Genomic DNA, 50,830 nt, shown 5'->3' with positions numbered 1-50,830 from the left:
GCTAATTACGCACTCCAGATCCGGATGAGCCCCTTTGAAGTCCTTTACGACCGTTTTACGCCCGGGCCGACCCCTTTTCCGACGAAACCCGGTTTTATCGTGGCGCCGCCGTGACTGCGAGCTCATTGGAGACCTCGGTATTCTTCGCTCGTTGGCGGATTCAAGCGGTCGATGCAACACCGATGATCTCGTCGAGTTTCGCAGCCGGCGTCATCAAGTTCAAGGTTTCCCGCGGACGGGTATTGAGCAGCATTGCGACCTCTGCGATCCGCTCATCGGTGACGTCGCGGAAATCGGTGCCCTTGGGGAAGAACCGGCGGATCAATCCGTTGGTCGACTCATTGGTCCCACGCTGCCACGGCGAATGCGGGTCACAGAAGAACACCTCGCAGCCGGTGGCGACGGTGAAGGTGGCGTGCTGGGCCATTTCCGCTCCCTGATCCCATGTCAGTGACGCCCGCAGGTGCTCGGGCATGGATCCGATCATCTCGCTGATCGCCTCCACGACGGTGCCGGAGGTGTGATCATCGGCGAGCCTGCGCATCATCACAAAACGCGATGTCCGCTCCACCAGGGTGATCACCGCCGATTGCTGGCCGGAACCGATGATCAGGTCGCCTTCCCAGTGGCCGGGCACCGCACGATCCTCGGCGGCCGCCGGGCGCTGGCTGATGTGGGCACCGTCAACCCAGGACTTGGCGCCGCGCCGCGAGGGCAACAGCGACCGGGGCCCGCGTGCGGCGCGACCAGAGTGCAGCGATTTTTCGATCTTGAGTTCCTGACGCAACGCGCCTTTGCCCTGGACGTAGAGGTACTGGTAAATCGTCTCGCCGGAGATGGTCATCGTCCCATCGTCGCCGAAGCACTCACGCAGATCCAGCGCGATTAACCTGGGCGACCAACCCATGTTGAGCCGGTCGATGACCTCGGCGCGAAGCCGCAGGTTGGCGTCGAGTTTGCGTAACCGTGGCCGCCGAAATGCCGTGGTGGCCCGCTCCTGGGCAAAGGAGGCGACATACGTGTGGCCCGCCCCGGCGCCGCGCCGAAGTTCGCGGCTGACCGCCGATACCGAGGTGCGTGCCAATTCGGCGATGGCTTGTTGCGTGTGGCCTGCCATATCGGCCAAGGCGATGATCTGGCGTTGGGCGTACAGTAGCCGCGCGCCCCGTCCGACCGTCGCCCGATCGGTGTCGGTGTCGATGTCGTGCTGCAATGCGCGGATCGTTTCGTCGAACCTGGCCTGGGCATCGCGGGTTGGCAGCTGACGATGAGGCATCTGCCCATCCTTGCACCACCGCCGGATGGTGTTGTAGGAAAAGCCCATTTGGCGGGCTATTTCCCTGCGGGTCATCCCCGAGGCGAGCATCTCGCCTGCGCGACGTTGGCATTCATCGCGTCTGGTGGCCGATCCACCGCGGCTGCCGCGCGCCAGTTCGATGCCGGCCGCCCGCAACCATCGCTTCGCGGTGAGGTGGTCAACTCCGGCTGCTGCTGCGGCGTCTGCGGCCGACAGTCCTGTGTCGGCGACCACGGTGATGACATGTTGGCGGGTTTCGAGCGGGTACATGAAACCGTGTCCTTTCCTGGCGGAAAGGTGTTTCATTCACGATCTGAACCCGAGGTTTTGTAAAGATCGAAGCCTGGAGTGCAACCGATCAAGCGCCCCGGAATTGTCTTATCGGCCTGAGCAGTGTGGGTAGGGGGCTCAAAAACACGCGGCGATTACGTTAGCTGACCACTACCATGAGCTTCTCGTGATTAAGGTTCTTGTCGGGTAGGGAGAGTCAGTCGCGGCCGCGGAGCTTGTCGATCTGACGGCGCTCGCGCTTCGTCGGCCTGCCGGCGCCACGGTCGCGCACGGGCAGCGCGGCGAACATTTCGCGCGGCGGCGGGGCGGGGGTCTTGTCCACGTAGCAGGTGCGGGCCACCGGCGCGCCGACGCGCTTGGCGATGGTGCGGGTGACCTCGACGATCGTCTCGCGGTGGTGGGCCCACACGCGGATCTCGTCGCCGGGCACGACCTGCTGGGCGGGTTTGACCGCGGTGCCGTTGATTTTCACGTGTCCGCCGCGGCAGGCGTCGGCGGCCTGCGAACGGGTCTTGAGCAGTCGCACGGCCCACAGCCACGCGTCGACGCGCACGGGCGCGGAGTCGTCGGTGTGGTTCATGTTCCGATCCTGGGGTGGGGTGCGGGGTGCCCTCGCCCTACTGGGCGTCGCGGTAGTTGACGATCTTCTGGACCTTCTGCCAGTTGATGAAACCGCCGACGACGCCGATGACCGTCAGCATGACGAACAAGGACCACGACGACGCCAGCAGGCCGAACGCGACGCCGGCGGCGACGCCGCCACCGGTCCACACCAGGGCATTGCGGCTGTACCGGCGCACCGCGTCCTTGCGCTGCTGGATCGGGTTCTGCTGATACGGCTGAAGGCTGCTCATGACGTCATTCTAAGCCGAGCCGCGGATGGTCTCGTCATCCCCTGGTCGTACCCGTCGACGTCAGCGGCGGGATCACTCCCCGGTGTAGGTGCCGGGGCGCTTTTCCATGAACGCGTCGAGGGCCTCCCGGTGATCGCGGGAATGGTGCGCCAGCGCCTGCATGGCCGACGACAGCTCCAACACGCCGGCCAACGACTGGTGCTGGGATTCGCGCAGGAGTTTCTTGGCCATGCGCACGGCGTTCGGCGGATTCTTGGCCACCCGGCCGGCCAGGGCCCGGGCGGCGTCGAGAAGCTCATCCTGCTCGACGACTTCGTTGACCATGCCCCACTCCAGGGCCTTTTCGGCGGTCACGCGGTCGCCGGTCAGGGCCATTTCGGCGGCGCGGGCGGGCCCGAGGGTCTTGGTCAGCAGCCAGGCGCCGCCGTCGCCGGGGATGATGCCGAGGCCGACGAAGCTTTCGGAAAACCACGCCTTCGTCGAGGCCACGCGCATGTCGCACATCAGGGTGACGTCACAGCCGGCGCCGACCGCCGGGCCGTTGACGGCGGCGATGACGGGGACTTCGCAGTTGTACAGCGACAGGGGGATGCGTTGGATGCCGGAGCGGTAGGACTGGCGGATCTGGTGCGGGGCGCCGCCGAACATCCCGGCGCGGTCGACCATGTCCTTGACGTTGCCGCCGGCGGAAAACGCGGGCCCGGCGCCGGTGAGGATCACCGCGCGGACGGCGAGATCGGCGTTGACGCGGTCGACGTTGGCGACGATCGCGTCGATGACGTCGGGCGAGGAGATCGGGTTGCGGATCTCCGGCAGGTTGATGGTCCACGTCTCCACGTGCCCGTCGCGGTCGACGAGCAGCACGTCCTGGGTCATTGTTCCTCCACGTTGCATGTTGGTCCGGCCCTGTGGCCCGGTGGCCCGGCAACCGAGGCCCGGCGCCTCCGATTCGTGACCCAGGTTACAGACGATTCACGCGCGGACCGGCTCTTCCGTCCACGTCTCCCCCGCTTCGCCGGACGTCAGCGCACCGTGCGTGATGGCCTGCAGCACCCCGTCGAGGCGGTCGGCGTGCCCGGGTTCGATTTCCACGAGATGCTTTGCGACGGTTCCCCATTCGGTGTCGGAGATGACGAAACCGCGGGCGCGAAGTTCGGATTCGACCCGGCCGGCGTCGGCGGCGTCGACGGCGACGGACCTGATCTCGCGGCGCACCCGCCGGGCGCGCGGCACGTCGGCGAGGCATTCGGACACTGCGTCGGAGTACGCCCGCACCAGCCCGCCGGTGCCGAGCTTGACGCCGCCGAAGTAGCGGATGACCACGGCGACCACGTCGGTGAGGCCGGAGCCGACGAGGACGTCGAGCATCGGGCGGCCGGCCGTGCCGGAGGGCTCGCCGTCGTCGGAGGACCGCTCGACGCGGTTGGCCCCGGGCACCTCGTGGATGTAGGCCGAGCAGTGGTGGCGGGCATCGGGGTACTCCGCCCTGGCCAGTGCGATGAGGTCGCGGGCTTCGTCGCCGTCGTCGGCACGCCCGATCCACGTGATGAAGCGCGAACGCTTGATCTCCAGCTCCGCGGTGGTCAGGGAACCCCGGGCCGGCACGATGAGGGGGGACATGGCGCCATTGTCGCACCCGTCGGTCGCCGGGCCGCGCGTCCCCTCTCCCGTCGCCTGCCGTGAACGCGGCAAACCCCTACGATCGATGGCATGAGCAACTACCGCGTCTGGGCCCCGTACGCCGCCGAAGTGGAGCTGTTGACGGGTGATCCCGCCTCCCCCGAGCACAGCGCCATGACCGCCGTCGAGGGCGGCTGGTTCGAAGCCGACAGGAAGATGACCGTCGGCGAGCGCTACGCCTTCCGGATGCGGGCCACCGCCGGGCACGGCGCACCCCAGCAGGATGACGCCGACGGCTCCGACGGGTCCGGCACTACCACCGCGGCCGACCCCGTCGGAGACTGGACGATCCCCCTGCCCGACCCCCGTTCGCGCCGCCAGCCCGACGGCCCCCACGGTTTTTCCGAGGTCGTCGACCTGGACGCCCACGATTGGCGGTCGGCGGACTGGACGGGCCGCATTCTCCCCGGCGGCCTGATCTACGAGCTGCACGTGGGCACGTACGCCGATTCGGGTGATTTCGCCGGCGTCGTAAAGCGACTCGATCACCTGGTGGACCTGGGCGTGACCCATGTCGAGCTGATGCCGGTGCAGCCCTTCGGCGGCGATCGCAACTGGGGCTACGACGGCGTCAGCTGGCATGCCGTCCACGAAGGCTACGGCGGTCCGGCGGGGCTGCAGAAGCTCGTCGACGCCTGCCACGAGCGCGGTCTGGCCGTCATCCTCGACGTGGTGTTCAACCACTTCGGCCCCGACGGCAACTACGTCGGTTTCTTCGGCCCGTACACCTCCGGCGGCGAAACGGGCTGGGGCGAGGTGGTCAACCTCACGGGCCCGGATTCCGACGAAGTCCGCGCGTACATCCTCGACGCCGTGCGCATGTGGCTCGTCGACTACCGCATCGACGGCCTGCGCCTCGACGCCGTCCATGCCCTGCACGATGAAGGCGCGTTCCACATCCTCGAGCAGATGCAGGTCGTCGCCGACACCGTCGCAGCCCAGACCGGAGTGCCGCGCAGCCTCATCGCCGAGTCCGACCAGAACGACCCGAAGCTGGTCCGGCCGCGCGCCGCCGGCGGGTACGGCCTCGCCGCCCAGTGGGACGACGACGTCCACCACGCCCTGCACACCGTCGTGTCCGGCGAGGACCACGCGTACTACTCGGACTTCGGCACCGTGGAGACCCTGGCGCAGACGCTGCGCGAGGCGTTCCACCACGCGGGCACCATGTCGACGTTCCGGGGCCGCGTCCACGGCCGGCCGCTGGATTTGTCGGTGCAGCCGCTGAGCGCCTTCGTCACCTACACCACCACCCACGACCAGACGGGCAACCGGGCCGCCGGCGACCGGCCGTCGATGAACCTCACGCCCGCCAAACAGGCGCTGAAGGCGGCGGTCATCGCCTGCTCGCCGTTTACTCCGATGCTGTTCCAGGGCGAGGAGTGGGGCGCGTCGACGCCGTTCGCGTTCTTCTGCTCCCACGAGTCGGACCTGCTGCTGCGCCTGACCCGCGAGGGCCGCATCCGCGAGTTCTCCCGCGCAGGGTGGAATCCCGAGGACATCGCCGACCCGGCGGATCCGCAGACCTTCGAGATGTCGAAGCTGAAGTGGGACGAGCTCGCCGACGCACCCCACACGGGGCTTCTCGACGCCTACCGCACCCTGTTCGGCCTGCGCCGCACCCGCCCCGCCCTGGGGTCGCCGTGGGCGGATTCGGTGGCGACGAAGGTCGAGGGGCGGACGTTGCTGCTCACCCGCAGCGCCGACGGCGACGTCGTGCACCTGGCGGCGAACTTCTCCGACGAACCCGCCGAAGTCAGCGTCGACGCCGGGTACGACGAGCTGCTCCACACCCATCCCGACGCGCCCGCGGCCCTCGGCGACGGCGTGGTCACCCTCCCGGCCTGGGGCTACGCGGTGCTGGGATAGACGCGGGTCGTCCGCGGGCGGCGGCGCAACGGCCGACTGAGCGCCGACCGTCCGTCGGTCGTACCCCGGCCGAGCGCGTCAGGCCTGGCCCGATGACGTGACCTCGTCGGCAGCCTGCCCGCCGACGATCGCGCCGTAGGCCACCAGCACGAAGGTGATGCCGGTGGCGACCATCACCACGACCATCATCTGGTTCAGCCCCATCGGCAGCAGCGTCGCGACGCCGCCGAGGAGGGATGCGACGCCGGCGAGGAGCGTGGGAGTCTTGGCGCGCACGTGGGCCGCCAGCCACGCTTCCTCGCTGGCCATGGTCTTGCGCGTGCGGATGCCTGCGACGGCGTTGCGCTTGATCTTGCCCGACGCCGTGGCTCGCGCCACCCAGATCAGCAACAGCCCGGCGCCCGCCATGACGGCGAACATCACCAGACCCAGGATGTCGATTTCGTTCAACGCGTTTCTCCTCGTTCGTGTCGTCGGCCCGCCGGCACCGCTACTCGGAAATGAGATCCGGCAGATCGTCGTCGCCGATGATGTCGTCGGCGGCTGCGACGGCGGCCTCGTTGGACTTCGCGTCGGCGGCGGCCTGGTCGACCGGCTCCGCCTCATGCCCGGCGCCGCCCTCGGTCTCGACCGGCTCCGGCTCCTTCGGGTCCGTCAGGTCGCCGTGGAGCGCATGGGTGACCAGGGCGTCGGCGATGAGCAGGTCGCCCATCACCAGCGTCGGCACCATGTCGGCCAGCTGCGCCCACAGCGGGATGAGGCTGCGCACGACGGAGTCGTCGACGTCGGGGTTGGCTGCCTTCTGGCGGGCCAGGGCGCGGGCGGCCACCGCGATGAGCAGCGACGTGCCCGGCACCAGCGTCCAGTGCAGCGACGGGTCGTCGGCGTCGATGCCGTCGAGCTTGTGGAACCGCACGTTGACGGCCTTGCGCAGCTTCGGCGATGTCCGCGACACCGCCTGGAACAGCGCCCGCGACGCCGCCGCCAGGCCCGGCATGATGCCGGCCTCGACGATGTCGGCGCGGTTGGACACGACTTCGTGGATGGCGGTGAAACGCGCGTCGTCGTCGGTCAGCGGCCCGGGCACCATGCGGTGGCCGTCGAAGACCTGCGCCAGAATCGCGGCGGCCTGCGGCTCCGGCAGCGCGGTGATCTGCACCGACGTCTGGTCGATGCACGCCGACTCCAGCGTCGTGTCCTGGCCCGTGGCCAGGGCGCGGATCAGCGCTTCGCCGCCGGCGCGGCGCAGGTGATCGATCTGGTCCTTCTGTTTCGCCACGCTTGACGACGGATCGGCCAGATCGGCCATCGCCGCCAGGGCCCCGAGCCACGGCACGCGGCGACGACCCGGAGTCGGCGTCGTTTCGGTGAAGTCGCCGAGCACCAGACCGGAGGCGACGAACATTCCCGGCTGGTCGCCCAGGCGAATCGTCGACCCGTTGAGCGCGGCCAGGCCCGTGCGCGGGTCGGCGGTGAGCAGGCGGCGGAGGTTGTCCGGGGTCAGCGACTCGGAGACCTGCGGCATGATCGTGGCGCGACCGGCGCGCAGGGTCTCGAACAGCGACCACACGCCCGTCAGTTCGCGCACGCCCGGGGTGTCCGGCATCTCCTCGTCGGCACCGGCGTTCTCCGCCGCCGGCGCCTCGTCCACCACCACGGCGGCATCCGGCGCCGGCCACAGGGGGTGTCGATCGGACTCGCGGCCGACGACGACCTGCGCGACCAAGGTGTCCATCTCGGCGGCGTCGTCGGCAAGCGTGCACCGTCCGTCGACGACGGGCAGCGCCATCGGCGAACGCCACGGACGCGTCGGGCACCACACCCACGCGGTCATCGGCAAATCGGCGACGGTCGGATCGACGTCGACGACGAGCTCCGAGCCCTCGCGGACCACCGACCGCACGGGATCGGCGGCGGGGGCGGCGACCAGCGGCACGGACAGTCGACGGCGGCCGGTGACGCGGGTCCAGTCGAGGCTGATGGTGAGGTCGTCGAGCATGGCCACGCGGTCGGCGTAGGAGCCCAAATCGGCGAAGGCGTCGTCGCCGCGGCGGGTCAGCGGCACACGGCAGATGTCGCGCTCCCCCGACTTCACCGCCAGGTGCGCATGCCGCAGCTCGCCGGGCGCGGAGACGCGGAACACCCCGTGGGCGTCGACGTGGCCCGGGCGGGTGCGCAGGGTGCGGGTGCCGCGCACGGGGCTTTCGTCGCACAGCGGGATCTCGAACCGCAGACGGCCCGGCTTGACCCGAATCTCCATGTGGGCGCCCTCGTCGGTGGACAGGTCGACCACGCCGGACGATTCCGCCGCCCCCAGCCGCAGCACGGCGGGCTCGACCTCCAGGGGTTTGTCGCCCGAGGTCACGCGCACTTCGGCGGGGCTCAGGCCCGATTCCTCCGGGATGCGGAAACCGTCGCCGCCGCCGCGGTAGGAGACGTCCAGGTCCGTCTGCTCCGCCACCGCGAAGTGCGACTGGAAGCTGCGGCCCCGCGGGTTGGTCAGGCGGACGACGAACTCGCCCAGCCACGGGTAGTCGTCGTCGGTGAGCACGTCGACCGCGCCACCGGCGGCGGGCACCTCGAGGTCGTAGACCATGATCATGTCCTCGGCGAAGGTGCCGTAGCCGGGGAAATCGGCGACCTGCACGCGCCACGACTCATCGCGTCCGGACAGCGTCGGCGGGAACTCCGCGACGGGCCCGCCGGCGTGGACCGGGGTGCCGTGGCCCGTCGACGCACCGTCGAGGCGGGCATGCGGGATGCTCAGCTTCGGGCGGCGCATCGGCGACGCGGAGCGAACTTCGCCGACGACGCCGGGGCGCACCACCTGCAGCGCATGGACGTCGCGCAAATCTGCCTGCGCCACCTGCCACAGCTCCCACTCGGCGGGGGCCGGCTCGGACAGCAACGGCACGTCGTCACCGGTGACGGGGTCGACCAGGCGGGCGTCGTTCGGGTAGACCACGTGCACCGACGTCGAGTGCAGCGACACCTTGTCGGTGACGGACTGGCCGTCGTCGCCGAAGATGAGCACGGGGTCCGCGGTGTCGATGGCGGGCACCCGCCAGCTCGGCCCGTCGCCGAGTTCGACGAGGACTTCGCGCACGGGTTCGGTGATGGGCACGACCGGTCGCGGCGCGTCGTCGTTCAGGGCGACTGCCGGTTCGGCGACGATGGTGCCGCCGTAGGTGACCAGCCACGACCGTCCGGCCGGCGCCGACGGGGTGGGCAGCTGCACGCAGACGCGGTGCTCCTGGTCATCGAAGAACAGCTGCGGGCGGCCGGTGGTGGCCACGACGCCGACGGCGGTGCGCCGCGCCGGGGTGCCGGCGGGCCGGGCGCGCAATTCCTCGCGGGCGGCGTCGAGCAGGATCGGCGGCAGGCCGACCTCCTCGGGCCCGAGGTCCTCGCGGGATTCCCAGTTGGCGGGGTCGGCGGCGGTGGCCATGAGGTAGCCGAGGGTCGCCGCCACCAGGGTGCGGGCGCGCTTGGCCGCGGATTGCGACAACACGCGCAGGGCGCGCGGCACGTCGGCGTCGGCGTCGGCGGCGAAGCCGGACACCATGGCATCGATGCGTTCGCGGACGGGCTGCAGCTTCTGCACCAGATCGCTTGACGACGCCCCGCCGCCACCTGCCCCGCCCTGGCCCCCGATTCCGGCGGCGTCCTCGATTTTCTCGATGACCAGCGGAATCACCGACTGCTGGACGCCGGCGTGGAGCATCATCAGGCGGGCGGAGTCCTCGCGGGTGCCGGGTTCGGCGGGGGCGCCGTCGAGAAGCGCGACATCGGGCAGCCCCAGCTCGGCGAGGATCTCCGGCACCCGCTCGACGACGTACTCGACGAACGCGTCGACGTCCGCCGACTCCGGGTCCAGCTGCAGGCCGGCGGTCCAGTCCGTCCACAGATCCGACGTCGACGCCACGCGGGCGGCGCGACCGACCAGGGACGCCAGCAACACGGCGGGAAAGGAATCGGCGACGCCGCGCGCACCGTCGACGTCGACCGTCTTGAGCAGCGGGCCGAGGAACCCGTCGATGCGCTCCACCTCATCCATCCGGATGCCGCACCAGGCCACCAGGGCCTCTGCGCCGCCATCCGAATCGGCGTCGGCGGCCAGGGCGGTCAAACGCCCCCGAAGATCAAGGTCCGCGGCGGCGAGCCAGGCGCGAAGGGGATTCGGATCATGCGGCGCATCGGCCATGATTGGGTTCACACTCTCCTCTTTTGGGGTCCCGTGGAGCGGGCCCGTCCGAAAGCCCGCGATCGGGCTTCATTCTAACGACGATCGCCCGGGGGCGACCTCATGGGCCGCGTCTCCGCCGGCGCGCACGTCCGGCAGCAGGGCGCGCACGGCCACCGCCGTCGCGACGCAGCACAACACCGCCGTCGCCGCAGCCCAGCCCATGCCCGCGGTGAACGCCGCATCCGCGACATCGATGACCGTCGCCGCGAGATCCGCCGGCAACGACTCCGCCAACCCGTGGGCGGAGTTGACGTTGTCGGACAACTCCGCGGTCTGGGCCGAATCCAGCGGAAGGTCGACCGTCGACAGCTGGCGCGAATACGCGCTCACCAGCACCGACCCCAGGATCGCGGCACCGAAGGCCCCGCCGAGCTCGTAGCCGGTCTCCGACAGCGCCGACGCCGCACCGGACTGTTCCGGCGGGGCCGAGCCCAGGATGATCGTGTTGGTCACCGGGTCGATCATGCCGGTGCCCACGCCCAACATGACGAACGAGATGCCGAACCAGATCTGGGCGCCCGCGCCCGACGACACCGCCGGCCACGCGCCGGAGGCCTCCACGACGTGCATGGCCAGGCCTGCGGTGGCCAACGTGATGGCGGTGAGCAGCAACGGCCGTGCCGAGAACTTCCCCACCAACTCGCCGGTGACCACCGTGGCCGCCATCGAGGAAATCATCCCCGGCATGAGCAGCAGACCGGCGTGGACCGGGCTGATGCCGAGGACAACCTGCAGGTACTGCGTCAGGTAGAACATCGCGCCGACGAGCAGGAACGACGACATCGCGTTGACCATCACGGCCATCGCGTACGCGCGGTCCCGCAGCAGCCGAACGTCGACGAGCGGGTGCGGCGCGTTGTTCAGGTGCGCCACCAGGGCACCGGCGGCCAGCAGCGCCGCGGTGGCCAGCAGGGCCGGAATCCACCAGGACAGCCCCGCCGTCGCGGCCTTCAGCGCGCCGACGACGCCGAACAGCGCCACCATCGACAACACCGCGCCGACGATGTCGAACCGGCCCGGGGCCTGTGCCTTCGACTCCGGCAGCACCAGCAACCCGCCGACGACCACGGCGACGGCGACGGGCACGTTGATGATGAACACCGAACCCCAGTGGAAGTGCTCCAGCAGCCAACCGCCGAGCACCGGCCCGATGATCGCGCCGAGCGAGTAGCACGAAATCCACACCGCAATCGCCCGCGGCAACTCGTTCTTGTCGGGGAACATCGCCTTGATCAGCGACAACGTCGACGGCATCAGCGTCGCGCCCGCCACGCCCTGCAGCGCGCGGGCGATGATGAGCACCGTCGGGTTCATCGCGTAGGCGGCCATCAACGATGCCGCGCCGAAACCCGTGATGCCCCACAACAACAACTTGCGACGGCCGATGCGGTCCCCCAGCGTGCCCATGGTGATCAGCAGCGTCGCGATGACGAACGCGTAAATGTCGACGATCCACAGCAACTGAGTGCCCGACGGATCGAGATCGCGCGAAATCGCCGGCAACGCGAAGTTCAGCACCGTCATGTCGACCGCGAGAATGATCACGGCCAACGCCAGCACCGCCACACCCCACCAACGCAGCGGATACGAGGTCACGTCGGCGTCGTCAAGCTTGTTTTCGATGGTTTCATCGCGCACGAAAGACCCCTTTCTCTCCATGGCGCTGGCGGACCATCACCTGCCGGGGGTACGGCAGCCGGGGTCCTCCCCGGCATTCACCCGCGCATGCGGGGCCACCGTCCTCCCGCCTGGAAAGCAGGGGTCTTCGTCAGGCCGACCCCGCGGCGTGGTCACCGCGGGGCCAGTCGTCTCAAGTGCACTGCACAGCGTAACAGCGGTTTACACGCCCCCACCAACCGAAAAACGCCCGCGTGACGAGGATTACGTCAAAAAGTCGTACTCCGGGGTGCCCGGCAGCAACCGGCGGCACTCCAACGGCGACGCGTCCATCCTGTCCATCAACGCATCGAGATCCGACGCATTGCGCAACTCGATGCCCACCAGGGCCGCACCCGTCTCGCGGTTGTTGCGCTTCAGGTACTCGAACAACGCGATGTCATCGTCCGGGCCGAGGATCTCGTTGAGGAACATGCGCAACTGGCCCGGCTTCTGCGGGAAGTTCACCAGGAAGTAGTGCTTCAGGCCGCGGTAGACCAGGGAGCGCTCCATGATCTCCGCATACCGCAGCACATCGTTGTTGCCGCCGGAGATGATGCACACGACGACCTCGCCGGGACGGGCGTTGATCTGGTCGAGCGCGGCGACCGACAGCGCACCGGCGGGCTCGGCGATGATGCCCTCGTTCTGGTACAGGTCCAGCTGCGCCACGCACACCGCGCCCTCGGGGGCGATGATCGTGTGAATGCGCGAACGATTGCGGTCGACGATCTGGTACGGCAGCTCGCCGAGCTTCTTCACCGCCGCGCCGTCGACGAAGGGATCGATGGACGGCAGCTCGACCGGCTCGTCGGCGGCCATCGCGGCGGTGAGGCACGCAGCCCCCGCCGGCTCGACCGCGACGATGGCGGTGCGCGGCGACATGTCCGCGAAGTAGCTGGTCACCCCCGCGAGCAGGCCGCCGCCGCCGACCGGCACGCACACGGTGTCGGGGGTCAGCCCCTGGCCGGACAGCTGCGCCACGATCTCCGCGGCGACCGTGCCCTGGCCGACGACGGTGTTGAAGGAATCGAACGGCTCGATGACCGTCGCCCCCGACTCCTGCGCGTCGGCGCGGGCGGCCGACGACGCCTCGTCGAAGCTGTCGCCGGTGACGATGATCTCCACCGCGTCGCGGCCGTGGTACGCGATGCGGTCGCGCTTCTGCTTCGGCGTCTGATTGGGCACGAAAATGCGGCCCTTCACCCCCAGGGTGCGGCACGCGTAGGCGACGCCCTGGGCGTGGTTGCCGGCCGATGCGGCGACCACGCCGGCGGCGCGCTCCTCATCGGTGAGCTGCACCATCGCGTTGTAGGCCCCGCGGATCTTGTACGACCGCACGTCCTGCAGGTCCTCGCGCTTGAGGAAGACCTTCGCCCCCGTTTCCTCGCTCAGCCGCGGGCAGAACTGCAGCGGCGTCGGGGCGATGACCGACGAAATCCTGGCCTGCGCTTCCTGGATGTCCGCCGCGTGGACGAGACGGCGGGCGGTGTCGGTGGACGGCGCGGAAGAAGCGTTCATGGCCGTAGACGATACTCGCACCGCCGACGGGAAGTGGAACGCGGGGTCCACTGGATGGAACGGAGTCGGGCGGCGCCCAAATGCGCAGGCGGAAATCGACTATCGGGTACCCCATCGCCGCTGAATCCGACAATCGTTTCGGCGCGAACAGTAACGTCGGCGCCATGAACGCTTACGCCGTCTCCCGCCGCAGCGCCGCTGCCATCCTCGCCGTCTCCGCCCTCGTCCTCGGCGCATGCTCCGATTCCGGCGACGCCGCCGACGCAACCACCACCGTCACCGAAACCGCCGCGGAGGGAACCTCCGAGCAGCCGTCGCCCACCACCGAGGAGACGAGCACGTCCGAGCAGTCGGGCACCGGCGACGAATCCGACTCGGACGACGATTCCGCCGACGCCGGGTCCGGCGACGTCACCAAGATCGATGCCGACGGCATCGCATTCGAGATCGACGACATCGGCATGATGTGCTGGGTCGGACAGCAGGCGTTCCTCAACTGCCAGGGCACCGCCGAATGGACGCCGACGACCGGCCCCGGCCCCGCGAATTCGCTCAGCTTCGACATGAACGCCGAAAGCATCCAGGCGATGCAGGCAAATGCCAACATGGCCGACCTCGACGTCGAGGAGGTCGACGCCGGCGGCCGCTACGAGGTCAGGGGCATCATCTTCGACCTCAGCGATTCCGGCCGCATGACGTTCACCGACGACCTGTCGGGCACGTCGGGTTACATCACCGCGGATCGCTACGGCTGGAGCTGACGGACGCCCCCGGTTCGGGACCGGCGGTGCCGAAGCCACCGACGTCCCCTCCCCCTCCCCCTGTGGGGACGCTCCTGTGGGGACGGCGCCGGCGAGTCGGCCCTTCTGCCGGGCTATCCCAGGATCCCCGTGCCCATCGTCGCCTTGAGGTCGCCGAACAGGCTCGCCGACTTGGTCACGCGCAGATGCTCGCCGAGCACCATCAACGTGGAATTGTTGCCCTCCATGAGATTCAGGTACACGTCCGAATCGCCCTTGTTGTTCACCAGCACGGACTTGAGCTTGGCGATGTTCTCCGGCGTGCATTGATCGGTGCGCATGGTCAACCGGATCGGGCTGCCCGCCCCGTTGAGCCCCAGGTCCGGGACCTTCAGGTCATCGCAGACGATGGACAGGCGATCGTCGCGGTACTGGACCCGGGCGCGGACCAGCACGATCGCGTCTTCGGCGACCAGCGTGGACACCATCGCGTAGGTGCGCGGGAAGGCGAGAACCTCCACCGACGCGCCGTTGTGGTCTTCCAGGCCGATGATCGCCCACGGCAGACCGTCCTTGTTCACGCGGCGATCCACGCTGGAGATGATGCCGCCGATGACGACCTCGGTGTTGTGCGGGACTTCGCCGCCGACGATCGTCGTGATCGCCGTGTCGGTCTGCTGCGCCAACGATTCCTCGAAGCCGTCGAGCGGGTGACCCGACACGTAGAGACCCAGCATTTCGCGTTCCAGCGCCAGCTCGTGCTTGCGCTCCCAGTTCTCCTCCGGGATCTTCACCTGGAAGACGTTGTCGGCGTCCTCGCCGGGTTCGTCTCCTCCACCGAAGTCGGCGAACAGATCGAACTGGCCCTTGTCGGCGGCCTTCTTCGTCGGCAGCGCCGCATCGACGGCGTCTTCGTGGATGAGCGTCAGGCCCTTGCGCGGGTGGCCCATCGAGTCGAAGGCGCCGCCCTTGATCAGCGACTCCGTCACGCGCTTCGAACACGGCAGCGTGTCGATCTTGTCCAGGTAGTCGGAGAAGTCCTTGAACGCGCCCTTCTCCCGGCGCGTGGCGATGATCGAGTCGACGACGTCGCGGCCGACGTTGCGGATCGCGCCGAGGCCGAAACGGATGTCCTCGCCCACGGACTGGAAGTTCATGGCCGACTCGTTGACGTCCGGCGACAGGACGCGGATGCCCAGGTGACGGCAGTCCGACAGGTAGATGGCGGACTTGTCCTTGTTGTCCGACACCGACGTCAGCAGCGCAGCCATGTACTCGGCGGTGTAATTGGCCTTCAGGTACGCGGTCCAGAAGGACACCAGGCCGTAACCGGCGGCGTGCGATTTGTTGAACGCGTATCCGGCGAACGGGAGGATCGTGTCCCACAGCGTCTTGATCGCCGCGTCCGAGTACCCGTTGGCCTTCATCCCGGCCTCGAAGTTGATGAACTCCTTTTCGAGCACCTCGGGCTTCTTCTTGCCCATGGCCTTGCGGAAACCGTCGGCCTGGCCGGCGGTGTAGTTCGCCACCTTCTGCGAGATCCTCATGATCTGCTCCTGGTAGACGATGAGGCCGTAGGTCTCGGAGAGGATCTCCTGCAGGGGTTCCTCGAGCTCGGGGTGGATGGGCACGATCGGCTTGACGCCGTTCTTGCGGTCGGCGTACTCCCAGTGGGCGTTGACGCCCATCGGGCCGGGGCGGTACAGCGCGAGGGCGGCGACGATGTCGTTGAACTCGGTCGGGCGCATGCGCTTGAGCAGCTCCCGCATGCCGCCGCCGTCGAGCTGGAACACGCCGAGCGTGTCGCCGCGGGCCAGCAGTTCGTACGTCGGGTCGTCGACGACGTCGAGGGTGTCCAGGTCGATGTGCTCGCCGCGGTTGGACTCGATGTTCTCCAGGCAGTCGCCGATGACCGTGAGGTTGCGCAGCCCCAGGAAGTCCATCTTCAGCAGGCCGATGGCCTCGCACGCCGGGTAGTCCCAGCCGGTGATGATCGCCCCGTCGGCGGCGCGTTTCCACATGGGGATGTGGTCGAGCAGCGGAACCGACGCCATGATGACGGCGCAGGCGTGCACGCCGGTCTGGCGCACCACTCCCTCCAGGCCGCGGGCGGTTTCGTAGATCCGCGCGACGTCGGGATCGGTTTCGATGAGCTGGCGGACTTCCGCGGCCTCGCCGTAGCGCTCGTGGGAGGGGTCGACGATGCCGGAGAGCGGGATGTCCTTGGCCATGATCGGCGGCGGCAGGGCCTTGGTGATGCGGTCGGCGATCTGGTAGCCGGGCTGGCCGAACTGGACGCGCGCGGAGTCCTTGATCGCCTGCTTCGTCTTCACGGTGCCGAAGGTCACCACCTGCGCGACCTTGTCCTCGCCCCACTTGTCGGCGGCGTAGCGGATCATTTCGTCTCGGCGGCGGTCGTCGAAGTCGATGTCGATGTCCGGCGCCGAGGGACGCTCGGGGTTGAGGAATCGCTCGAACAGCAGACCGTGCTCGATGGGGTCGATGTTGGTGATCCACGTGGCGTATGCGACCAGCGAACCCGCAGCCGAACCACGGCCCGGACCGACCTTGATGCCGATGTCGCGGGCGTGGGCGATGATGTCGGCGACGATGAGGAAGTACGACGGGTAGCCCTTGCCGTCGATGACCTCGATTTCGTATTCGGCGCGGCGGATGTACTCCTCCGGCACCTCGGCGCCCTCGAAGCGCTTCTTCAGGCCCTCCATGACCTGGTGGCGCAGCCACGTCGTCGGCGTTTCGCCCTCCGGCACGTCGGCCTTGGGCATGCGGTCATGCGGGTGCTCTTCCCAGATTTCGTCGTAGTCGCCGACGCGTTCGGCGATGAGCAGGGTGTTGTCGCAGGCGTCGGGCACCAGGTGGTCCCAGGTGTCGCGCATTTCGGCGGCGGACTTGATGTAGTAGCCGTCGCCGTCGAACTTGAAGCGGTCGGGGTCGTGCAGGGTCTTGCCGGTCTGCACGCACAGCAGAGCCTCGTGGGTCTTGGCCTGGTCGCGGGTGACGTAGTGGCAGTCGTTGGTGACCACGGGCGGCAGGTTGAGCTTGCGGCCGATTTCGAGCAGCTCGGAGCGCACGCGGGTTTCGATGTCGAGCCCGTGGTCCATGAGCTCGAGGAAGTAGTTGTCCTTGCCGTAGATGTCCTGCCACATTCCGGCGGCGGCGAGCGCTTCGTCGAATTGGCCGAGCCGCAGTCGGGTCTGCACGTCGCCGGAGGGGCAGCCGGTGGTGGCGATGATGCCTTCGGCGCGTTCGGCGATGATCTCGGCGTCCATGCGCGGGTATTTGCCCATCTGCCCCTCGTAGGAGGCCATGGACGACAGGTAGAAGAGGTTGTGCAGGCCCTGCACGTTTTCGGCGAGCATGGTCTGGTGCAGGTAGGAGCCGCGGCCGGAGACGTCGTCGCCCTTCTGGTGCGGCTCGCCCCACTGGATGCGCTGTTTGTTGAAGCGGCTCTCCGGCGCCATGTACGCCTCGATGCCGATGATCGGCTTGACGCCCTTGGCCTTCATCTGCCGGTAGAAGGCGTTGGAGCCGAACATGTTGCCGTGGTCGGTGACGCCGACCGCCGGCATGCCCTGCCGCGAGACCTCGTCGGCCAGCAGGTCGATCTTCGCCATCCCGTCCAGCATCGAGTACTCGGTGTGGTTGTGGAGATGCACGAAACTGGAGTTGGCCATGGCTCCGGATTGTAGGCGGTGGCCCGGATCGGGGGCCAATGGCCGCAAAGCTAGAACAAAAACCAACCCCTACCTGCATATATGCATGTTCCGATACGTGTGCAAGGTCACTGCGCCGCAACTTTACAATTCGCCCGCCCCTCCCCATACTTGAGCGCATCCTCACGTTTTTGCCGGGGCAACTTCCGGCGATGCGTACCCGGCCGGATCCCCCGGCCGGCCCCTCCAAGGAAAGGACATGCGATGTTCGCGCCCATGCCCGATGGCGTCTACTCCCTCTTCCCGGCCCAGGCCCTGAACAACGCCATCGCCTCGATGGACCGCCGCCCGGTCGCGGCCGGCTACCTCGCCGACGGCGACGTCGTCTCCTCGGAGACCGACGCGACCCGCTACAGCTGGCTCGTTTAACCGTCCACGGCGCCCGATCGCCGGGCCCGGGCCCTGCATCACCGTCGGGTGATGCGGGGCTTTTTCGCTTTACGACGTCGACCTTCACCGCGTTCGCCGCCCCGACACCCCTGCGGCGTTGACGATCTTGGTCGATTCGTCCGCATCTTTCGTTTTCGGGGAGTAACCTTCCCCGCATGAATGCACCGGCCCTCCCCGCATCCGACCCCGTGCCCCGGCGGCTCCGGGCTGCGGTCGCCGACGAGCGCCTGCCCGCCCTCGTCGTCGACCTCGACGCCGTCGACGCCAATGCGGAGGACATGCTCCGCCGCGCCGGCGGAACGCCGATCCGCGTGGCGTCGAAGTCGCTGCGGATCCCCGAGCTGATCAAGCACGTCCTGGCAAAGCCCGGTTTCCAGGGGGTGCTCGCCTATACGCTGCCCGAAGCGCTCATGCTGCACGCCGAAGGAATCAGCGACGACATCCTCGTCGCCTACCCCACGGCCGATGACGAGGCGCTGGCCGAGTTGGCCGCCGACGCCGACGCCCGCGCCGCCATCGCGATCATGGTCGATTCCGCCGAGCAGCTGCCCGCGGTGGCCCGCCACGCGTCGGAGGATGCGCCGCTGCGCGTGTGCCTCGACGTCGACGCGTCGTGGCGGCCCGCCCCCGGCGTGCACGTCGGCACGCTGCGCTCGCCCACGCACTCGCCCCGCCAGGCGGCCGATCTGGCACGCGCCGTCGATTCCACGCCGGGGCTGCGGGTCATCGGAGTGATGATGTACGAAGGCCACATCGCCGGCGTCGGCGACGCCGGCACCGGCCCCCGCGACGCGGCCATCCGGGTGATGCAGAAGCTCGCCCGCAAGGAGTTGGCGACCCGTCGCGCGAAGGTCGTCGCCGCCGTCGAAGCGGTCGTCGGCCCGCTCGAGCTGGTCAACGGCGGCGGCACCGGCTCGCTGGAGTCGACGTGCGCGGAACCCGCCGTCACCGAGGCCGCCGCCGGATCCGGATTCGTCGCACCGACGCTGTTCGACAACTACCGCGCCTTCACCCTGCGGCCGGCCAGCTGGTTCGTCCTGCCCGTCGTCAGGCGCCCGAAGAAGAACACCGTCACCGTCGCCGGCGGCGGCCGCATCGCGTCGGGACCGGCCGGCCGAGACCGCCTGCCCAGCCCCGTGTTCCCCGCCGGCCTGGCCTACGCCCCGGACGAAGGCCCCGGCGAAGTGCAGACCCCGCTGACCGGCGACGCCGCGCACACCCTGCGCATCGGCGCCCCCGTGTGGTTCCGCCACACCAAGGCCGGCGAAACCGCCGAACACGCCAACACCGCCATCGTCGTCTCCGACGGCGCCATCGTCGGCCGCTGGGCCACCTACCGAGGGAAGGGACTGATCTACTCGTGAAGGACAAGCAGTGGAGCAACTGGGCGCGCACCCAGACCTGCGTGCCCGGCACCGTCCACCAACCGGCCGATGCCGGGGAAATCGGCCGCATCATCCGTGACGCCAGGTCGTCGCAAAGCACGGTGCGCCCCCTGGGCGCGGGGCATTCCTTCACGCCCGTCGCCGTCACCGACGGCCACCGGATCCAACTGGACAACATGGCCGGTTTCGTCGGCCGCGACGACGACGCCGGCACCATCACCCTGCGCGCCGGCACCCGACTGCGCGACGTGCCCGGCATCCTCCGCCCGCAGGGTCTGGCGCTGGCCAACCAGGGCGACGTCGACCCGCAGGCGGTGGCCGGCGCGGTGTCCACCGGCACCCACGGCACCGGACTGGGCTTCACCGGTTTCGCCGGCATGGTCAAGGGTTTCCGCATCGTCGGCGCCGACGGCGAGGAAATCCACGCTTACGAGGGCGCGCCGGGCGTCGCCGGCGAACTGTTCCGCCTGGCCCGCCTGGGCCTGGGCGTCTTCGGCGTGCTCACCGAACTGACCCTGGAAAGCGTGCCCGCGTTCCGCCTGGCCGCCGACGAACACGCCGAGGACTTCGACGAGGTCCGGCGCACCTTCCCCGAACGCGTCGCCGCCGTCGACCACATGGAGTTCTACTGGTTCCCCGGCACCGACTTGGCACTGGTCAAGGAAAACACCCGCCTGCCCGGCATCGAAAACGCCGACGGCTCCCCCACCTCCGGCCTGCTGGACCGGGCCGGGGAGTTCATCTCCGACGAGGTCATCAACAACGCCGGACTGATGGCCGTCTGCGAGCTGGCGAAGGCCACCCCGAAGCTGACCCGCCGCCTCAACGCCCTCGCCGCGAAGACCGTCACCACCCGCCGCTACGTCGACGACGCCCACAAGGTGTTCGTCTCGCCGCGCCGCGTCCGCTTCTCCGAGATGGAGTACGCCGTGCCGCTGGAGTCGCTGCCGGAGGTCCTCGACGAGGTACGCCGCACCATCGACCGCCACCGCGCCTGGGTGTCGTTCCCCATGGAGATCCGCGCCGCCAAGGGCGATGACGTCGCCCTGTCCACCGCCTACGGCCGCGACAGCGCGTACATCGCCGTCCACCGCTACTACCGCGAGGATTACCGCGAGTACTTCAAGTTGCTCGAGCCGATTTTCCTCGCCGCGGGCGGCCGTCCGCATTGGGGCAAGTTGCACACGTTGGGCGCCGAGCAGTTGCGCGAGCGGTACCCGCTTTTCGACGACGTCGCGGAGCTGCGCCGCCGGGTGGATCCGGACGGCGTGTTCCTCAACGATCACCTGCGCGGCCTGTTCGAGGGTTAGCCGTGGAGCCCCGGTGGGTTGCCGACGCCACCCACCGGGCCGCGGACGCTGCTACCCGTCGTCACTCCCCGTCGTCGTCTGCGGCGAGGGGTTCGACCCGACGGCGCCGGCGCGTGCGGCCGTGGCGCAGCACGATGTCGGCGACGAAGACGGCCACGGCCACCCAGATGATGACGTAACCGACCCAACGGATGGGCTCGAGGTGTTCGCCGGCGATGAAGACGGCGATGAACATCTGCATCATCGGCGTCATGTACTGCATCAGGCCGACGGTGGTCAGCGGGATCTTCTTCGCGCCGATGCCGAACAGCAGCAGCGGCAGCGCCGTGGCGACGCCGGCCGACATCAGCAGCAGCGCGTGTCCGATGCCGTGGGTGGTGAAGGTGCCCGTGCCCTGGCGCCCCAGGTAGATCAGGTAGGCGACGGCCAGCGGCGCCATGATGAGCGACTCCGCCGTCAGCGACGCCGTCGCCGACAGACGGACTTGCTTTTTCAGCAGACCGTAGAAGCCGAAGCTGAAGGCCAACAGCAGGGCCAGGATCGGGGGCCTGCCGACGCCGATGGTCAGCACGATCACCGAAACGGTGGCGATGGCCACCGACAGCTTCTGCAGCGGCGACAGGCTCTCCTTGAGGAAGACCACGCCCAGCAGCACGGAGACCAGCGGGTTGATGAAGTAACCCAACGCGGCTTCGGCGATGTGGCCGGTGTTGACGGCGTAGACGTACACGCCCCAGTTGATGGCGATGACGAACGACGCCGCCGCGACGACCAGCCAGGTCCGCGCCGAGGCTTCGCGCAGCTCCCGCCACTTGCGCATGACCAGCAGCAGGATGGCCATGACGACGAGGGTCCACACGAACCGGTGCGCGAGGATCTCCACCGGACCGGCCGGTTGCAGGAGCGGGAAATACAGGGGGAACCCGCCCCACAGCAGATAAGCGAGGAAGGTCTGAATCACGGCGCCACCATATCGGGTGCCGGTTCCGGTTCGGGCAGCGGCAGCGGCCGGACGCCGAAACGCCCGATGACCGCGTCGGCGGCCAGCGCCTCGACGGCGACGACGCCGGGGCGGCCCTCGATCGACCGGAGCTGGCCGAGGGTGCCGCGCACGAGCAGGCCGGTGATCCCGACGCCGTGGTCGCCCTCGGCGGCGATTCCGGCGGAGCGTCCGATCAGGTCGAGTTCGCGGGCGAAGACGTCGGCGCGGGTGGTGCCGGCGACGGGTTCGGGCAGGCTGCGCGAAACGGTTGGCCCGACGAACATCGTGCCCACGCGCAACCCGTCGATGCCGTCGACGGCGGCTGCGGCGGTGGCGGCGTCGGCCGGCGGGTCGAAGGACACCAGCGCCCAGTGGCGTGCGTTGACGTCGGCGGTGGACCCGTCGGCCAGCGGCGGCGGTGTGCGCAGCGACTCCGAGGCACGCGCCGCATAGTCGGCGAGGGGCTCGCCGGATTCGACGCCGACGACGTCGCCGTTGACGTTCATGGGGCCGTGGACCCGGTCGGACCCGGCCATGACCACCAGCACGACGGCCAGGCCGATCACGCACACGAGGGAAATGGCCGCCGCGACCGGGCCGACGCCCTCGCCGGACTTCTTCTCGGGCTCCGGGGCCCGGTGGCGGCTCACTGCGCCCTCAGCACGTCGAGGGCGTGCTGCAGGTCATCGGGGTACGGGCAGTCGATTTCCATCCAGCGCCCGTCGGCCGGGTGCCGGAACCCGACGGACACCGCGTGGAGCCACTGGCGGGTCAGGCCGAGCTTCTCGGACAGCGCCTCGTCGGAGCCGTACATCGGGTCGCCGCAGCACGGGTGGTTGAGGGCGGAGAAATGCACGCGGATCTGATGGGTGCGGCCGGTTTCCAGCCCGACCTCCAGCAACGTCGCGGGGGCGAAGGCCTCCAGGGTCTTGTAGTGCGTCACCGCGGGTTTGCCGTCGCGGCGAACGGCGAAGCGCCACCCGGCAGACGGGTGCCGGCCGATGGCGGCGTCGATGGTGCCCGACGACGGATCGGGGTGGCCCTGCACCAGCGCGTGGTACGTCTTGGTCACCTCGCGGTTCTTGAACGCCCGCTTGAGCACCGAGTACCCGCGTTCGGAGCAGGCCACGACCATCACGCCGGAGGTCCCGACGTCTAGGCGCTGCACGATTCCCTGCCGCTCCGGAGGGCCCGACGTGGAGATGCGGAACCCCGCCGCGGCCAGGCCACCGATGACGGTCGGCCCCGTCCACCCCACCGACGGGTGGGCGGCGACGCCGACGGGCTTGTGCACGGCCACCAGGTCACTGTCGTGGTAGAGCACGTCCATGCCCTCGACGAGTTCCTCCTTGGGCATCAACGGCGCCTTTACCTCGGGCAGCAGCACCAACAGCCACGCGTCTTCCTGCAACCGGTCCGATTTGCCGACGGTCGCACCGTCGATCTGCACGTCTCCGGCTGCCGCCAGCTCGGCGGCCGCGGTGCGCGACAGGCCCAGCAGCTTGGCCAGCCCGGCGTCCACGCGCATCCCCGCCAACCCCGGCGGCACGGGCATTTGCCTGGTCTCACGCATCGACGCCACTCTCCCCTCGCTCGCGGTGGTCGGCGTCCAGCTGGTCGTCGTCACGCTTTGCGACGGCGCCCGCCTCATCCCCGTCGCCCTCGTCCGCGGAATCCCCCACGAGTTCGTCGACGTCCGAGGAGAACATGATCCACGCCGCCAACATGATCACGCCCACGGTGATCGCGGCATCGGCGAGATTGAACACGGCGAAACCGCGCACCGACAGGAAGTCGACCACGTGCCCGAAGTAAAACGACGGATCGCGGAACAGCCGGTCGATGAGGTTGCCCGCCGCGCCACCGGCGATGAGCCCCGCCGACACCGCCGGCCACGGCGTGCGCAGCCACTTCGAACCGACGGCCACGGCGACGATGAACGCGATCTGGATCGTGGTGAACAACCACGTCGACTCCGTGCCCATGGAAAAGGCCGCACCGGGGTTGCGCAGCAGCGTCAACTGGAACCACTGCCCGATCACGTCCACCGGAGGCTCGCCCTCCAACGCGTCGACCGCGATGATCTTCGTCACCTGGTCGACCACGGCCACCGCCGCCACCGTCGCGGCCAGCAGCCCGCGCTTCGGGCGCCGATCCGACCACCGCCGAGCGGGGGCGGGGCCGGGCGGGGAACTCGTCGCTGATCCTGGGGTGCGGGAATTGGTCACCCGCCCATCATCGCCCATGTCCCCCGTTCGGGGCCAACGGCCCGGCGAAGGTAGCCTGGACCGGGTGAAGATGCGTCGCCTTGCCCCCATGTTGCTCGCCGCCGGCCTGGTCCTGTCGGGCTGCGGCTCCGACTCCACGCCCGAGACCGCCCCGGTGCCGCTGGAAATCCCGACGGTCACCCTCGTCGACGCGGGCGACGGTGCCGCCGACGTCGTCGAATGGGCCGATGACGGGGCGACGCAGGAAACGTCGATCATCGTCACCCAGGGCTTCACCCAGCGCGCCGAGGGCGACGGCGCGGACGAGTCGGCCAACTCCACGACCCCGGACACCCGCCTGGAGATGCCCGTCACCGTCACCGCCTCCGGCACCGGCGACGAACGCTCCGCCGAAGCCGAGCTCGGCGTGCCCTTCGGCTCCAACGCCGAACTCAACGACGACATCGCCACCGCCGAAGGGTTCGTGGCGATGTGGGACGGCGACGCCGCCGGCCGCATGCTCGAACTGCGCGTCGGCGCCCCCGAGGAGTCCACCGACACCGCCCGCGCCGGCACCGAGGCGGCGCTGCTGCAATGGGCGCGGCTGCCCATCGTCTTCCCCTCCGAGCCCATCGCCCCCGGCGCGGTCTGGACCGTGGAAAGCCACGTCGGCGGCGATTCCTCGCAGCGCCAGACGCTGACCTTCACCCTCGAGTCCCGCGACGGAGACGACGTGGAGCTCGACGTCGAGGTCGAACAGTCCCCCACCGTCACCGCGCTCGACGCCGGCGACGGCCTGACCCTGCACGTCGTCGACTCCGGCACCGAGACCCGCACCGGTGAGCTGTCCATCGACCTCGGCTCTCCGCTGCCGACCGCGGGCCTCATCGACTACGTCACCACGATCACCTACGGCGAGCGGACGGACGCGGACACCGGCGACGGCATGGGCCCCGATGCCCGCATCGTCCAGCAGTTCCACCGGGCCGTGCAGTTCGGCAAGTAGCCGGACTTAGGCCGGCGGGGCCTCCGGGGCCGGTTCGGCCGGGGGAGCCTCCGGAGCCGGAGGAGCCTCGGGGGCGGGCTCGGCCGGCGGGGCTTCCGGAGCCGGTTCAGCCGGCGGAGCATCCGGCGCGGGCTCGGCCGGCGGAGCGTCCGGCGCGGCCGGGTCCTCCTCGGCCGGCGGCGGGGGCTCGACGCCCTCCGGCAGGCACATCGGCGGCACCTGGTCCGGGGCGACGTTCTTCACCAGCTCACACGCCCACGTCTGCGACAGCTTCCACTGGCCGTCGACGTTGCGGAACTCGACGCTCTCGATCAGCTGGGGCTCCTGCTCCGGCAGGATGAAGTTCACGCCCGCCAGCACGGAGTCGGGGGTGTAACCGGGCAGCACCGGCTCCACGACCTCGAGGGTCGCACCCGACTCCTCCTTCGAGCGCGTCATGACGTCGAAAAGCTCCGCGGCTTCCTCGCCGTTTTCGACGGTCTGGGTCTTCTCCTCGATCGGCAGGTTCGGGTCGGTGGCGCGGGCCAGGATGTCGTTGAGCTCCATGGCCGTCGGGAACGCCGCAACCTCCGCCGTCGACGTCGTGGTGGCCGAGGTGGACTCGTCGGTGCCCTCCCCGTCATCGCCGCACGCCGCGAGGCTCAGTGCGGTGACGCCCGCGATCAGCGTCGCGGTCAGGCTTCGGTGGAACTTCATGTCACTCCTCATCGGACCGGGCGGGCCGACGGCCGGGCCCGGGATCCTTTGGCGGTGTTTCCGGTTTATTCGGTACGCCCGACGATTCTACACCCGTCGGCACCTCCGTAGAGTGGAGCGCATGTCCGACACCGATGCCACGCCCGCCCGCCTCGTCGTCCTGACCACCGGCGGAACGATCGCCTGCACCAGCGACCGACAGGGGCATCTGCTGCCCACCCTCGACGGGGAATCGCTGGTCCGTCCGATCGCCGACCGGTTCCCCGCCGGTTCCGTCGAAATCGAGGTCCGCGAAGTCGCCCACCTCGACTCCGCGTCGATGACCCTGGCGGACGTCGACGAACTCAACGCCGTCATCCACGAGGTCTTCGCCGATCCCTCCGTCGACGGAATCGTCGTCACGCACGGCACGGACTCGATGGAGGAGACTGCGATGGCCGTCGACGTCTTCCACGCCGACGAACGTCCGGTCGTCTTCACCGGCTCGCAGAAACCGGCCGACCACCCGGAGGCCGATGGCCCGAACAACCTCTTCGAGGCCATGGTCGTGGCGATGGACGCCTCCGCCCGCGGCATCGGCGTGCTCATCGTCTTCGGCCACGCGGTGTTGCCCGTGCGCGGCGCCGTGAAGTGGCACACCACCGATGAGCTGGGCTTCGCCACCAACGCCCCCGAGGATCCGGTGCGCCCCGCTCCCCTGCCCCTCAAGGAGCTTTCCGACGTCCGCGTGGACATCATCGCCGCGCACGCCGGAAGCGACGGGACGTTCGTCGACGCCGCAGTCGACGCCGGCGCCGCGGGCCTGGTCGTCGAGGGCATGGGCGCCGGCAACGTCGGCACCGACATGGCCGCGGCGATCGGCCGCGCGCTGGAGGCGGACATCCCGGTGGTCATGTGCACCCGCGTGCCCCGCGGCGACGTCCACGGCAGCTACGGCGGCGCCGGCGGTGGCGCGACGCTGGCCGCCCGCGGCGTCGTCGGTTCCGGCTGCGTCCATGCCCCGCAGGCGCGCATCATCCTCGCCGCCGCCATCGCCGCCGGCGTGCACCCGCAGACCCTGTTCTAGGGATTCGGGTTCCGGGCCTCCGGGTTTTCGCCCGTCGCCCCGGGGTCGGCGGCATCCGCCGGCGCGCCGGTTTCCTTGGGCGGTTGGTCCGCCCATTCGGCGGCGTCGTCATGCTCGGTGAACCAGTCCTCCCAGTCGAGGCTGCACAGCGGCGAGCATTCGCGCAGGTCCGGGTCGTCCTCGGCCAGGCTGATTGCGCGGCCCGGCCCCGTCGTCCGCGACTCGAAACGCACCGACACCACCCCGTGGCCCGCCCCCTGCACCCACCCGTGCCCGTATTCGGGGTGGTGGACGTCAGAGGTCGGCGCCCACTTCGAATCCGAGGTGCGAAACGTGGGCAGCGTGCCGTCGCCGGTGAGCTCCACCAGCCCGGCGGGCACGTCGGCCAGGCCCGGGACGGTGTCCTCCACGACGTGGCCGCGATCCAATTCCGGGAAAAGAACCGACTGCATCGTCGCGTCGAGTCCGGACAGTCCCACGCCCACCAGCCGCACCGGACCGATCGAGGCCGGGTCGAACGCCAGCCGGTGGGCCACCGACAGCAGCGTCTCCGCGTCCTGCGTCGCGTACGGCAGCGTCTCCGACCTCGTGTGCAAGCTCAGATCGGACAACCGCACCTTGACGGTGATGGTGCGGGCGCCGCGGCCGTCGGAAAGCAGCCGCCCGTGGGCCTTGTGCCCGGCGCGCTCGATGGCCGAATGCACCTGCGCCATGGATTCGAGGTCGCGCGGGTAGGTGTATTCGGCGGAAATGGACTTCGCGATGTCCCGTTCCTTCACCGGCCGGTCGTCGATGCCGCGGGCCAGCAGCTGCAGCGCGGGCCCGACCGTGCGCCCCAGGGTGAGTTCCACGTCGCGCGGCTTGAGGGCCGCGAAGTCGGCGATGGTTTCCACGCCCTGCGCCTTCAGCTTGGCTTCGGACACCGGCCCGACTCCCCAGAGCTTGCCGACGGGCAGCGGGTCCAGCAGTTCGTGCTGCCGGGACCTTTCGATGATGTAGACCCCATCCGGTTTCGCCAGCCCCGAACCGATCTTGGCGAATTGCTTGCCCGGCCCCGCCCCGATCGACGACGGCAGGCCCGTCTGGTCGCGAATGTCGGCCCGCAGCCGTTGGGCCCATTCCTCCACCGTCGCGGCGTCGGCGCCGACGAGTTCGGCGGGCTCCATGAACGCCTCGTCGACGCTGAGCTGCTCGACCACGGGAACCCGGTCGCGGATGATGGAGAACACCCGCCGCGACACGGGTCCGTAGATGCCCTTGCGGGGGCCGACGACGACGGCGCCAGGCGGCATGAGCCGTCTGGCCTGCATCATCGGCATGGCCGAATGGGCGCCGTGGGCGCGGGCCTCGTAGGAGCAGCCGGCGACGACTCCACGGCCGCTGACGCCGCCGACCAGCACCGGCCGGCCCCGCAGCGTCGGCCGGGTCAGCTGTTCGACGGACGCGTAGAACGCGTCCATGTCGATGTGGAGGACCCAGCGATGCATGATTGCCCAGCATAGGCGCCGCGCATCGACCGGTCCTGCGCGGGCTCCGTCCGACGCATCACGCGACGTCGAGGTCCCGTCGCCCTCCCCGCACCGCATCCGCGTCCTTTTTCGCCGACCGCACGTGGGAGCGTGCGGCCACCAGCGACAGCGCGTACTCGACCGCCACCGGCGGCACATCCATCGCATCCGCGACACCGACGATGACGTCCTTGGCCCACGACACCGGCACCGCCCTGCCCATTCCCAGGTACCGCAGCACCCGCACTCCCGGATCCAACGCATCGGAGCCGGCGAGCAGGCGCATGTGGCAAAACGACGTCTCCCCCAATCCGTGCACGCTCGTCCATTCGTTGCGCAGGGCCATCGGGCTGATGCGCAGGCGTCGGCGGAAGCTCTCCAGGCCCACGATGCCCGCGTCGTCGAGCACCGTGGCCGCTTCCTCGGCGATCGTCGTCTTCAGCCGCCCCGCAATGCGGTTGCGCGGGAACACCGGGCGACGCGCGGCGGGCTCCTCCTCCGGCCCGCGGATGGGCCCGGTGCCCTTCAGCCCCGGCAGGTTGCGCAGCGCCACGGCCAGATCCCACGCCGTGACCGCCGCGATGCCCTCCTCCATCTGCCAGTGCCGCCACCGGTCGACGATCCGATCCACGTCGGCGTTGCGCGCCCGCACGGAAAACACCGCGTCGATGATGCATTCGGCGATGTCCGCCCGGCGCGCCCACGTCCACGGCCACGTCTTGCCCGGCCCGAACTCCTCCTCCAGCAACCGCGCCACGGCATCGACCGTGCCCAGGTACTCCAGCTCCTCCGGTCCCGGGCCGACGAACTCCTCCCACGCCGCGTCGTTCATCGCCGATTCGTCCTTCATCCCCGATTCCCCCTCGTCATTTGCGGGCCCGGCCCATCCGGTGCCCGTCGCCGGAAACGTTACGGCCCCCGCCCGCCGAGCGCTGCTCGGGAGGCGGGGGCCGAAGGTGGAACTGTCGATCGATCGGGGGCTGTGGATGCTCCCCGATCCGCGCCGTCGGCTAGGCCTTGACGACGTCGGCGGTGCAGCCGTCGCCAAGGTCGTGGGTCAGGGCGTCACCGTCGACGACGACCTCGAACGACGTCGCCAGCACCTCCGCGGCGATGAGGTCCTTGTGGCGCTCGGCCCACTCGGCGCGCTCGGCCGGGACGTTCACCGTCACCGTGATGCGGTCGGTGATCTCCAGGCCGGCGGCCTTGCGGGCGTCCTGCAGGCCGCGGATGCGGTCGGCCGCCCAGCCGCGCGACTCCAGTTCCTCCGTGACCGTCATGTCCAGGACGACCAGGCCGTCGACGCCGTCGACCTCGGCGGTGGACTCGGCGTCGTCGGCGACCAGACGGCGGGTGTACTCGCCGTCCTCCAGCGCGATGCCGCCGGCGACGACCACGCCGTCGACGACCTCGTAATCGCCGGACTTCACGGCCTTGATCACCGTCTGCACGTCCTTGCCCAGGCGCGGGCCCGCCGCCCGGGCGTTCACCGCGACCTCGAAGCGGCCGACGGAGGCGACGTCCTCGGTCAGCACCACGTCGTCGACGTTGACCTCGTCGCGGATGATGTCCTTGAACGGCTCCAGCGCACTCGCGTCCGGGATGGCCACCGTCAGCTTCGGCAGGGGCAGACGGTTGCGCAGCTGATGCGCCTTGCGCACCCGCGAGGACGCCGAACACACCGCACGAACGTCATCCATCGCTGCAACGAGCGCCGCGTCGTCGGAAAGCTCGTCTGCGGTGGGCCACGGCTCGAGGTGCACCGAACGGCCGCCGGTCAGGGACTTCCAGATGACCTCCGACGCCATCGGCAGCATCGGCGCCGCCAGGCGCGTCAGGGTCTCCAGCACGGTGTACAGGGTGTTGAAGGCCTCCGGGTGCTCCTCGTCGCCCGCCCAGAAACGATCGCGGGAACGGCGCACGTACCAGTTGGTCAGGGCATCGCAGAACCAACGGATCTCGTCGGTCGCCCCGGCGATGTCCGTGTCGTCCAGCTTGGCCGTCGTCGCCTTCACCGTCGCCGCCAACTTGGCCAGGATGTACCGGTCCAGCACGTTGTCCGAATCCGTCGCCCGCTGCGCCGGCTTGGAGGCGTAGAGCTGCAGGAAGGAGTAGGCGTTCCACATCGGCAGCAACGCCTGGCGCACGCCCTCGCGAATGCCCTGCTCGGTGACGATCAGGTTGCCGCCGCGCAGGATCGGCGAGGACATCAGGAACCAGCGCATCGCGTCGGAACCGTCGCGCTGGAAGACCTCGTTGACGTTCGGGTAGTTGCCCTTCGACTTCGACATCTTCAGGCCGTCGTTGCCCAGCACGATGCCGTGGGCGACGACCTTCTTGAACGCCGGGCGATCGAACAGCGCCGTCGACAGCACGTGCAGCGTGTAGAACCAGCCTCGGGTCTGGCCCGAGTACTCGACGATGAAGTCCGCCGGCGAGTGGGTGTCGAACCACTCCTTGTTCTCGAACGGGTAATGCTTCTGCGCGAACGGCATGGAGCCGGACTCGAACCAGCAATCCAGGACCTCCGGCACGCGGCGCATCATCGACTTGCCCGTCGGGTCATCCGGGTTCGGGCGGACCAGCTCGTCGATGTCCGGGCGGTGCAGCGACTTGGGGCGGCGACCGAAGTCACGCTCCAGCTCCTCCAGGGAGCCGTACACGTCGACGCGCGGGTACGCGTCGTCGTCGGACACCCACACCGGGATCGGCGAACCCCAGTAGCGCGAACGCGAGATGTTCCAGTCGCGGGCGCCCTCGAGCCACTTGCCGAACTGGCCGTCGCGCATGTGCTCCGGCATCCACTCGATCTGCTCGCGGTTGAGCTCGACCATGCGGTCGCGGAACTTGGTCACGGCCACGAACCACGACGGCAGCGCCATGTAGATCAGCGGCTCGCCCGAACGCCACGAGTGCGGGTAGGAGTGCTCGATGGTCTGGTGGCGCACCACGCGGACCGCCGACTTCAGGTCGCGGATGATGTCCTTGTTGGCGTCGAAGACCAGCTGGCCCTGGTACGGCGGGGTCAGGGACGTGAACTTGCCGTCCATGTCCACCGGGATGACCAGCTCGATGCCGTAGCGCTGGCAGGTGATCATGTCGTCCTCACCGAAGGCCGGGGCCTGGTGGACGATGCCGGTGCCGTCTTCGGTGGTGACGTAGTCGGCCACGAGGATCTGGAAGGCGTTGGGCTGGTCGGCGAAGAAGTCGAAGATCGGCTGGTAGGTCAGGCCCTCCAGCTGCGCACCGGTGTAGGTGGCCACGACCTCGCGGTCCTTGCCCAGCTCCTTGGCGAAGGACCCGACCAGGTTGGACGCCAGCAGGAAGGTGCGGCCGACGAACTCGGCCAGCCCCTTCTCCCCGACGCGGACCAGCGAGTACTCGACGTCGGGGTGCACGGCCAGCGCCAGGTTGGACGGCAGGGTCCACGGGGTGGTCGTCCACGCCAGGGCGGCGGCGTCGGCAAGCTCCGGATGCTCCGCCAGCGTCGACTCGCCCGCCGACCCGGCCACCGCGCCGGTGATCGGGAACGTCACCGTCAGCGTCGGGTCCTGGCGCATCTTGTACGAGTCGTCCAGGCGGGTCTCGTGGTTCGACAGCGAGGTGTGCTCGGCCCACGAGTACGGCAGGACGCGGAACCCCCGGTAGATCAGGCCCTTGTCGTAGAGCTCCTTGAACGCCCACATCACAGACTCCATGAACCCGGGGTCCATGGTCTTGTAGCCGTTTTCGAAGTCGACCCAGCGTGCCTGGCGGGTGACGTACTCCTGCCATTCGTTGGTGTACTCCAGCACGGAGGAGGCGCAGTACTCGTTGAACTTGGCCAGGCCCATGTCCTCGATCTGGCCCTTGTCTGTGATGCCGAGCTGCTTTTCGGCCTCCAGCTCGGCGGGCAGGCCATGGCAGTCCCAGCCGAAGACGCGGTTGACCTGCTTGCCGCGCATGGTCTGGTAGCGCGGGACGATGTCCTTGACGTAGCCCGTCAGCAGGTGGCCGTAGTGCGGCAGGCCGTTGGCGAACGGCGGGCCGTCGTAGAACACGTACTCCTCGGCGCCGTCGCGCTCGTCGATCGACGCGCGGAACGTGTCGTCGGACGCCCAGAAGTCGAGGACGCGGTCCTCGAGGGCCGGGAAGCTGGGGCTGCCGGAGACGTCACCGAACTGGTCGGTGCGGGGATAGGCGCCGCCTGCGGGGGTGGGCTTGTTCACGTTGGTCCTCCATGGTCGCTGGTCCCCGGCCTGGGCCGGGTGAAAAGTGCCACGGGGACGCCTGCCGGCGCGGTACCACCCCGCTTGACCGGTTTCCCCCTTCGTCGGGAGGAGCGCGGCCCGCTCATCGTCCGGGCTGTGCGGGCCCGACCCGTCCGGTTCTACTGGGCGCGTCCCCTGCCCCGCCGCTGGTGACTGCGGGGCGCGGTCGGCGCCGTTCTTCCGGAACGCTCCCCGGTGATTGCCGGATCATCGCGCATACGAGCCACAAGTATAGACGGGCCGGCACGCAACGGCGAAGCGCCCGCCCCGTGTCCCGCGCGATGCGGGAACGGGGCGGGCGCCTGCGTGCGGGGTCGCTTTACGACGACCCGCGCACGGAGCCTTTCGGCCCGGTCGGTTGTTGCGGCTAGTTGTTGTAGCCGTCGGCCGGGGCGGCGGACTCGCGGGAGTTGAGGTCCTCCAGCTGGGACTCGAGGAAGGTCTTCAGGCGGGTGCGGTACTCGCGCTCGAAGATGTGCAGCTCCTCGATCCGGGCCTCGAGGGCCTCGCGCTGCTCGTTGACGGTGGTCATGATCTCGGTGTGCTTGCGCTCGGCATCGGCCTGCAGCTCGGCGGCCTTCTCCTGGGCGGTGCTGATGGTCGCCGAGGAGCGGGCGTCGGCGTCGGAGATCATCTGCTCGGAACGCTGGCGGGCGTCGTTGAGGGTGGTCTCGGACTCCGTCTGCGCCTCGGAGATCATCTGCTCGGAGCGGCGGCGGGCGTCGGCCAGGGTCTCGTCGGCCTCGCGGCGGGCGGAGGACAGCGTCTCCTCGGCGCGGGCGTCGGCGTCGGCGATGGTGCTCTCGGAGTTGGTGCGGGCGATCGACAGCATCTCGTCGGACTCGCGCTTGGCGTCCGAGGTGAGGCGGTCGGCCATCTCCTGGGCCAGGCCCAGGACGCGGGCGGCCTGCATGTGGGTGTCGGCCGTGGCGGGCTCGTCGGCGGCGGCCGGGGCGGACACGAAGCCCTGCTGCTGGGTGCCGGCGTCGGCGGAACCGGCGGAACCGGCGGCCTCGGCGCGGGACTCGGCCTCGGCGGCGCGATCCTCGGCCTCGCGGACGCGGTCCTCGGCCTCGGCGCGCAGGCGGGCGGACTCCTCCTCCAGGCGGCGGTCGTACTCGGCGCGGAGCTCGGCCTCGATGGAGGCGCGCAGCGCGGTCTCGTCGACCTCGGGAGCCGGGACCGCGGCGGGGGCGGCCGCACCGGAGCGGGCGTCCTCGAGGTCGCGCTCCAGATCCTCGACGCGCAGGCGCAGGTCGGCGTTTTCGTCCTGCAGCTCGCCCAGCGCGTCCTCGACGAGATCGAGGAACTGGTCGACCTCGTCCTCGTTGTAGCCGCGCTTGCCAATCGGCGGCTTGCTGAACGCGACGTTGTGCACATCAGCTGGAGTCAGCGGCATGGAGAGTTCCCCTTCAAAATTCGTGGACGCTGTATTTTCACGGGACGCACCCGCCATCGTTGGCCGGGAACCCGCACGTCGGAACCGGACTCTCGCCCGGGTTCCGGGCGGGAAAACGCGATCCAAAAACGACGATACTTGTTTCTTCCCGGACCATACTACCGGCATCACACCTGCAACACACGTCCAGCGCACCACGAAAACCCCTCGATGCACCCGGGTTCGGTTGGTTAACACCCGCCCCAAACCCTAAACCTCCCGCTCAACCTGGGACTTTGAGCACATGACCGCAATCGCCGCCCCCGGGCGCCCCGGCCCGCGACCGTCCCCGAATATGCGGCGGCGGGTCGGATGCGGGGCGAAAACCCCACCCCCGACCGGGCCGGGACAAAGAAAACCGGCGGCCCACCATGTGGTGGACCGCCGGCCGGCGGGCGTCAGAATGCGACGCCCTGCAGCACCATGCGAATGATCATCAGGATGAAGAAGAGCACCAGCACGGACATGTCCAGCTGCACGCCGCCCATCGGCATGGGCGGAATGGCCTTCCGCAGCGCCTTCACGGGCGGGTCGGTGATGGTGAAGATCACCTCGCCGACGACGGAAAACGCCCGACCCGGCTGCCACGCGCGCGAAAACGACTGGATCATCTCGATGACGATCCGCGCCAGCAGCAGGTAGGTGAACAGCTGGACCGCGATCAGAAGTACGCCGAGGAAAATCTGCACGTCTGAAGCTTAGACGGACAGTCGGTCACGCTCGGCATCGGAGAGCGTGACGCCCCCGGGCAGCAGCGTGAACCGGGTGCCGTCGGCCTCGATGACGCCGCGCAGGGCGAACGCCAGGCCGGCGACGAAGTCCAGGTAGCGCTTGCGCTCGGCCGGCTCGAGGTCGACCAGGTCGAACACGACGATGTCGCCGTCGCGGAAGGCCTCGCCGATGTCCTTGGCCTCGGAGTACTTGTCCAGGAAGTCGGTCTTCGGGGTGATGTGACGCACCGTCGGGGTGACGGGACGGTCCAGCGGACGCAGGTGCGGACGGGCGTAGGCGTCGTCGCGGTCCAGGTCGTGGTCGGAGCGGTCCTGCGGATCGTAGTCGCGCACGCCGGCGCCGCGGGACGGGTAGTCGCGATCGGAGTCGCGGTAGTCGTCGTAATCGCGGCCGTAGCGGCCGGACGAGCGGTAGTCGTCCTCGTAGGAATCGCGCTCGAAGCGGTCGTCGAAGTCGACGTCGCCCTGGGCCGGGGTCAGGCCGAAGAAGTCGGAGAACTTCCTGGAGAAGTTGGACATGTTCATCCTTTGCATGTCGTGGTCGGTGGTGCGGTGCTGCTCACAAACGTACCCGGGCGGGCGTGGCCGACAGGGCAGACACGCCCGGCCGAGGTGATGCGCCGGGACTTTTTCCGCCGCGTCCGTCAGGCCTCGCCGACGAGGACGACGACGCCGGCCTGGCGCCCGGTCGTGCCCTCCCGCCGGTAGGAGAAGTAGTCGGTTTCGGAGATCGTGCACCGCGGCTCGGCGTTGATGTTGGTCACGCCCAGCCCATGCAGTTGCCGCATCAGACCGGCGCGCACGTCGAGGCCCGGGGTGCCCTTCGTCGTCGTGGTCCGGGATCCCGGCAGATGCTTTTCGACGTCCGCCGCCATCGCTTCGGGCACTTCGTAGTTTTCGCCGCCGGCAGCGGCGCCCAACAACGCGTGGATGTTCGCGGGGGTCGCCCCGAGTTCGACCATGGCCGCCACGGCCTTTGCGACGATCCCGTTGCGCGCCCCGATGCGTCCGGCGTGGACGGCGGCGATGACTCCCGCGTCGTCGTCGGAAAGCAACACCGGCACGCAGTCGGCGACGAGGACGACCAACGCCAGGTCCGGCACCGTGGTGACGATCGCATCCGTGGCGGGCACCGGCTCATCGCGGGGCCCGTCGACGACGGTGACCGTGTTGGAGTGGATCTGCTCCATCCACACGAAACGGGCCGGGTCCAGCCCCATGCCCTCGGCGAGGCGGCGACGATTGGCGGCGACGGCGGCCGGATCATCGCCGACGTGATCGCCCAAATTGAAGGAATCGTACGGGGACGCGGAAAACCCGCCGCGGCGGGTGGTGAGCACCTTGCGCACGCGGCGGGTTCCGCTCCCCTGCGGGGAGGTGTCGGTCATCGGCCCAAGCCCCTACGCCCAGCCGGGCAGGTCGAGGCCGTCGTCCTTGGGGGCGCGATCGTCGCGACGGTCATCGCGGCGGTCGTCGCGGTGCTGCCCGCCCCGGTAGGTGTCGCGACGCGAACCATCGGTGAACAGGCCGCCGGAAACGCGGGACCGCGGGGTGAACCCGGTGTCGCGGTCGTCGCGGCGTTCGTCGCGACGGTCATCGCGGACCTCGTCGCGGGCGACCGGCTCACGGACGGGCTCGCGGACCGGCTCGCCGCCACCCAGGTTGTCGCCGCCCGGCAGGGACGACGGGCGCTCCTCGGCCTCCGGCTTCGGCTGCGACGGGGCGACCGTGGCCTTGCGGGCGCGGTCCTCGAAACCGGTGGCGATGACGGTCACGCGGACCTCGTCGCCCAGATTGTCGTCGATGATCGTGCCGAAGATGATGTTCGCGTCGTCGTCGGCCTGCTCCTCGACCAGCGTCGCCGCCTGGTTGACCTCCATCAGGCCGATGTCGGAACCGCCGGCGAAGGACAGCAGCACGCCCGTCGCGCCCTCCATCGTGGTCTCCAGCAGCGGAGAGTTGATGGCCATCTCCGCCGCCTTCTGCGCGCGGTTCTCGCCGCGGGCCGAGCCAATGCCCATCAGCGCGGAGCCCGCCGAAGCCATGACGGAACGCACGTCGGCGAAGTCGACGTTGATCATGCCCGGGGTGGTGATCAGGTCGGTGATGCCCTGCACGCCGTTGAAGAGGACTTCGTCGGCGGCGCGGAAGGCCTCCATCATGCCGATGTTCTCTTCGCCGATCTGCAGCAGACGGTCGTTGGGGATGACGATGAGCGTGTCGCAGGCTTCCTTGAGCTGCTCGATGCCCTCCATCGCCTGCTTCGTGCGGCGCTTGCCCTCGAAGGAGAACGGCTTGGTGACGACGCCGACGGTCAGCGCGCCGGCCTTCTTCGCGATCGATGCGACGACCGGGGCCGCACCGGTGCCGGTGCCGCCGCCTTCGCCGGCGGTGACGAAGACCATGTCGGCGCCCTTGAGGGTCTCCTCGATCTCGTCCTTGTGGTCCTCGGCGGAGGTGCGGCCGACCTCCGGGTTCGCACCGGCGCCCAGGCCGCGGGTGGCCTCGCGTCCGATGTCCAGCTTCACGTCGGCGTCGGTGAACATCAGGGCCTGGGAGTCCGTGTTGACGGCGATGAATTCGACGCCCTTCAGCCCCTCCTCGATCATGCGGTTGACGGCGTTGACGCCGCCGCCGCCGACTCCGACGACCTTGATCACGGCGAGGTAGTTGTTCGGGGAGGTCATGTGGCTCTGCTCGCCCTTCCTTTGTTGCGTTCCCGGCTTTGTTGTCCGCCCCATCATCGTTCATGAAATGGCGTTGGGCCGCCATCGCGGACCCGGCGTGTCGGCACCCTCAAGTAAAGGTTGAGGGCTAAGTTGGGGCCCGACTCCCCCATTGGCACCATCCGCCACACGGCCATGCCGTCGTCCCGGATGGAATCGCCGGTGGGGAAAATCAGTTGCGCAGCGTCGGCTCGGCGGGGTTGGAGACGTTCCAGCGCTGGCCCTCCCGATCGATGACGATCTCGGCGGCGCGGCCCTTCTCCCGGGCCCGGTCGGACGAACCGAAGTAGATCTCCCGACCGTCGTGCAGGATCAGGGAAATGTCCGTCTGCCCCGGCGCATCCACGCGGGCGACCTCCCCGCGCACCCGCTCGGGCAGCACGTCGAGCACGTCCAGGACCGCACGCACGATGTCCGGATCCGGATCGAGCTTGCCCGGCTCGGGATTTTCCACCCGCGGCACGCGGACGACCTCCACGCTTCCCGGCGGCGGCGGGGCTACGAGGAATTCCACTCCTTCCCCGTTGAAGAGGTGTTCGCCGTCGGTGGCCCGCATGTGGATCACCGCCGCGTGTTCCTGCACGTCGACGGTGACCGCCGACGGCCACGAACGGCCGACGGTGACCTTTTCCACCCATGGTTCGGCGGCCACGGCGCGCGCGGCCGCATCGGTGTCCACGCGGGCCAGTTTCTCGCCGACGACGATGCCGGTGGACTCGGAGATCGCGGCGGCGTCTCCGTTGACGACGCCCTCCACGCGGATCTCCTTCACCGTGGCCACCGGGGTGAACCACAGCACCGCCCACGCGACCGCCGCGACGACGACCAGCGCCAGGGCGATGATCCCGCCGCGTTTGACGCCTCCGGCTGCGCGCATCAGCCGAGCTCCCTCAGGATTTCGTCGGCGAGCATGGTCACGCTGCCGGCGCCGATGGTCAGGATGACGTCGTCGGGACCGGCGACCTCGCGCACACGGGCGGGCGTGGACGTGAAGTGGGGCTCGAAGATGGTCGGGACGGTGACCGACCGGGCGATGAGATCGCCGTCGACGCCCGGTTCCGGCTCCTCGCGGGCGCCGAAGACGTCGAGGACGATGACCTTGTCCGCCAGCGACAGCGCCTCGGCGAACTCGCCGGCGAACGCCTTGGTCCGCGAGTACAGGTGCGGCTGGAACACGGCGACGACGTTGCCGCAGCCGGCCTCGTCGACGAGTTCGCGAGCGGCACCGAGCACGGCGCGGACCTCGGTGGGATGGTGCGCGTAGTCGTCGTAGACGCGGACGCCCGCGAACTGCCCGCCCTCGATGCGTCCGTGGTAGTCGAAGCGGCGGCGCACGCCGGTGAATTCGCTGAGCCCCCGGGCCATGCGCACCGGATCGGCGTCGACCAGCGCACCGGAGACCAGGGCCGCCAGCGCGTTGAGGGCCATGTGACGGCCCGGCTGACGCAGCTCGAAGGTGATTCGATCGCCGAGCACGGTGGCCTCCACGCGGGCGCCGCCGCCGTGTGCGGTCCAGCCGTGGAGGACGCCGCCCGGCTCCAGCTCCGGGTGCGCCTCGAGCGCCTCGGGCCCGCCGTAGGCGTAGACGCGGATTCCCGCGGCCTTGGCGCGCTCGCCCAGCGCGGCGGCGTGCTCGTCCTCGGCGCAGACCACCAGCGCACCGCCGTCGACGATGCGGCCGGCGAACGCGTCGAACACCGCGTAGTACTTCTCGGCGGTGCCGAAGAAGTCCAGGTGATCCGGCTCGATGTTGGTCACCACCGCCACCTGCGGCGAGTACGTCAGCAGGGAGGCGTCGGATTCGTCGGCCTCGGCCACGAAGACGTCGCCGGTGCCGTGGTGGGCGTTGACGCCGGCCTTCGACATCAAACCGCCGACGGCGAAGGACGGGTCGAGGCCCGCGGCCTGCAGCGCGGCGACGCTCATCGACGTCGTCGACGTCTTGCCGTGGGTGCCGGCGATGAGCACGGCGCGGTTGCCCTCGAGCAGCATGCCCAGGACATCGGACCGCTTGAGCACCGGAATGCCCAACTCGCGGGCGCGGGCCAGCTCGGGGTTGGTCTCCGGGATCGCGGCGAAGGACACCACGACCGCCTCCGGCAGGCTTCCCGACGCATCGAGGTTCGCCGCGTCGTGCCCGATGGCGACGGTGGCCCCCATTGCGCGCAGGCCCACCACCGCGCGGGAGTCCTTCATGTCCGAACCGGACACGGTGACGCCGCGGGCGAGCAGCAGCCGGGCGACGCCCGACATGCCGGCGCCGCCGATGCCGATCATGTGCACGCTGGCCGGCAGGGTCCCCGGCGCGGGGGCGGCGCCGGTGGTGGTGGAATCGCTCATCTGGTGGTCACCTCGTGGAAGCAGCCGGGCGTCGGGCCCGGGACGTCTACAACTGTTCAATGTTATCCGCGACCGCTCATCGCCGTTCGCGGCCGTCGGCGGCGGTTCGAGCCCATTCACGGCTGGTCGCGACCAACCGCGGGCGTCATCCGCGGTTGCCGCGCACCGCCGCGTCGAGCACCCTGCGGGCGATCGCGTCGGCCGCGTCGCGATGTCCGGACGCCGCCGTCGCACGGGACATCTCGGAGAGTCGGTCGGCGTCGGAAAGCAAGGGAATGACCAGGTCGCGAATCGACGCCGGGGTCAGCGACGCGTCGGCGACGAGCAGGCCACCGCCGGCGTCGACGATGTCCGTGGCGTTGAGCGCCTGCTCGCCGTTGCCGTGCGGCAGCGGCACGTACACGGCGGGCAACCCGACGGCCGAAATCTCGGCGACGCTCATCGCACCCGAGCGGCACAGGATCAGATCCGCCGCCGAATACGCCAGGTCCATCCGGTCGACGTAGGGCACGGCGACGTACGGCGGGGTCGCGTCGGCGCCCCGGCCCTCCGGCAGCGTCACGGTGTTCTTTTTGCCGTGGGCGTGGAGCACCGCGATGCCCTTGGCGGCGAAGTCGTCCGCGGCACCCGAGGCGGCCTCGTTGATGCTGCGCGCCCCCTGTGAACCGCCGGTGACGAACAACACCGGACCGTCGGCGGGCAGACCGAAGAACTCGCGGGCCTCGGCTCGCAACGCGGCGCGGTCCAGCGTCGACAGCGCGCGGCGCACGGGAATGCCCACGACGTCGCCCGGCATGCCGGAGCCGGACACTGCGGCCAGTCCCTCGCCGCCGAGCTTGACGCCCAACTTGTTGGCCATGCCGGCGCGGGCGTTGGCCTCGTGCACCAGGAACGGGATGCGACGGCCACGGCGGCACGCCAGGTACGCCGGCGCCGCCACATAGCCGCCGAAGCCGATGACCGCGTCGGCCTCGACGTCGTCGAGCACCTCACGCGTCTGCGCCACCGCCCGGGCCACGCGGAAGGGAAGCTTGAACAGGTCGCCGGTGGGCTTGCGCGGCACCGGCACCGGCGGGATCAGCCGCAGGTCGTAGCCGCGCGCCGGAATGAGGGTGGTCTCCAGGCCCCGTCGGGTGCCCAGGGCCGTGATGCGGGTATCCGGGGCGATCTCGCGGATCGCGTCGGCCACGGCGAGCGCCGGTTCGATGTGCCCGGCCGTGCCACCGCCGGCGACGACGATGGACAGCGGACGCCCACCGGGTCCCGCGTAGGCCGATTCCTGCGGAGTCGCTTCGCTCACCTGGTCCTCCTGTCGGGGCCGCCCGGCCGGCGGTTGCCGCGGCCGCGGGGACGGCGATCCCCTCGTTCGGATTCACGGTACCGTTCCGCGACGCCTCGGGCGGAACCGCCGGGACGGCCCGTCCTGCTCTGCGGACGCGGGCGCGGTTCGGGGCGTTCGACGGCGGCGGTGCGGGTGGAGCGGTATCCCGGGCTTGCTTCACGACGCCGCTCGCGTGCCTCGAAGCGATCGCCGACGACATCGTCGGATCCGGTGACCGGAGGGCCGAACCGGCGGGTGTCGCGATGGCCGCGCGAGGTGCGCTCATCGCGATGCGACGGGTCGTACGGCAGCGGCTCGGGAATGCCCAGGATGCGGTCGATCGCCGGACGCCCCGACGTCTGCATCGCCGACACCGACTCCGGCTCGTGGCGCGCGCACGTGGCCAGCAGGCCCATCGACAGCAACGTCACGATGGCCGACGTGCCGCCCGCCGAAATCAGCGGCAGCTGCAGACCCGTCACCGGCAGCACGCCGACGACGTAACCGATGTTGATGAACGCCTGGACGACCGTCGCCGTCGTGATCGTTCCGGCCATCAAACGCAGGAACGGGTCCGCCTGCCGCTGGGCGACCCGCAGGCCCACCCAGCCCAGCGCGGCGTAGAGCAACACGACGATGACGGCGCCGATGAAGCCCAGCTCCTCGCCGATGATGGCGAAGATGAAGTCGTTCTTCGCCTCGGGCAAGTAGAACCACTTGGCGCGCGACTGCCCCAATCCCACGCCGGTCATGGAACCGTCGGCAAGCGAAATGATGCCCTGGTACGACTGGTACGCCGGACCCTGGGTCTCCTCGAAACGACCGAACAGGGTGTTGAAATACACCGAAATGCGAGCCGAGCGGAAACCCGTGGTCAGCGTCGCGATGCCCACCACGGCAACGCCGACGCCGACCATGCCGCCGATGACGTAGCGCGGCAGACCCGCGAACCACAGCAGCGCCAGCACCACGAAGCCCATCGACGCGACCATGCCCAGGTCACGCTGGAAGAACACCAGCCCCAGGACCAGCGCCGACACGATGCCGAAGGGCAGGAAAATCTGCTTGACCTCGGTGGCCGTGCGCAGGCGCTCCGACAGGAACTTCGCCCCCCACACCGCCAACGCGACCTTCGCCACCTCCGACGGCTGCAGGGACACGTTGCCGACGTAGATCCACGACTGCGCGCCGGTTTCCTCCAGGCCGACGCCGATGCCGGGAATGAGCACGAGCACCAGCAACGCGAACGCGACGACGAGACCCACCGGCGCGAGTTTGCGGATGGCCTCCACCGGGATGCGCATGGACAGCCAGAACAACAGCAGACCGACGGCGACCATCGCCGCCTGCCTCATGAAGACGCTCCAGACGCTGCCCTCCGTGCCCGACGACGCCATCGACGACGACAGCACCATGACCAGGCCGATGCCCGTCAGCAGCGCCGTGATGGCCAGCAGGACGTGGTAGTCGAACAGCGGGCGGGAGATCCAGTCGCGCAGCATCGCGCGCGTCTCCGACCCCGCGGCGGCGCCGTCCTCAGGTCGGTCGGCCTCGGCCCGGCGGCCGGGACGCACGTCGGCGTCGCGACGATCGGATCGCGTGCCGCGGTCCGGACGGCCGGATCGCGCGCCGCGGGCGGGGCGGGTCATCGACGGTCACCCTCGCGGGTGGCGGCGCGGGCGGCATCGGCGAAGAAATCGCCGCGCTGGGCCATTCCGGTGAACATGTCCAGGCTCGCGGCGGCCGGCGCCAGCAGCACCACGTCGCCCTCCTGCGCGGCACCTGCTGCGGCGGAGCAGGCCTGTTCCATCGCCGAGGCGGGATCGGTCTCCCCGATCACCGTCACCGGCATGCCCGGCGACGCCGCGGCGAGCGCCCCGGCGATGACCGGACCATCGACGCCGAGAACGACCGCCGCACGCATCCGGTGCGCGTGATCGGCGATGAGCGTCGTCACGTCGGCGCCCTTGAGCTGGCCGCCGGCGACCCACACGACCGACTCGTGGCCGCGCAGGGCGGCGTCGGCGGCGTGCGGGTTTGTGGCCTTCGAATCGTCGATCCAGTCGACGCCGCCGGCCGAATGGACGACCTGGCCGCGGTGCGCACGGACGGTGAAGCCGGCCAACGCCTCGGCGATGTCGACGGCGCGCACCCCGATGGAGCGCGCCAGCGCGGTGGCCGCCAGCGCATCGAGCACGCCGGCCGGCCCCGGGGGCGAAATGCCCTCGATCGGCGCGATGTCCACGCCGCCGAGTTCGGTGCCCTCGTGCGGTTCGTCGGTGGCGCGGTCGCCGAAGGCGCGGTCGATGATGCGCCCGTCGCGCACGCCGATCTGCCCCTCAGCCGGCTCACCGATGGTGAACCCGACCGCCGCCGGCGCAAGCTGCCCGGCATCGGCCAGCGCCCGCACGTGCGCGACGACCTCGTCGTCGTCGAGACCGAAGACGGCGACCCCACCGGTCAAGGCACGCGCCTTGTCGGCACCGTAAGCCTCGAAGGACCCGTGCCAATCGATGTGATCCTCGGCGAGGTTGAGCAGCGCACCGGCGTCCGGACGCAGGCCCGGAGCCCAATGCAGCTGGAAGCTCGACAATTCGGCGGCGAGGACGTCGACCCGACGTTCGGCCGTGAGCGCATCATGCAGCGCCACGCCGATGTTGCCCACCGCCGCGCCACGGTCGCCGAGCATGGCGGCCAGCATCGCGGTGGTCGTCGTCTTGCCGTTGGTGCCCGTGACCACAAGCCACGTGCGGGGCGCCCCCCACACGCCGGCTCGATCACCGGCGAAGGCGACCGCCACGTCGCCGACGACCGGCACACCGGCATCGGCTGCGGCGACGAGCAACGGCGTGTCCGGCCGCCACCCGGGCGAGGTGACCACCGCGGCGGCGTCGGAAAGCAAACCCCGAGCCGCATCCGACGTGCACCAATCGACGCCGTGCGAGTCGGCCATGGGTCGGCCCCGCTCCGCGGAATCGTCGACGAGGCGGATCCCGGGGCACCCCAGATCCTTCAGAAGCTTGATCGCCCCCTCCCCGGACACGCCCGCACCGGTGACCAACACCGGGCCGGAACGCACCAATGCCACGAGGTCGGTGGCCGCACCCGCCGCCGTCATCGCAGAACCCCCGATTGCACCAGCCAGTCGGAATAGAAGATCGCGGACCCGAGCATGTTGAAGATGCCCGCCAACAACCAGAAGCGGACGACGACGGCCGTCTCGGCCCACCCCTTCGCCTCGAAGTGATGGTGGATCGGCGCCATGCGGAACGGGCGCTTGCCCGTCGTCTGGAACGCCGCGATCTGAATGGCCACCGACGCGACCTCCAGGACGAAGATGAAGCCGATGATGACCATCAGCAGCTCGGTCTTGGTGACGAAGGACAGACCCGCGATGAGACCGCCCAACGCCAGCGAACCGGTGTCGCCCATGAAGATCTTCGCCGGCGCCGCGTTCCACCACAGGAAGCCCAGGCAACCGCCCAGGCCGGCCGCGGCGAGGATGCCGACGTCCAGCGGATCGCGGACGTCGTAGCAACCGGCGACGATGGCGACGTCGCAGGAGTTGCGGAACTGCCAGAACGCGAGGGCCGTGTACGTGCCCAGCAGCAGCGCCACCGCGCCCGCCGCCAGACCGTCGAGGCCGTCGGTGAGGTTCACCGCGTTGGTCCACGCCGCGATGACGATGAACACGAACACCATGAACACGATCATCCCGATCCACACCGGGCCCGGGGCGAGGTTCCACGTGGTGATGTCGCGGGCGAACGACAGGTTCGTCGATCCCGGCGTGATGCCCGAGGCGTCCGGGAACTGCAGCAGAAGCACGCCGAAGAGCAGGGAGGCGGCGAGCTGGCCGAGCAGCTTCGCCGTCTTGTTCAGGCCCAGGTTGCGGCCCTTGTACAGCTTGATGAAGTCGTCGGCGAAACCGAGCGCGCCCATCGCCAGGGTGAGGAACAGCACCAGCAGGCCCGAGGCCGTCGGCCCGGCACCCGTCTGGAGGTACCCGATCAGATGCGAACCGAAGTAGCCGACGAGAATGCCGGCGATGATGGCGATGCCGCCCATCGTCGGGGTGCCGCGCTTGCGGAGGTGGCTCTTCGGCCCCTCCTCCCGGATCTCCTGGCCGATGCCCTCCGCGGAAAAGCGGCGGATGAGCACCGGGGTCAGGAAGACCGACACGATGAACGCGAAGGCCCCGCTGTAGATGAGTTGAGTCACTTACCTCGCCTCTCGGTCGAATTCTGCTGCGTCACCGGTGCCAGAGCGTCGGCGACCCGCCATAGGCCGTCGGCGTAGGACGCCTTGATCAGGACGACATCACCGGGTCGGAGTTCCTTTGCGACGGCCTCGGCCGCCGCGTCGGTGTCCGACGCCCGCACAGTATTTAACCCCATGGCCTCGGCCGCGTCCGCGAGGGCACGCGCGTTGGCCCCCTCCCCGACGGCGACCAGGCGGTCGACGCCGCGGTCGGAGAGGTAGCCGGCGAGGGCCGAGTGCTCGTCGACGGCGGTGTCGCCGAGTTCGCCCATCTGACCCAGCACGGCCCAGGAGGTCGCGCCGTCGCGGGCGCCGGCGGCCAACACGAGGGCGTCGACGCCGGCGCGCATGGAATCGGGGTTGGCGTTGTACGAGTCGTTGATGACGGTCACGCCGTCGTCGCGCTGCCGCATCTCCATGCGCCGCTCGGAGGCGGCGACGTGGGCGGACAGGGCCTCGGCGACGGCGGCCGGGGCCAAGCCGGCCTCGATGCAGACCGCGGCGGCGGCCAGGGCGTTGGGCACCTGGTGGGCGCCGTGGACCCGCAGCGCAACCGGGTGGGCGGAGCCGTCCGGGCAGTGCAGGGTGAAGGATGCGCGGGCGAGGTCGTCAACGGTGACGTCGGTGGCCCGGTAGTCCGCGTCGTCCGAGTCCACCCCAAAAGAGACGACCTTGGCGCGGGTGCGCGGCGCCATGCCGGCGACCAGCGGGTCGTCGGCGTTGAGCACGGCGACTCCCCCGTCGGCGGCGGCGGGCAGCGCTTCGACGAGTTCGCCCTTGGCCTGCGCGATCGCTTCGCGGGAGCCGAACTCGCCGAGGTGGGCGGTGCCGACGTTGAGCACGGCGCCGATGCGCGGCGGGGCGATGCGGGCCAGGTGCGCGACGTGGCCGATGCCGCGGGCGCTCATTTCGGCGACCAGGTAGCGGGTGTCGCGGGTGCAGCGCAGCACGGTGTACGGGTGGCCGATTTCATTGTTGAACGATCCCTTGGGCGCGACGGTCTCGCCGTCGGTGCGCAGGATCGTCGCCATCATGTCCTTGACGGAGGTCTTTCCGGCCGAACCGGTCACGCCGACGACGACCAGGCCGTCTGCGGCCAGCTCGTCGACGTCGCGGCGGGCCAGTGCGCCCACCGCCTCGAGCACCGCGGCTCCGGAGCCGTCCGGGTCGTGCGCGAACGCCTCGGCGTTGGAGTTCTGCGCCCCCAGGGGCTTGACGACGACCGCCGGCACGCCGACCGGCCGGGCGGCCAGGATCAGGGCCGCACCGTCGGCGGCGGCGCCTGCGGCGAAGTCGTGGCCGTCGACGCGGGCGCCCGGCAGCGCCAGAAACACGGAGCCGGGCGTGATGCGCCGGGAGTCGAATTCGACGGGACCGGAAACGGGGGTCGCCGGGTCCGCGTCGTGGAGTTCACCGCCGACGATGTCGGCGATTTCCCCCGCGGTGCGTTCGATCATCTAGTTCTCACCTTCCTGGGCGGCGCCGCCTGCGGTGTTTCGGTCGCGGCGCGCGAGCGCCTCCCGGACCTGCTCCCGGTCGTCGAAGTGATGCATGACGCCGTTGATTTCCTGGCCGGTTTCGTGGCCCTTGCCGGCGATGACGACGGCGTCGCCCGCCTCGGCGAGACGGATGGCCAGGTCGATGGCCTCGGCGCGGTCACCGATGTTCTCGACTCGGATGGGGTCGGTTCCCTCTGCGGCGGCGCGCTCGTCGGCGGCGTCGACGGCACCGGCCGTGACGGCCTCGCGGATGGTCGCGGGGTCCTCGGAGCGCGGGTTGTCGTCGGTGACGATGACGACGTCGGCGACGCGGGCGGCCTCGGCGCCCATGAGCGGGCGCTTGGAGGAATCCCGGTCGCCGCCGGCTCCGACGACCGCGATGACGCGACCGGAGGTTTGGGCGCGCAGGGTGCGCAGCACTTCGCCGACGGCGGCGGGCTTGTGGGCGTAGTCGACGACGGCGAGGAAGTCCTGTCCCTCGTCGATGCGCTCCATGCGGCCGGGGACGGCGACTCGGGCGATGCCCGAGGCCGCTTCGGGGCCGTCGACGCCGAGTGCGGCCAGCGCGGCCCAGGCGACGGCGGCGTTGGCGACGTTGAACGCACCCGGCAGCGGAACGTCGAGTTCGACGGGACCATTCGGGCCAGTCAAGGTCACGTGCTGGACTCCGTTGTCGGCGACCGAGACGTCACCGGCGCGCCACGTGGCCTGCGGCGCCACGCGGGATCCGGCGTCGGCGACCACGGCATCCTGCGCGTGGGCGGTGGCGACGGTGTCCACCGTCACGCCGGGGGCCTCGGCGATCTCCGCCATACGGCGGCCCCAGGAGTCGTCGACGCACGACACCACCCGCGGGGCGTGCAGCGCGGACTCGGGGCGGAACAACGCCGCCTTGGCGTTGAAGTAGTCCTCGAGCCCGTCGTGGAAGTCGAGGTGGTCCTGCGAGAGATTGAGGAAGCACGTCACGTCGAACGCGACTCCGTCGACGCGCCCCAGCGACAGCGCATGGGAGGAAACCTCCATCACCACGTGGGTCACGCCGTCGTCAAGCATCTCCTCGAAGAGCCGCTGCAATGCGGGCGCCTCGGGCGTCGTCAGGTGGCTGGGCACGGACCGGCCGTTGATTCGGGTGCCCGTGGTGCCGATGAGCCCCGTGCGCTTGCCGGCCGCCAGCAGGGCGCCCTCGAGCAGGTACGTCGTGGTGGTCTTGCCGGAGGTGCCGGTGACGCCGACGACCGTGAGCTTTTCCGACGGCCGACCGTGCGCCTCCGCCGACACCGCGCCAAGCACCGCGCGGACGTCGTCGACGAGCAGAACCGGGCGGTCCGGACCGCCCGCGTCCCTCAGGATCTCCAAGCCCGCCGCGTCCGTGAGGATCGCCGCGGCCGGCGACTGGTCGGCGTACGACGCACCGTGGACCCGGGTGCCGGGCAGGGCCGCGAACAGCCCGCCCTCCGGGGTTTCGGCGGCGTTGAGCTCGACTCCGGTGATCGGAAGGTCCGCGCCGGTGTCCATGCCGGCGTCGGACGGCAGCACCGTGCCGCCGATCAGTTCGGCGAGGTGTCCGAGTGTGACGGTCATGTGCGCTCCTTGTGTGGTGGATTCGGTGTCGGTCCGGCCGCCGGGTGGTGGTCGACGGTCACGGTTGCAGCAGCAGGGTCCCCTCCTCGCGGGGGGACGGCGGGACGTTGTAGCGGTTGAGGGCCCAGGCGGCGATGTCGCTGAACAGCGGCGCCGCGGATTGGCCGCCCTGGCCGTGGACGCCCCGGACCGGCTCGTCGAGCATGATGCCGATGACGAACCGCGGGTCGTCCGCGGGGGCGATGCCCGCGAAAGTGATGTGGTACGCGGAGTTCGAGTACCTGCCGGTGTCGGGGTCGACCTTCTGGGCGGTGCCCGTCTTGCCGGTGAGCTGGTAGCCCTCGATGCCGTCGCCGGCTGCCGTGCCGGACTGCAGACCCGTCGGATCGGACTGCAGCACCGACTGGAACATGTCGCGGACGGTGCGCGCCGTCTCGGGGCTGACGACCTCGACCGGGTCGGGTCGCTCGGCCTCGACGACGGTGCCGTCGGGCGCGGTGGTGGACTTGATGATCCGCGGCGGGACGCGCACGCCGTCGTTGGCGATGGCCTGGTAGATCCCGGTCATCTGCAGCAGCGACATGGCCATGCCCTGGCCGATGGGCAGGTTGGCGAAGGTGCCGCCGGACCACTGCGGGCGCTGGGGCACCAGGCCGGAGGATTCGCCGGGCAACTCGACGCCGGTGGACTGGCCCAGGCCGAAATCGTGGATGAGCTCGGCGTAGCGGTCCGGGCCGAGACGCTCGGCGAGCATCAGCGTGCCGACGTTCGAGGACTTGCCGAAGATGCCCGTCGTGGTGAATTCCTCGGGGCCGTGCTGCCACGCGTCGTTGACGGTGACGCCGGACATGTGGATCGAGCCGGGCACGGTGAGGACCTCGTCCGGGGTGGTCACGCCGTCCTCGATCGCGCCGGCGGCGGTGATGATCTTCGCCACCGAACCCGGCTCGAACGGGTTGGACACCGGCGTGTTGCCGATGTTGCGGCCTTCCTCGACCTCGCGGCCGATGTCGCGGTTCGGGTTGGCCGTGTCGGACTGCGCCATGGCCAGGATCTCGCCGGTCTTCGCGTCGAGGACGACTGCGGAGGCTTCCTTCGCCCCGGAGTTGTCCTTTGCCTGCTGCACCTGCTGCTGCACGAAGTACTGCATGTCCGCGTCGATCGTCAGCTCGTAGTCGGTGCCGTCGATGGGCGGGTGCTGGTCGCGGGTGGAGCCGGGGATGGCGATGCCGTTGGCGGCGATGTCGACGGTGCGGCCGCCGTTGACGCCCTGCAGCGTCGCGTCGCGGGAGGCTTCGAACCCGAACTGGCCGACGCCGTCCATGCCGATCTTGCCGATGATGTTCGCGCCCACCGCGCCGTTGGGGTACTGGCGGATGTCCTGACGCTCGGAGACGAGTTCGGGGAATCGTTCGACGACGGCGGCGGCCTTGTCGGGGTCGACGTTGCGCACGAGCACCTCGTAGGAGCTGTCCTCGTCGCGAAGCTTGTCCAGGATCTCCCGCGAGCTGATGCCCCCGGGGGTCTCGCGGATGCCGTCTTCCGCCGGCTCTTCCGCTGCTTGACGACGGCGACCCTCGCGGCCCTTGTCGGCGTCGAGGTCGGCGACGTCGAGCATTCCGGGAAGGGCGTCGGCGATGTCGCGGAGTCGCTGCTCGTACTCGGGGTATTCGTCCGGGTAGAGCTCGTGGGCCTCTTCGAGGTGCGCCCGCAGGCTCGAGGGGTGGGCGGTGATGCTGCGCGCCTCGAGGGTGAACGCCAGCGATGCGCCGTTGCGGTCGGCGATGGCACCGCGGCGGGCGGCGTCGACGATTTCGATGGTGCGCTGATTCTGGGCGCGGGCGGCCAGGTCGGGCCCGGCGACGAGCTGCACCCAGCCGAGGCGGACGATGAGGACGGCGACGATGATCGCGCCGATGACCTGCAGGGCCCTGCGGCGGCGCTGGAACTCGGTGCCGGAGGTGTCGATCCGTTCGGACGACGCCAACGCCCTGTTGCGGCGCGGCGACGGACGCGTCCCCGACTCGACGGGGATACGACGATCCCGGCGGTCCCGGAATTGCCCGGAATCGCCGCGGTCGTCAGGGGTACGGATCATGCCTCGTGCCTTCTCGATGAACGGACCACGGCGGCGTGCCGTGGTCGCATGCGGGCGTCAGTCTACAGCCGGGGCGGGCGCCCCTTCGGGATTGACGTCGTCCGCGGGAGCCGGTGCCGGGGCGGGGGCCGGCGCAGGTGCCGGGGCG

Annotated in this window: 39 protein-coding genes; 7 read left to right on the top strand and 32 right to left on the bottom strand. The window is 69.9% G+C overall.

Annotation, left to right across the window (positions count from 1 at the left end; genetic code table 11):
* Positions 1-160: 160 nt before the first annotated feature.
* The 5 genes from HMPREF3121_RS02050 to HMPREF3121_RS02030 form a co-directional block, all read right to left on the bottom strand.
* Positions 161-1,567, bottom strand: a complete 1,407-nt coding sequence (locus tag HMPREF3121_RS02050) for an IS30 family transposase (protein WP_168161350.1) — start codon at positions 1,565-1,567, stop codon at positions 161-163.
* Positions 1,568-1,784: 217 nt separating this feature from the next.
* Positions 1,785-2,168, bottom strand: coding sequence for an RNA-binding S4 domain-containing protein (locus HMPREF3121_RS02045; RefSeq protein ID WP_070519441.1), 384 nt, complete (start codon positions 2,166-2,168; stop codon positions 1,785-1,787).
* 37 nt (positions 2,169-2,205) lie between these two features.
* Positions 2,206-2,442 (bottom strand): hypothetical protein, encoded by a 237-nt coding sequence (locus tag HMPREF3121_RS02040; protein WP_035122518.1) that lies wholly within the window; start codon positions 2,440-2,442, stop codon positions 2,206-2,208.
* Between the two features lie 72 nt (positions 2,443-2,514).
* Positions 2,515-3,318, bottom strand: a complete 804-nt coding sequence (locus HMPREF3121_RS02035) for a crotonase/enoyl-CoA hydratase family protein (RefSeq protein ID WP_070519440.1) — start codon at positions 3,316-3,318, stop codon at positions 2,515-2,517.
* Between the two features lie 96 nt (positions 3,319-3,414).
* Positions 3,415-4,062 (bottom strand): IMPACT family protein, encoded by a 648-nt coding sequence (locus tag HMPREF3121_RS02030; RefSeq protein ID WP_070519439.1) that lies wholly within the window; start codon positions 4,060-4,062, stop codon positions 3,415-3,417.
* A gap of 90 nt (positions 4,063-4,152) precedes the next feature.
* On the opposite strand from HMPREF3121_RS02030, the gene treZ reads away from it, so the two are divergent.
* On the top strand, positions 4,153-5,991 hold the full coding sequence (treZ, locus tag HMPREF3121_RS02025; protein WP_070519438.1) for a malto-oligosyltrehalose trehalohydrolase: 1,839 nt from the start codon (positions 4,153-4,155) through the stop codon (positions 5,989-5,991).
* Between the two features lie 78 nt (positions 5,992-6,069).
* Here treZ and HMPREF3121_RS02020 read toward each other — a convergent pair whose 3' ends face one another.
* The 4 genes from HMPREF3121_RS02020 to ilvA form a co-directional block, all read right to left on the bottom strand.
* The gene (locus HMPREF3121_RS02020) at positions 6,070-6,441 is read right to left on the bottom strand and encodes an SdpI family protein (protein ID WP_070519437.1); all 372 of its coding nucleotides are present in this window, start codon (positions 6,439-6,441) and stop codon (positions 6,070-6,072) included.
* 40 nt (positions 6,442-6,481) lie between these two features.
* Positions 6,482-10,207: a hypothetical protein gene (locus HMPREF3121_RS12295; RefSeq protein WP_141742927.1), complete on the bottom strand. Its 3,726-nt coding sequence runs from the start codon at positions 10,205-10,207 to the stop codon at positions 6,482-6,484.
* A gap of 57 nt (positions 10,208-10,264) precedes the next feature.
* Positions 10,265-11,875, bottom strand: a complete 1,611-nt coding sequence (locus HMPREF3121_RS02010; RefSeq protein WP_168161349.1) for an MFS transporter — start codon at positions 11,873-11,875, stop codon at positions 10,265-10,267.
* Positions 11,876-12,118: 243 nt separating this feature from the next.
* Positions 12,119-13,414: a threonine ammonia-lyase IlvA gene (gene ilvA / locus HMPREF3121_RS02005; protein WP_070519434.1), complete on the bottom strand. Its 1,296-nt coding sequence runs from the start codon at positions 13,412-13,414 to the stop codon at positions 12,119-12,121.
* Between the two features lie 164 nt (positions 13,415-13,578).
* Between ilvA and HMPREF3121_RS02000 the strand changes: the two genes are divergently transcribed.
* Positions 13,579-14,175, top strand: a complete 597-nt coding sequence (locus HMPREF3121_RS02000; RefSeq protein WP_070519433.1) for a hypothetical protein — start codon at positions 13,579-13,581, stop codon at positions 14,173-14,175.
* Positions 14,176-14,288: 113 nt separating this feature from the next.
* Here HMPREF3121_RS02000 and dnaE read toward each other — a convergent pair whose 3' ends face one another.
* Positions 14,289-17,849 carry a DNA polymerase III subunit alpha gene (gene dnaE / locus HMPREF3121_RS01995; RefSeq protein WP_070519432.1) on the bottom strand — a complete coding sequence of 1,187 codons (3,561 nt, stop codon included), beginning with the start codon at positions 17,847-17,849 and terminating at the stop codon, positions 14,289-14,291.
* Between the two features lie 243 nt (positions 17,850-18,092).
* Between dnaE and HMPREF3121_RS12540 the strand changes: the two genes are divergently transcribed.
* The 3 genes from HMPREF3121_RS12540 (at position 18,093) to HMPREF3121_RS01985 (ending at position 20,973) form a co-directional block, all read left to right on the top strand.
* Entirely contained in the window at positions 18,093-18,257 is a 165-nt protein-coding gene (locus HMPREF3121_RS12540; RefSeq protein WP_168161348.1) for a hypothetical protein, read from the top strand.
* 176 nt (positions 18,258-18,433) lie between these two features.
* Positions 18,434-19,642: an alanine racemase gene (locus HMPREF3121_RS01990; protein ID WP_141742926.1), complete on the top strand. Its 1,209-nt coding sequence runs from the start codon at positions 18,434-18,436 to the stop codon at positions 19,640-19,642.
* The gene (locus tag HMPREF3121_RS01985) at positions 19,639-20,973 is read left to right on the top strand and encodes a D-arabinono-1,4-lactone oxidase (RefSeq protein WP_070519430.1); all 1,335 of its coding nucleotides are present in this window, start codon (positions 19,639-19,641) and stop codon (positions 20,971-20,973) included. The genes HMPREF3121_RS01990 and HMPREF3121_RS01985 overlap by 4 nt, the downstream gene beginning before the upstream one ends.
* A 61-nt stretch (positions 20,974-21,034) precedes the next feature.
* Here the strand turns inward: HMPREF3121_RS01985 and rarD are convergent, their stop codons facing one another.
* Genes rarD through lspA form a run of 4 tightly spaced genes read right to left on the bottom strand, consistent with a single transcriptional unit; the run spans position 21,035 to position 24,183 of the window.
* Entirely contained in the window at positions 21,035-21,934 is a 900-nt protein-coding gene (rarD, locus tag HMPREF3121_RS01980; RefSeq protein WP_070519429.1) for an EamA family transporter RarD, read from the bottom strand.
* Positions 21,931-22,605, bottom strand: coding sequence for a hypothetical protein (locus tag HMPREF3121_RS01975; RefSeq protein WP_070519428.1), 675 nt, complete (start codon positions 22,603-22,605; stop codon positions 21,931-21,933). Before HMPREF3121_RS01975 ends, rarD begins: the two co-directional genes overlap by 4 nt.
* Positions 22,602-23,528, bottom strand: a complete 927-nt coding sequence (locus HMPREF3121_RS01970; RefSeq protein ID WP_070519446.1) for an RluA family pseudouridine synthase — start codon at positions 23,526-23,528, stop codon at positions 22,602-22,604. Before HMPREF3121_RS01970 ends, HMPREF3121_RS01975 begins: the two co-directional genes overlap by 4 nt.
* On the bottom strand, positions 23,521-24,183 hold the full coding sequence (gene lspA, locus HMPREF3121_RS01965) for a signal peptidase II (RefSeq protein ID WP_246816034.1): 663 nt from the start codon (positions 24,181-24,183) through the stop codon (positions 23,521-23,523). The genes HMPREF3121_RS01970 and lspA overlap by 8 nt, the downstream gene beginning before the upstream one ends.
* Positions 24,184-24,247: 64 nt before the next feature.
* On the opposite strand from lspA, the gene HMPREF3121_RS01960 reads away from it, so the two are divergent.
* Positions 24,248-25,168 carry a hypothetical protein gene (locus HMPREF3121_RS01960; RefSeq protein ID WP_141742925.1) on the top strand — a complete coding sequence of 307 codons (921 nt, stop codon included), beginning with the start codon at positions 24,248-24,250 and terminating at the stop codon, positions 25,166-25,168.
* A 6-nt stretch (positions 25,169-25,174) separates the two neighbouring features.
* Here the strand turns inward: HMPREF3121_RS01960 and HMPREF3121_RS12535 are convergent, their stop codons facing one another.
* On the bottom strand, positions 25,175-25,864 hold the full coding sequence (locus HMPREF3121_RS12535) for a WKL family lipoprotein (protein WP_035122506.1): 690 nt from the start codon (positions 25,862-25,864) through the stop codon (positions 25,175-25,177).
* Between the two features lie 121 nt (positions 25,865-25,985).
* On the opposite strand from HMPREF3121_RS12535, the gene HMPREF3121_RS01950 reads away from it, so the two are divergent.
* Positions 25,986-26,930, top strand: a complete 945-nt coding sequence (locus tag HMPREF3121_RS01950; RefSeq protein WP_070519445.1) for an asparaginase — start codon at positions 25,986-25,988, stop codon at positions 26,928-26,930.
* Here HMPREF3121_RS01950 and HMPREF3121_RS01945 read toward each other — a convergent pair.
* From HMPREF3121_RS01945 to HMPREF3121_RS01865, 17 genes are all read right to left on the bottom strand, one after another.
* On the bottom strand, positions 26,927-28,417 hold the full coding sequence (locus HMPREF3121_RS01945; protein WP_070519425.1) for a DNA polymerase IV: 1,491 nt from the start codon (positions 28,415-28,417) through the stop codon (positions 26,927-26,929). The two genes, HMPREF3121_RS01950 and HMPREF3121_RS01945, sit on opposite strands and share 4 nt — an antisense overlap.
* 58 nt (positions 28,418-28,475) lie before the next feature.
* Positions 28,476-29,288 carry a hypothetical protein gene (locus HMPREF3121_RS01940; protein ID WP_070519424.1) on the bottom strand — a complete coding sequence of 271 codons (813 nt, stop codon included), beginning with the start codon at positions 29,286-29,288 and terminating at the stop codon, positions 28,476-28,478.
* 160 nt (positions 29,289-29,448) lie between these two features.
* Positions 29,449-32,646 (bottom strand): isoleucine--tRNA ligase, encoded by a 3,198-nt coding sequence (gene ileS / locus HMPREF3121_RS01935; RefSeq protein WP_070519423.1) that lies wholly within the window; start codon positions 32,644-32,646, stop codon positions 29,449-29,451.
* Positions 32,647-33,055: 409 nt separating this feature from the next.
* Positions 33,056-34,087, bottom strand: coding sequence for a DivIVA domain-containing protein (locus HMPREF3121_RS01930; RefSeq protein WP_070519422.1), 1,032 nt, complete (start codon positions 34,085-34,087; stop codon positions 33,056-33,058).
* Between the two features lie 437 nt (positions 34,088-34,524).
* Positions 34,525-34,815, bottom strand: a complete 291-nt coding sequence (locus HMPREF3121_RS01925; protein ID WP_070519421.1) for a YggT family protein — start codon at positions 34,813-34,815, stop codon at positions 34,525-34,527.
* A gap of 9 nt (positions 34,816-34,824) precedes the next feature.
* Positions 34,825-35,376: a cell division protein SepF gene (gene sepF / locus HMPREF3121_RS01920; protein ID WP_070519444.1), complete on the bottom strand. Its 552-nt coding sequence runs from the start codon at positions 35,374-35,376 to the stop codon at positions 34,825-34,827.
* A gap of 125 nt (positions 35,377-35,501) precedes the next feature.
* On the bottom strand, positions 35,502-36,245 hold the full coding sequence (gene pgeF, locus HMPREF3121_RS01915) for a peptidoglycan editing factor PgeF (RefSeq protein ID WP_070519420.1): 744 nt from the start codon (positions 36,243-36,245) through the stop codon (positions 35,502-35,504).
* Between the two features lie 12 nt (positions 36,246-36,257).
* Positions 36,258-37,544, bottom strand: coding sequence for a cell division protein FtsZ (gene ftsZ, locus HMPREF3121_RS01910; RefSeq protein WP_070519419.1), 1,287 nt, complete (start codon positions 37,542-37,544; stop codon positions 36,258-36,260).
* A gap of 211 nt (positions 37,545-37,755) precedes the next feature.
* Positions 37,756-38,460 carry a cell division protein FtsQ/DivIB gene (locus HMPREF3121_RS01905; protein WP_070519418.1) on the bottom strand — a complete coding sequence of 235 codons (705 nt, stop codon included), beginning with the start codon at positions 38,458-38,460 and terminating at the stop codon, positions 37,756-37,758.
* Positions 38,460-39,923, bottom strand: a complete 1,464-nt coding sequence (gene murC / locus HMPREF3121_RS01900) for a UDP-N-acetylmuramate--L-alanine ligase (RefSeq protein WP_070519417.1) — start codon at positions 39,921-39,923, stop codon at positions 38,460-38,462. The genes HMPREF3121_RS01905 and murC overlap by 1 nt, the downstream gene beginning before the upstream one ends.
* 145 nt (positions 39,924-40,068) lie before the next feature.
* A complete protein-coding gene (gene murG, locus HMPREF3121_RS01895) occupies positions 40,069-41,223 on the bottom strand; it encodes an undecaprenyldiphospho-muramoylpentapeptide beta-N-acetylglucosaminyltransferase (protein ID WP_246816033.1) in 1,155 nt (384 codons plus the stop codon).
* Positions 41,220-42,893 (bottom strand): putative lipid II flippase FtsW, encoded by a 1,674-nt coding sequence (gene ftsW / locus HMPREF3121_RS01890; protein WP_070519416.1) that lies wholly within the window; start codon positions 42,891-42,893, stop codon positions 41,220-41,222. Before ftsW ends, murG begins: the two co-directional genes overlap by 4 nt.
* Entirely contained in the window at positions 42,890-44,362 is a 1,473-nt protein-coding gene (gene murD, locus HMPREF3121_RS01885; protein WP_070519415.1) for a UDP-N-acetylmuramoyl-L-alanine--D-glutamate ligase, read from the bottom strand. The genes ftsW and murD overlap by 4 nt, the downstream gene beginning before the upstream one ends.
* The gene (gene mraY, locus HMPREF3121_RS01880; protein ID WP_070519414.1) at positions 44,359-45,465 is read right to left on the bottom strand and encodes a phospho-N-acetylmuramoyl-pentapeptide-transferase; all 1,107 of its coding nucleotides are present in this window, start codon (positions 45,463-45,465) and stop codon (positions 44,359-44,361) included. Before mraY ends, murD begins: the two co-directional genes overlap by 4 nt.
* Positions 45,462-46,961 carry a UDP-N-acetylmuramoyl-tripeptide--D-alanyl-D-alanine ligase gene (gene murF, locus HMPREF3121_RS01875; RefSeq protein WP_070519413.1) on the bottom strand — a complete coding sequence of 500 codons (1,500 nt, stop codon included), beginning with the start codon at positions 46,959-46,961 and terminating at the stop codon, positions 45,462-45,464. Before murF ends, mraY begins: the two co-directional genes overlap by 4 nt.
* Complete coding sequence (locus HMPREF3121_RS01870; RefSeq protein WP_070519412.1) at positions 46,962-48,584, bottom strand: UDP-N-acetylmuramoyl-L-alanyl-D-glutamate--2,6-diaminopimelate ligase; 1,623 nt, start codon at positions 48,582-48,584, stop codon at positions 46,962-46,964.
* A gap of 58 nt (positions 48,585-48,642) precedes the next feature.
* Positions 48,643-50,682, bottom strand: coding sequence for a peptidoglycan D,D-transpeptidase FtsI family protein (locus tag HMPREF3121_RS01865; protein WP_083291164.1), 2,040 nt, complete (start codon positions 50,680-50,682; stop codon positions 48,643-48,645).
* Positions 50,683-50,830: the final 148 nt, after the last annotated feature.

The organism is Corynebacterium sp. HMSC11E11, assembly GCF_001807025.1.
Classification (GTDB): Bacteria; Actinomycetota; Actinomycetes; order Mycobacteriales; family Mycobacteriaceae; genus Corynebacterium; species Corynebacterium freneyi.
Note: the sequence above shows the minus strand (reverse complement) of the source record. Positions and strands in the feature narration are given on the sequence as shown.

Coding starts and splice junctions, on each gene's coding strand:
- HMPREF3121_RS02000 (WP_070519433.1), top strand. CDS start 13,579: ATGAACGCTTACGCCGTCTCCCGCCGCAGCGCCGCTGCCATCCTCGCC.
- HMPREF3121_RS02040 (WP_035122518.1), bottom strand. CDS start 2,442: ATGAGCAGCCTTCAGCCGTATCAGCAGAACCCGATCCAGCAGCGCAAG.
- HMPREF3121_RS02045 (WP_070519441.1), bottom strand. CDS start 2,168: ATGAACCACACCGACGACTCCGCGCCCGTGCGCGTCGACGCGTGGCTG.
- HMPREF3121_RS02030 (WP_070519439.1), bottom strand. CDS start 4,062: ATGTCCCCCCTCATCGTGCCGGCCCGGGGTTCCCTGACCACCGCGGAG.
- HMPREF3121_RS01865 (WP_083291164.1), bottom strand. CDS start 50,682: ATGATCCGTACCCCTGACGACCGCGGCGATTCCGGGCAATTCCGGGAC.
- HMPREF3121_RS01930 (WP_070519422.1), bottom strand. CDS start 34,087: ATGCCGCTGACTCCAGCTGATGTGCACAACGTCGCGTTCAGCAAGCCG.
- murF (WP_070519413.1), bottom strand. CDS start 46,961: ATGATCGAACGCACCGCGGGGGAAATCGCCGACATCGTCGGCGGTGAA.
- HMPREF3121_RS01905 (WP_070519418.1), bottom strand. CDS start 38,460: ATGCGCGCAGCCGGAGGCGTCAAACGCGGCGGGATCATCGCCCTGGCG.
- ftsW (WP_070519416.1), bottom strand. CDS start 42,893: ATGACCCGCCCCGCCCGCGGCGCGCGATCCGGCCGTCCGGACCGCGGC.
- HMPREF3121_RS01950 (WP_070519445.1), top strand. CDS start 25,986: ATGTCCGACACCGATGCCACGCCCGCCCGCCTCGTCGTCCTGACCACC.
- murD (WP_070519415.1), bottom strand. CDS start 44,362: ATGACGGCGGCGGGTGCGGCCACCGACCTCGTGGCATTGGTGCGTTCC.
- murC (WP_070519417.1), bottom strand. CDS start 39,923: ATGAGCGATTCCACCACCACCGGCGCCGCCCCCGCGCCGGGGACCCTG.
- HMPREF3121_RS02035 (WP_070519440.1), bottom strand. CDS start 3,318: ATGACCCAGGACGTGCTGCTCGTCGACCGCGACGGGCACGTGGAGACG.
- ilvA (WP_070519434.1), bottom strand. CDS start 13,414: ATGAACGCTTCTTCCGCGCCGTCCACCGACACCGCCCGCCGTCTCGTC.
- pgeF (WP_070519420.1), bottom strand. CDS start 36,245: ATGACCGACACCTCCCCGCAGGGGAGCGGAACCCGCCGCGTGCGCAAG.
- HMPREF3121_RS12540 (WP_168161348.1), top strand. CDS start 18,093: ATGTTCGCGCCCATGCCCGATGGCGTCTACTCCCTCTTCCCGGCCCAG.
- treZ (WP_070519438.1), top strand. CDS start 4,153: ATGAGCAACTACCGCGTCTGGGCCCCGTACGCCGCCGAAGTGGAGCTG.
- HMPREF3121_RS12535 (WP_035122506.1), bottom strand. CDS start 25,864: ATGAAGTTCCACCGAAGCCTGACCGCGACGCTGATCGCGGGCGTCACC.
- HMPREF3121_RS01870 (WP_070519412.1), bottom strand. CDS start 48,584: ATGACCGTCACACTCGGACACCTCGCCGAACTGATCGGCGGCACGGTG.
- HMPREF3121_RS01945 (WP_070519425.1), bottom strand. CDS start 28,417: ATGCATCGCTGGGTCCTCCACATCGACATGGACGCGTTCTACGCGTCC.
- ftsZ (WP_070519419.1), bottom strand. CDS start 37,544: ATGACCTCCCCGAACAACTACCTCGCCGTGATCAAGGTCGTCGGAGTC.
- sepF (WP_070519444.1), bottom strand. CDS start 35,376: ATGTCCAACTTCTCCAGGAAGTTCTCCGACTTCTTCGGCCTGACCCCG.
- HMPREF3121_RS01970 (WP_070519446.1), bottom strand. CDS start 23,528: ATGCGTGAGACCAGGCAAATGCCCGTGCCGCCGGGGTTGGCGGGGATG.
- dnaE (WP_070519432.1), bottom strand. CDS start 17,849: ATGGCCAACTCCAGTTTCGTGCATCTCCACAACCACACCGAGTACTCG.
- HMPREF3121_RS02050 (WP_168161350.1), bottom strand. CDS start 1,567: ATGTACCCGCTCGAAACCCGCCAACATGTCATCACCGTGGTCGCCGAC.
- HMPREF3121_RS01940 (WP_070519424.1), bottom strand. CDS start 29,288: ATGAAGGACGAATCGGCGATGAACGACGCGGCGTGGGAGGAGTTCGTC.
- HMPREF3121_RS01990 (WP_141742926.1), top strand. CDS start 18,434: ATGAATGCACCGGCCCTCCCCGCATCCGACCCCGTGCCCCGGCGGCTC.